We start from the raw sequence: 57,671 nt of genomic DNA, 5'->3' as shown, positions 1-57,671 counted from the left end.
ATCTGGATTCATCTTCATTTGTTACTACCTCCCTTTCTTCTTCTTTGTAAACTTTACTACGTCTCCTTTTAGTTTGCACAATACCATCTTCTTTTTCTTGAATAAACTCATCACCCCTTATATCATCAATCTTAACTCCAGATTTTGCTAGACTAGACTCTATTCCAGCTAATATAGAGTCGGTAGCTAATTTACAATAGAGCTCTATTGATTTTCTTGAGTCATCATTTCCAGGTATTAGATAAGTAATACCATCTGGATCAGAATTAGTATCAAGTATTGCAACTATTGGAATTCCTAACTTCTTAGCCTCCTTAACCGCTATATGCTCTTTATTAGTATCAATGATGAATAAGATATCAGGAATTGCTCCCATTTCTCTAATACCGCCAAGCGCCTTATCAAGCTTTTGCTTTTTCTTTTCAATGTTTCCCAATTCTTTCTTTGTTAAAATGCTATCCTCGTCATTTAATATTTTCTCATATTGCATCAAGGTTTTTATCGAAGAAGAAACAGTGCCCCAATTAGTAAGCATACCACCAAGCCAACGATGATTCACATAATATTGACCACAACGAATCGCTTCACTTGCAATAATATCAAAAGCTTGAAACTTTGTACCAACAAATAGAATGCGACCACCTTGAAATGCAACGTCATATAAAGCCTTCATGGCCACCTGTAGCAATGGTAGTGTTTTTCGCAAATCAATTATATGTATACGATTTTCTTGATGCACTCCATATATGTATGGAGCCATTTTTGCGTTCCAGCGACTAATTTTGTGACCAAAATGTACACCAGATTCAGCTAAATCACGCACAGTGACTTTAGGCAAATTTGTCATATATCATTCCTCCAAATAGTTTATCTTCCATGGCATAACCCTAATGGGACTACTTGTACAAGCCATGTGTGAAATTAAATTATTTACATAGTAATAGAAAAGACAGCAAAGCGCAAACAAAAAATATTGACAAAGGGCAACATGTTTATTAGCTTTAAAGTTGAAGCCCGAAAATGCTAAAAAGAAATTAGGGGGGTGTAGCTCAGTTGGTTAGAGCGCATGCCTGTCACGCATGAGGTCGTGAGTTCAAGTCTCATCACTCCCGCCATATTAGTTTTAGCATAACTTAGAATTCGCAGTATTATTGCCGGTATTGAGAAACGCCTTCACCAAACTTGACATGGCATGGTATTGTAATTAATACTTAAATAGGTTTGTTTTTATCATTAACAATTAGGATTAAATATGCTCATTTCTGAAGTTTTTGCAGCAGATGCAACTAGCAATACATCAAGTATCGGCGCATCTTTTGCTAGTTTTATTCCACTGATTTTAATATTTGTGGTATTTTATTTTCTCATTATTCGCCCGCAACAAAAAAAACTAAAAGAACATAGAAAGATGATAGATCAAATAAAACGTGGTGATACAGTCATTACTTCTGGTGGAATAATAGGTGAAGTTAATAAAGTTGATGAGGCAAATGCACAATTTATAATAGAAATAGCACCAAAAGTTGAGATAAAAGTTCTAAAGTCCGCTATATCTGAGGTTTTAAGCAAAGAAACTCAAAAAGTAGCAGCTAAACCAATTAAAAAGGTAAAATCGAAAGAATGATAAAAAGAATATAAATCAACCAGTAATAAAGGCAAAAATGCTTAACATGTTTAGAAAAAAGTTTGTTTGGTGATCCATTTGTGTGCGGAATATTTGGTGTAGTAAGTAGCGGTGATTCAGTAATACCAACCTTACTAACTGGGTTACAAAAATTGGAATATAGGGGATATGATTCCTCAGGTATAGCAATCATAAATAACGAAGGTAAGATAGAAGTCAAAAAATCAGAAGGTAAAGTCGAAAGGTTATGTGAAGTTGTTGATGACAGCAAGATGTCTCACAGTACAGTTGGTATAGCACATACTCGCTGGGCTACACATGGAGTCCCAGGCCTTAAAAATGCTCACCCCATTCGTACAAATAATGTTGTTGTTGCTCATAACGGCATAATTGAGAATTACAATCTGCTAAAAAAGGGTCTAGAAGAAAGGGGCATGTCATTCCATACTGACACTGACACAGAGATCATACCAAACATGCTAACCTTATATCTTGATGAAGGATTGTCGCCAATTGATTCTCTATTTAAGTGTTTAAACAACTTACATGGCTCATTTGCCTTGGTCTTATTATTTGCAGAATATCCAGACGCCTTATTTGTTGCGAAGAGAAATTTGCCTTTAGCAATAGGCTATAACTGTAACACAGTGTTTGCTGCATCTGACTCTAATGCTTTAAGTGCATTTGTGGAAAGAATATCGCATTTGGAAGATGATGACATTGCAGTGATAAAATCTAGTGGAGTTAGTATATACAACAATGGTACACAAGTTAAACGCAGTATAGAAAATAGTAGTCCAAGTGATTTTCTAATTAGCAAAAATGGTTACCCTAGCTTCATGTTAAAAGAGATTTTTGAGCAACCGCGTGCATTAAACAAAACAATAAATCAATTTTACAAGCAATATAAAGAGGTAATATTTGCTAACAAAAAATTGTTTTCTGAGCTGAGTTACATTACTATAGTTGGATGCGGGTCATCTTATTTTGCTGGGCTAATAGCAAAGTATTGGCTGGAAAATGTCGCTCAAGTTCGAGTATATCTAGAAATCTCATCAGAATTTAGGTATAGCAACGTCAAGCTGGAAGAAGGCAGCATTGGGTTATTTATCTCTCAATCTGGTGAAACTGCAGATACCATAGAAGCGCTGCGTTATGCAAAATCACAGAAGCAAACAATCATTAGTATAACTAATACATTTAGCAGCAGCATTGAAAAGATCTCAGATATTGTGTTACATACTCTTGCTGGGCCAGAAATTGGTGTTGCTTCAACAAAAACCTTTTCTGCGCAACTTGCAACTTTAGCATGCTTTGCCGTGGAGCTTGGAAAAATAAAAGGTGTACTGGGTGGAGAGAGAATAAAACAGCTAAGCAACGCTATTAACTCTATTCCCGAGTATGTTGAGCACGTTTTGAATGTGATGAAAATACAACATATATCGGACAGTATATTAGAACACAATAACGTTATTTTAATCGGCAGAGGAAGTTCATACGGAGTTGCAATGGAAGGCGCATTGAAAATAAAAGAGCTTTCATATATCAATACAACTGGTATTGCAGCGGGAGAAATGAAGCATGGTTCTATTGCTTTAATAGACTCTACTGTGCTTGTTATAGCAATTATCCCTTATGATGATTTATTCTTTAAAACGCTATCTAATATACAAGAGATTATTGCAAGAAAAGGCAAAGTAATTGCCTTCAGTGATAAACAAGGAGCGCCATTCCTAAGGGGAGTTTGCGCAGATGTGGTGCAACTTCCAGACACTGATAATTTTATCTCTCCAATCATCTACAGTGTTGCTATGCAATTCCTTGCTTACTTTACTGCAGCAAAAAAAGGGTTAGATGCAGATTGTCCAAGAAATTTAGCTAAGTCTGTCACGGTTGAGTAGTCCATTTAAAGTTAAAGCTAAACTTCTAATTAAGGTGACCAGACTGCATTCTGTGATTTTTAGCAAAACACGATACACAATCGTCATTCCGCTACTTGTTAGCGGAATCTATGCCGAGATACCGCGGCGGTATGAAGGTTCGCGGTGGTATGACGGTTAAGTAATTCGTCATCCCGCTGCTTGTTAGCGGGATCTAGAGATACCGCGGCGGTATGACGGTTCGCGGCGGCATAGCTATCTTCAAAAATATGGTTGAATAATTGTTAATAATAGTGTATAATTATTAATATTTTTAAGCACTTTGGCTATGGCTTTATCTAAGTTTCTCGACCCTAAGCTGGATTTAACCTTCAAAAAAATATTTGGCACTGAAAAAAATAAGAATATTCTCATACATTTTTTGAATGATATTTTAGGGTTTACCGAGATAAATACTATACAAGAAGTGGAATTCCTCAGTACTATAATGGATCCTGAAATTGCCTCTGATAAGCAAAGTATAGTTGATGTTCTTTGCAGGGACTCTAGTGGGGCTAGGTATGTGATTGAAATGGTGCGACCTGAAAGCCTTCGGTCATATTGTTTAAAAGGAGAGGAATTCATTCAGAAAGAAACTGAAAGGATTCTAAAGCTTATTGAACCAGATGTTTTGCCATCTGAGTCTACGCATCAGTGCGAATTGGGTAACCAGTTGGTGCCGAGCGACGCGGACAATGAACCTCCTCTTGATAAAGAAGATGCTCAATCGTGAGAGAAAGCATAAACTACAAGCATCATGTGGTTGGAGGGCTAGGCTTAGTGGTATGGTGAACGTAAGTGAAGCTTCATAAGTATCGTAACGATTAAAGAGCTAAAGATGCTGATAAGCTCCGACCAAAAGGTAATGTGGATGAGTTACATTTTTCATTTCTGGATGTACGCAAATAATAATTCCACCGGTATAGAGAAGCCACCTAACCCACTATTGTATGACAAAAGGAACAGGATAAGCCTGTATTTTCGCCTATATGGCAGGCAACCCGCAAGGAATGCTGATGGATGTGCAGGTAAAGGATAATGGAGAAAGCGAATGCCATTTTGTAACGAAATGGATAGAATTTGTAACATTAATTCGCGTGAAAACGAGCAGACTTCCATTTGGTCCCTCATGACAAGAAACTTTGTTAACCACTTAAGGTAGGAAAGCAGATGATTACAAGTACAACTGTAAGTGCACCTACCAATAACTCCGAAGCATGGAACCAGTTACCCTGGAAGAAATGCCAAAAAGTTGTTATGAGGCTACAGAGGCGTATTGTTAAGGCTGTCCAACAAGGCAGATGGGGTAAGGTGAAAACTTTACAACACCTTCTCACACGCTCTTTTAGCGGCAAAGCTTTGGCGGTTAAGAGAGTAACTGAAAACCAAGGAAAAAACACAGCAGGTGTAGATCGTCAAATATGGTCAACTTGCAACACAAAATTTCAAGGAATAAAGCTATTAAAACAAAGAGGATACAAACCTTCTCCGCTAAAACGGATATACATCAGTAAGTCTAATGGCAAAAGAAGACCTCTTGGAATCCCTACGATAAAAGATAGAGCCATGCAAGCATTATACTTGTTTGCTTTGGAACCGATAGCTGAAACGATCAGTGATCGTCACTCTTATGGTTTTAGACCAAAAAGATCCTGCGCAGACGCTACTGTGGCTTGTCACTTGTTACTGGCAAGCCGTAACCAACTACAATGGATACTCGAAGGTGATATTAAAGGGTGTTTTGATAACATTAACCATGAATGGCTCATGAAGCATATTCCTATGGAGAAGAAAATTCTTCATAGCTGGTTAAAAGCTGGCTTCCTAGAATCAAAAACTCTGTATTCCACAACTGCAGGTACCCCACAAGGTAGTATCATCTCTCCAATACTAGCAAATCTAGCCCTAAATGGACTTGAAAAATCATTGGAAAGTCAATTTGGTAAACTTGGCAGTAAAAGAAGAAGCAAAATCAGAAGTGGAGTAAATGTAATCAGGTACGCAGATGACTTTATCATTTCAGGAATCACACGTGAAGTACTGGAAAATGAAGTAAAACCTCTAGTATCGTCCTTTCTTCAGGAGAGAGGTCTTATCCTTTCCGAAGAGAAAACAAAAATTACATCTATTACAACAGGGTTTGACTTTCTTGGTTGTAATGTACGCAGGTATAATAAGAAGTTAATTATAAAACCTTCAAAAGAAAGTATTAAGAAACTTCTTAATAAAGCACGTACATTGATAAAGGCAAACATAGCGAACACTCAGGCCGTACTAATCAAGTTGCTCAATTCCCTATTAAGGGGATGGGGAAATTACTACAGCCATGTGTGTGCGAAAAGAGCTTTTAACAAAATAGACCATGAAATTATGTGTGCTCTATGGAAATGGGCAAAGAAAAGACATCCTCGTAAAGGATTACGTTGGATAAAGAATCGTTACTTCAAGGTAATGAAACAACGCCAATGGGTCTTTGCTGCACCCATATGCAAGAACAAACCGAAAGAGATAAGGTATTTAAGACTGCTTAGGTTGATTGATATACCTATCAGACGACATGTTAAAATCAGGGCGGATGCAAATCCACTTGACTTAAAATGGAAAAAGTATTTTGATGAAAGAGTGAAACAAACAAAAATGTTAGCAAGCTCTTTCTCAAGAGAAGGTTCTCTACTGTTGGTGTCACCATTAAGAATGATGTTTTCTGAGGAATCATGAAGGACAAGCCGGTTCGAGAAAAGAAGGACTTAGATAAGGGGCTCAAGCGTAGTGTGGGGAAACCTGCATGCTGCGTTTCTAAGGGAGGGAGTAGTAGCAATACTACTTCCTTACCTAACCCAGCTTGCTCGTGATAAAGGCTTTGAAAAACGTGCTCAACTTTATGCTGCTAAGGCTTACTCAAGGCAGGCTGATAAAGGTGGTAAGTACATTGATTTAAAGAAGGTTTTCTTTATTGCTATTTCTAACTGTAATTTATTTCCTGATAAGCTTGATTATATATCTAGCCATACCATAAGAGATGAAAAAACTAACGAGCATGACTTAAAAGATTTTCAATTTATTTTCATTGAGTTACCAAAGTTTCCTAAGAGTAGAGAAGAGCAGCTAGAAAATGTAGTAGATCGTTGGCTATTTTTCTTCAAATATGCAGAAGAAACGACCGATGAAGATTTAAGAAAAATAGCAGAAAAATCACCAATAATAAAGCTAGCATATGATGAGTTAGACAAATTTCATTGGAATGAGAAAGATCTGGTAGCTTATGAAGAAAGGGTCATGGATTTACAGAAAGAAGCTGCTATTTGGGAACAACGTCTTGATGATGCTACTGAAAAAGGTAGAGAAGAAGGTATCCTCATCGGACATGAAAAAGGCAGAAAAGCAGAGAAAATTGAGGTCGCAAGGAATCTACTTAAAGCAGGAGTTTCTATTGACATTATAACTCAAACTACTGGTCTTTCTGTTGATTATATTGAGAAAATTCAAGAAAAGAAGTTTTAGCCATAACGTTTTTTTATTAAACCCTCTATTCTAGTAATTTTAATATTGCAATCCATTCTAATGTCTGTATAATGCCTTTTTTACATGACACTGTTAATACTTAATAGGGGGGGTTAATGCCAACACAGAAAGAGCTTCGGGCTACGATGTCCAAAAAATTACAGGAAGCTATTAAACATCCAGATCCAGCAGTTGTTGCAGGGAGGAAGTCAGCTATCAAGAGATGGGTGGGAGTCCTTCAAGATAACTTTATGGAGCACATCAAATACTTTAAGGGTGATAAGTTGAAGTTTTTGCACAATGTATTCCAAGATGAAAGTTGCTGGTCAGGTATAAGATTAAATAATGCTGTTTTAGGTCAAAGACTTACTGAAGAAAAAATAGGTGGAATAGATAATCCACTTCGCAAATATGAGATGGCTTGTAGTTACTGTGTAGTAGATAAAATTCATCCTCTCTTTCAAAAAAGATTTGAGTTTCTCAAGAACGGTTTTCGTCCTGGTGCGCGTGATGGTAGTGGTAATCCTATAACTGATAAATACGTACGAAACTCCCTACTAGATACTATAAAAAGAAATGGTAGCGTGTTTGATTTCTGGATTGATAGAGAATCTGGGGAATTAAAGAAGTATGATGCAGTAGAAGGCTTTAACAGTGCTGTAAAACTTAAGTGGAGTGAAGGAGTAGAGTATTTTTATAGTCATCTAAAAGAAGAAGATAAAGAAAAGAAGCTTACAGAAGCTATTATTGCTCTATCTCGCGTTCAATCTGTTGAGAAAGATGCTCCTATTTTAGATTTTTGTGTAAATAAGGTAGCTGACAAAGATACTCTTTTGCAGAAATTATCGCAGAAAGATAAAGGAGTATATTCCCTTTTTGCTGAATTAATAGAGGCATGTTTTTTTGATACGGTTCATGATTTAGTACAGTGCTGGTGTTATAAAGGAGTTTCAGAACGTGGAGGCGGAGATCATTCAGAGGAAATATTCTCATATGAAGAATATAAACTTCTTCTTTCCTCACTTTCAAATGTTATGTTGGAAAATCCTGAGTTTAATGCTCAAGCTAGATCTCTTATTATGGAAATGTGGAGATGTGGTCGCTTTTATAAACACAAAGAGGCTGCTGTCGATACTTCTAACTTCCAAGTTCCTATAGAAAATGCACTTGCAGGGTTAGTGGTTAATTGGGAAAGATCTGGTCGTAAGTCTGATGAAAAAAAAGAAATATTAGAGATAATGTTATTTGCCAAGGATCGCTTCCCTGAAAAGTTTGAGTCCTTCAAAGAAGTTATGATAGAAGACCTTAGATTATGTGGTAGGAAAGGCAAGAAAGTAAATGTAGATTATGGTCCATTTGCAGAAGAGTTATTCTCTGAATTAGAGAAAGCAACTTTACCTCCTGGTCCTGGAGGTGATGGCCCTAGGTATGATTTACGGACACGATCTCAAGCTTATGGTAGTAAGAAAACATCTTTGCTACTTGATGGTTCTGGTGATGGTCCGCAGTCTAAGTTTGAAGCTCCTAGTGTAAGCGGTGTTTCTAGCCGTAGAAAATAGAGGGGTATCTTATATGAATAATCGTGATGGACTTATTAGGAGTTTAGTAGATGGAGATCTTGAAGATTTCAGACAAAGATTTGAATCTTTTTTAGATCAATGTCCATCTTTCTTGAATTATGTGAATGCAGGTCGTTTCCTTCCTGTATTCTTTTTTAGTATGTTTGCCACTGCACATGATGCTAATATCTTAAACACAAATGAGAGAGTCTATTTTCGTTTTGATAACCATGGTGTTAATCCACGTAATGGTGAAAATCGAAATACGGGAAATCTAAAAGTTGTCATTTTGACTCGTAATCGTGACGGACAGCAAGTTGTCAGATGCTACAGTATTTCTGATCGTCCTAACAGTGATGGGCTAAGGTTCAGTACAAGGGAGAGAAATGCTCTAGTGCGAGAGGTTAGACGGCAAAATCCGAATTTGAGAGAAGAGGACCTAAATTTTGAGCAATACAAAGTATGCATGCATGGAAAGGGCAAGAGTCAGGGAGAGGCAATTGCAACAGTATTCGAGGTAATTCGTGAAAAAGATCGTCAAGGTAGGGATAAATTTGCCAAATATTCAGCATCTGAAATCAATCTTATTAGACGGCTCTTAGGAGATCACAGACTAACAATTAAGCAAATAGAAGGAAGACAACTCAATCAAAATCAGCGTAGACAACTTGGTAGGTTGGTCAATTTTGTGCAAATTGCACCAGGTCAACAAAGAATTGATAACTTTGCGGAAATGTTAAGAAGTGGAGTTGTACGAACTTTACGAGACAATAGCACAGTAATTTTTAGATATATAACTCGAATCTATCGTAATTACGCAGGTACATTAGAAAATGATATTCAAGATCGCAATCAAAAGTTTGAGAGTCATGGGTTTTTATTAGGTTTTTTAGCGAATTTTAGTCATCTTTGCACAATAGATATTGACCTTGACTTATCTCCTAGAAACTCACATGTTGCATTTCTTGTACGTCATCAAGCAGAAAGAGAAAATATTCCTATTGTTATTAATCTTGCTATATTTGACACACCGTCAGATGTTACATTAAACTGTGCCATAGGCTACGCTGGAAGGTTACACACTTCTTCATTTATACCTATTCATACCACATCAGAACATACTGTTTGTGTTGGATTAAATTTTAATTTAAATATAGATCCTTTTAGTGTTGATACAGTAGGGCTTCAACAGGGTAAATTCCCGTTAGTACAAAGATTATTTGAGTGTGTAGAGAATGAAGGCATTAGAGAAAATGTTAGAGATTTCTTGCTTCAACATCTTCCTACTGAAATACCAAGAAATGCAGAGAATTATGATAGAATATTTGATTGTATAACTGGTTTTGCTTTTGGAAATAGTGCTTTTGATAGGCATCATTTACAACTCGCAGGGGGAGGGGAATTACCTGTAGCAAAGTATGTATTTAGATATAACGATGAGAATTTAAGACGTTTAACTATGGTCTTTCATGCTGAAGGTTCTGATATAGTTATACTTCATATTGGAGCTTACGATTCACAACAACAAGAAGTCATCAATTTACAAACTCTTGATATTGGTAGAAATAATCCTCGTGTATGGGAAATTTCATGCACACTTAATAATCAACTTGAACTAGATATTGATCTACCAAATGACCTTGATTTATATCCCAATTATCAAAATAATAATACAAATGATTTTCTTGATGGTGATCTTGTACAAGTGCCTAATGCTGAAAATGTACATAATACTTTGAATCAAGTTATGAATGATGGCTGGAAAAATGTAAGTCAGCATAGAGGACTATTTCAAGAGATCTCTGGAGCATTGATGCCGCTTGTGGATGCAATAAATGTTAATAGTGAGGATAAGTTCCGTTCTATACTACATGGTACATTTTATGCTAGTGATAATCCTTATAAAGTGCTTGCTATGTATAAAGTTGGTCAAACGTATAGTTTGAAAAGGGGTCAGGAAGAAGAAGGAGAAAGGGTAATACTCACAAGAATTACAGAACAGAGATTAGATCTTTTATTATTAAGACAACTTAGAGAGAATGACCTAGATACTCACCCAATTGGATATGTGTTAAGGCTTGCTAATAATGCAGAAGAAGTAGGACAACAGCAAAATGATGCGAGACAAGAAATCGGAAGACTTAAGAAACAACACAGAGGATTTATACCTATTACTTCTGGAAATGAGGTGGTTTTGTTTCCTATTGTGTTTAATAGAGATGCACACGAAGCAGGTAATCTTATACTTTTCCCAGAAGGGATAGGAAGAGAAGAGTATGTACACAGGCTTGATCGTCATGGTCGCAGCTCAAGACCAGGAGGATTAGTGGGACCTGAAAGTGTTATTGATGAAAATCCACCAGAAGGTCTATTATCAGATCAGACTCGTGAAAACTTTAGGCGTTTTTACGAAGAAAAAGCATCAGGACAAAATTCGATTTTTTTGCTTGATATAGACGACAATCTACATGTTCCGTTTAGTTACTTGCAAGGTACTAGAGCACAGGCAATAGAAACACTAAAGTCAAGAATAAGGGGAAGTGGTACTCCTGCAGCACAAGGAATATTAGAACGAATAAACAATATTCTTGGAGATCGTAATAGCATACAAGATGTTAATGATCTAGTTACACTAGATTTTGCAACAGACAATGGCTATTATCATTATTGGCTTCAACAACATGATATAACTTATGTTGCAATGACACAAAGATATAATTTCCCAGTTGTGGATGAAATGCGGTTTAATGTTATTGGTATTAGCGGTAATCAGGTCGACGTTTTGAAAACTCATATTAGACATTTTAAAAATGAGGGAGATGTAGGACCTCGAAGGTCAATTTTAATTGTTAATTTAGGCGGTAATCATTGGGTCACATTAGTGATTGATTACCGAAATGGGAATTATATTGGTTACTATGCTGACTCACTTGGTCATAATGTTCTAAATAGTGTTAGACGAGTTTTAGAAGATAATAATGTTACTCTCCATAATATTCTTATTGATCAGCAAGGTAATCGGTTAGTACAGCAAAGAGATGGATATAATTGTGGCTTCTGGGCATTAGAAAATGCTAGAGATATTAATGAAGTTTTACAGCAAAATAACAATCTTGGAAACCGAGGTGGAGGTGTGTTAGATGAAATGCGTAATTCTCTTACATTAAATGTTCCAGGCCTGAATAATATAGTTGATGAAAACAATCTTAGAAATGAAGAATACTTTAAAGTTCTGAGAAGAGATATCTCAAGAGAACTTCAAGACGTTAATACTAATGCTGGTAGAGCTCGTTCTGATGATGCTGGTAATCCTGATAGTGTCATGTCTTTTATTATAAACAATCAGAATAACCCTGAAATCCGTCGCTTACTATTAGAATACTTAGCGTCTCTTAGTCCACAGTTATCACATTTCAATAAAGAGCAACAGGCAGCACTTTTGCAGTTTGTATCCAGCAGCTTTCCAAATGCATCTATTGAATTAGTGAAACAAGGCCTTTATTTGCCTTCTTTTGAAGAGCGAGGAGTTAATGTTAATGGTAAATGCGTAGCAACTACCCGTGGTTTATCTCAAGCTTTATCTTTACACGAAAACAAATCATTTTTGAATACTCTAAAAACTTCAACTGAAATTTATGAGCGTATAGCTCAAGGTAAGCAGATATCTAGAAAGGAAGAAAAAGAGGTTTTTACTTTTAGTAAGCTGCTTAGTAGTTTTGAAGAGCAGGTAGATTGTGTTACAAGCACTTTGCCTTCAAGTTTAACTCATAGTAGGAGTTATAAAATGTTTAGTAATTTATCAAATTATATAGCTGAAATTAATGATGATTTTGCTCTTCATTTAGTAACAAGTAACCATGTTGTAGCCATTTACAGAATAGGTGATAATTACGCGTATTTTGATAGCAATGCGGCATTTATTTCTGAACTAAAAAGCGTTGATCAGCTTATGCAAGTTGTGGAAAAAGGAATAGAATTTGCTGGCTATGAAATAGGAGAAAAAGGCTTTCTCATTGAACACTTTAATGTTAATCAAGCTAATGACCTACTAGCTGATAAAGATAAGCAAACCTTAACAAAAGAAATACAAACAGAACGACAACTTCTTGCAAAACAAGATAAAGAGCTTGGCCTTATTAAAATTAATGGTCAAGAAGTATCCAGAGTACGATTATATGACTTTGGGACTAAAATTAATGTAAAAGGTAGCGTACCGTTGCTTATTAATGCTGATATGAAGTTAAATAGTGAAAAATTTCTAGATTATTTAGATAAAAAAGAAGTGAGCATGATAGCTAGAGAATATCTTGATAACTTACAAAATAGCAAAAATGTAAAAGAGGTAGTACAAGCAACCAAAGCAATTCCTTTTGAAGGTTCGAATCGAGAAGTTAAGGAAGCAGAACACAAGCGTAGCTCAGAGCTTAAGTTTTCTATGAAGCAATTAATAGAATATCTTTTGACTGCCATAATTAGTAGTAAGCAGAAAAGCCAACTGTCAAAGAATAATAGCAAATCAGATGGTAATCCTAATCATTATCTGGATAGTGTAACAATAAATAATCAATCGAAGGAGTCACAAAGGTATCAATCTGTTTCTTTCTGAAGTTGTGAAATTTCATCTATAGAAAGATGCCGTCTTGTAGTTCAACAAGAAAATTATAAAAATTGAATCTTAAGTTGTGTTGTGAGATAAAAAATACTTTCTATTTGCACCCTGTATAGAGGTGTCTAAATTATAGTTAGTGTATATGTTGATAATAAATTGGTTTTATACATACTTAGAGCATGTCTTCAAACTCAAGAATGAGCCAATTTGTGAAGCATAATAGTGATCATATAAAAAAAGATGTTGTTTTTTGAAGTGAGAGGAGAATGGTCATAATCCTTACTCATACGTCTAAAATTGGAGAGCCAAGCGTTTAACAATCCAATGTTTAGAGCATGTCTGCAAAGAAAGTAGAAAGAAATCAAGAAGTAACCTTAGCCAGAAAAAGTGGTAGAGAAGTTAAGAATATTTTTCACAAAAAGGACGATACCAATAAAAAGGATTTCGTTCTATTGGGGATAAAAACTGTTATAAATTTTTCTGTTATTTCCGAGTTCAATAATATTAGTTTAGCAATATTTTGTTAATATTTTAAGTAATATAACCATGTTTAGCAACCCAAAACAGGTAAGTGTGAGAATCGTTCGTTTTGGGATGCGTTGGTCTACCAATTGTACCATACGAACTTTTTTATATGGTAATTTGATTATGCGCTAAAATCATCTACATTGGCTCACTTTAGCCATATTTACATATGAACCAATTTGTCTAAACCTTGTTGCAACAATTTGAAGCTTCTATTTCCACGATTCTATTTTACGCAACGCATTCTCACAAATATACGATCATTTTTATGTTTTTTGGAGGAAGTAAATAATTAAATTCTCGTTGATACTAAAAAGTGTAGTGTTTTGTTAAATCAGAACGGACTTTGCAATATAGTTTAATAGCGCTTTAGTATACTCTTTACATTGGAGAATTTTGATGTAAATTACGTTTCCAATCCAATTTAGAAATCAGCAATATATATTGACAAAAGTTAGGGTTAATGATAACATAACAAAGAGAAAATTATCAGGAAATTTATGCCGCCAGTTAATGATTATACAAGTATTAACACACCTAAACGTGTTATTAACTTTGATATTGACTATTATGAAATATTGGGAGTAAAGGTAAATGCCAGCCTGGATGAGATAAAAAATGCATATAGAAATTTGGCAAGAAAACATCATCCAGATAAAAATAGTAACAAAGAAACAGCAAAAAAAAATTTTCAAAAACTTGAAGAAGCATATAGCATCTTGAAAGATTCAAAACAAAGAGCGGAGTATGATGAAGAAAGGATATCCAATGAACGTCTTGGAAATGAATTGTTCGGAGCCATTTCTTCTAAAAATTTAGAAAAAGCAAAAGACCTAATACAGAGAGTGAAGAACTTTAGTATGTTTCGCAATCAAAAAGTGATATTGACTTGTTTTGCTATGAATGCCTGTGAACATAGCAATTGGCTTAATTTTTATAAAGACTTTTTATTACGAGACAGTAAAAAAGTTGATGCTAATATCTCTTTTAAAGATAAAGCTTTAAGCCATATATGCAAAAACTGCTCAGGCATGATAAAGGCTAAAAGATTTTCATTAAGGGATGAGGTTATAAAATCACTATTAGAATACAGAGCTGATGTTAATAAAGTTAGTCAGTCAAAAGATAAAGCACCTATTTATTACGCTCTGGAAGATAATGACCATAATTTAGCAAATTTGCTTTTTCAGCATGGAGCAAAGATTAATGTTACTGCTGAGTTAGAAAAAGCAGTTATCGCTAATAGCTGTAAATATACAAAAGAAACGATAAGGATTCTGTTGAAATATACTTCCCCTGAACAAAATACTGAAATACTAAAGCATTTTTCAAATAATTCTATCTTACAAAGTGAAGGTATTGAAATTGTAAAGTTGCTTTTAAATAAAGGAGCTAATCCTTTTCTTGGAGAATTTAATGCAATGAAAATTGCTACTGATAAAGGTAATAGTAAGCTTATAGAGCTATTTAATTTAACACAGCAGGAAAACGATAAAGTTTCAGAAGGGTCGCATGAAAAATTCGATGTTTTGAACATTAAAACCCTTGATGAAGTGATAAATATTTTGAACGAAGCAGTCAAGCATAATGACTATGAGCAGTTAGACGAAGTTATAAATAACATAGATAAAGATGATGTGTTCATGAGTGGCCTGAATAGTGATAATTTTAAAGCCTTTTGTTCACGATACCTTAACTTGGATTTGCAAAAAAGGGACGATCATAAGTATATATATGACAATATGTTGTCAAAGTATAAACTTGATACAGAAAGTAATAATTGCAGCTTTTTAGTAGAAGAATTAGTGCTTCTAGCAATTGCAGCTAATGATAAGCTTACAGAAAAGTATCAGAGTAAATTGTTTGATCAAAAGGAACTGGAATCTCTATTACTGCTTGTAGGTCAACAAAAATACATTGATATTTTATCCGGCAGATTAAAAGAAAAAGATAACGGTATAAGAACTGTAAGCCATGCATTCTTTCCAACCATAGCATTAAGAAAAGAATTTAACCAACTCTTTACTGACCACGTTACTGAATACTTGAAAACATTAGAAGATGAGAATGTTGTTGATAAGATACGTAATATACTTAATTCGGCGTTATCTGTTAAAAATGAAGAGTGCATCAAAACGGTGCTATCTCCATCCCTAGAGGCTAAAGTTAGTGGTGCTAGTCTTTTGTATCTTGCTGCCCTCTACAGTAAAGAAGTAGCACAAGCTCTTTTGAATGGTGAAGTTTATGTTGACATTAAAGACGTTAGTGATATGACAGCTTTACACTTTATAGCTCGTGATGCACGTCAGACAGCTCAAAAAGATACCAATAACGGGTGGATGGAGTACATTTGGTCTTTTTTTCCTAATAGCAGCAAAGATAACGATGATGTAGCACTCTTTCTAGAAGGTGCAAAGTTTCTCCTTAGTAAAGGTGCTGATGTTGACGTCAAAGATAATAATGGTATAACACCTTTATACTTTGCGGTTTGCAATGGCAATTTGGAAATAGTAAAGCTTCTTGTGAAGAACGGTGCTAACTTCAACATTACATATAGAAATAGCACTGTTTTGAATTTAGCAAAATCATCCAAAACAGAGAAAAGAGAAGAAGTGATAAAATTCTTTAAGGAGGAAGTAGAAATAGAAAAGAAGCGTACACCTTTACATTACGCTGTTTTAAATGATAACAATGAAACACTTAATCTTCTTCTCAAAAAAAGATGCTATGATGTTGATGCTAAAGGTATTGATAATCGTACGCCTCTAGACCTTGCTATTCAAAATAGTAAACTAGAAGCTATTAAGCTTTTACTTAATTGTGATGCTAACTTTAATATTGGATATTTGCACTTAGCAATGCCAGATAGTGTTCAAACAAAAAAAATAGCTTGTCTTCTGATATCTAACCTTAAAGAGAGACTTAAGAAAACAGAAGCTGAACTTGCAAAGAAAAAAGAAGAGATGGAAAGCAAAATTGGAAAAGTAACTAAGCTTGATAATACTATAAAGGAGCTTAAGGAGACAAATGCTGGACTAGAAAGAAAGAATAGTGACCTAACTAGTCAGATAGATGATTTGAATAAAGAAAAAAATGTACTTGATTGCCAATTTGCAGAGAAGGAGAGAGTACTGAACAGAAATGTATGGAAATTAGAAGATCAGCTCAAAAAGCAGACGAAAGAGTTGGATGACGCAAAACAAAACTTGGATAGCAGAACTAGTGAAGTAGCTAAACTTGAGAGAACAAAAATCGAGCTAGAACAAAATATTAATAATCTGACTGGTAAAACAGCTCAACTTAATAACGAAAGAAATATACTGAGTAATACACAAACTCGATTAAAACAAGAGCATGCGGAACTTACAAAGGAAAATAAGCAGCTAAAGGATGTACAAGTTCAATTAGAACAAGAGCTGGAGAGTGCAAAGCAAAGCTTAAATGAAAAAATTAGTAAAGTGACTACACTTACTGAAGAACTTGAGGAAACAAAAACTCAACTTGCAGGAAAGGTGGAAGAGCTAAATATTGTAAATGAAAAGGTTTCGCAATTGCAAAAGAAGCTTGAGGGCATGGAAGTTTTGTTGAGACAAGCGAATAAAGAGTTAATGCAAGAGCAACAGAAGGCTAGTCAACTCAATGATCAAGTAGATAACCGTACTAAAGAACTTAAAGAGGCAAAGGCTCAGCTTGTAGACTTGCAAAACAACCTCGGTGATGCAAAGCAAGATTTGGCTAGAAAAACTAATGAAGTAGTTCAACTCACTGAGAAAAAAAAACAACTAAAGGGGCAGTTAAATACTGTACTTCAAAAGCTAGAAAAAGCTGAAAGCAAAAATAAAGAGCTGAGCACACAAAATGTAGCACTGGGGGATCAAAATAAGGAGCTGGAGAAGCTTAAAGATGAAAGTGAAAATAAAAGCCAGCAGCTAGAAGCACTTGAAAGTCAAGGTAAGCAGTTGAAGGGTCAAATTGAAAGTCTAAAAGCACAACTTGGCAACAGAAATCGAGAGCTGAGTAGCACAAATCAGAAGGTTGCACAGTTAGAACGTGAGCAAGATAGTATAAGGCAAGATTTAGCTGCAAAAACTAGAGAACTTGATGAAGCAAAAGTTCAATTTGAAGAGAATTTAAATGAAATACGGCAAAGCCTAAAAGGTCCAAGTCCAGACAATGGAAACAAAAAACTCTCAGCAGCAAGCGCCCAGGATAGAAAGCAAATAACCTATGCTTCTATTTCTTTTGTATTATCTGGAGCATTTGCTGTTGGTGCAAGTTTAACAATGTTTCATTTAGCAATCTGTATTACACTTGCTGTAGCTGCATTAACTTTTCTCGCAGTAGGGTGTTACTGTTCACATAAGGCAAATACAGCACTTAGTAATGTTGAAGTTAAAAATGGTGTTGATCCTGCTGTGAAGGTTTAAAATAGCTCAAGGTAATGAGAAACAGCAGGGGTACAAGATAAATGTTGTGTTAATAATTTAGATAGTATTCTAAATAAATTATCTTATTAAAAAAAATTATTGGACATATTCTTTTATACTGAGTTTAAAGCAGGAGAAGCAATAATAGACTGTTTTATATCTCTAATTTTCTCGAGCTTAGTATTTGGCTTATATAGCACAAGACCTATACATGCTAATCCAACTATTCCCACAACCACTGCTACTACAGGCATTTTCATGATATACAGTGCAATGCTGCTTACCAGTAACGCTGTACTAACAACACTAGCTAGAATTGCTTGCCTTTGCTGCGTTAATGGTTTGTCTTTTTCGTTTGTAGCATCAAAACATGGTTCAGCGGAAGATGGGCTGTCAGAAGCGTTTAGCCCTTGCTCATCTAAAGAGTTCTTAGCTTCTTTGTTGCTTTCACACATGAGTTGAGGATTTTCACTTTCTATTAAAATATTTCGAGCTTCTTCACTGTTTACAATTCTAGATTCATGTATTTCATGGTCTTTATTGATATCTTCACATCTAGTTTCAGCATTATCACTTACAGGTATATCATTTTTAACTTCTATATTCAGAATTTCTTCAAATCCCTTGAGAATCTTTGCACTTTCTTTGCAATTGTGTTTATTAGCATAGTCAAGTAGTGTAGTATAGCTTATCTCTTGACCTTCTGCTTTCTCTACTTTCACTTTCTGGTTGAGAATTTCTTTTAAAAAACCATTCTTTTTAGAAGCTTCTAAAACTGCTCTAATAGCTTTACTATCTTCCTCTAATATGCAGGATACCAGTGCCGTGTAAGTTATTGTTAGACCATTTGGCAATTTTTGGATCAATTCCTCACTAAGAACATCCTTTAAGGTTCCTTGATTTATTGCTTCTTGTAAAAGCTCCTCAAAAGCTTGATTATTTTTATAGAACACAGAGTGGCACAGTAGCGTCAGAGTCCCTTCCTTTTTCTCATCCTTGTAAATTATTTTTTTTGTAAGAAGTTTCTGCGTGTTGTAATTAGATTTATTAAATTTTCCACTAATATTTTCACCGTTTTCTATCTTCTTTAACAACTTGAAAAGCTTTTTTTTATCTTCATTGGTAAAATTATCCTGATCACCTGCCAGCTCATAGATTATATTTTTTGCGTTCTTAATCTTTTTAAACTTTGGCATTACTTTCCTTGCTCTACAATATTTAATTTTATAAATTAGTTATATTAACAACTTATTAATTGTTCAATTAGGTTGCTAATCCATAAAATTTCTCCAGTTGGTTACTCCATAACATCGGTATTTCCCTCAAGTCAGCTAACTTCAAACCCCTTGGCTGCCTCCCATTTACTATGTCTTCCTTAATCTTCGGCGCTAAATAATTCAGCCTTAAAATTTGCTGTATTCGTCTTGTACCTATATTAATTTTGGCACTCAGCTCTTTCACACTTCTATATTTTCCCTCTTCTAGTTGACGTTTCCAGGAATGGGCTCTCACCACTGCTTTCAGTAGTGCATTATTTGTTTTTCCTTCAGGTTCTACTACTGTGCATTTGTTTCCTTTCTTTTTTATTGGTATAAATTTTTTCTCTGATTCAGAATGCACCTCCATTCCATCCTCTTTCACCATTACTCCCTTTATTAACTTTTTCACTATTTCTTTCTGCTTTCCAAAATTTAAATTTTCCCATTTTTCTTCGGTCTTGTCTTTCCAATTTTCATATAGCTGCTCTGTTTTCCTCATTACTTCTTTTTCGACTTCTCCGGCTATTACATTTCTTTTTTCTGATTCACAACCTTTTCCCCTTAAATGATTATTGCATACGTAATATCTATATCTCTTATTCTCCTTTTTTGCATAGGTCAGTATCATGTTTACTTCACAGCTCTTACACTTAATTATTCCCTTAAGCAGCGCTTCCTCATATTTTGCTTTTCTATATGGCTGATTCTTTATTAACTCTTGCGCTTTTTGCCATTTTTCTTCCTCTATTATTGCTTCATGCTTTCCTTCATACTTTTTCTCATAATGTCTTATCTTTCCCATATATATTGGGTTTGTCACTATCCTTCTCACTGTTGCTTTTTTAAAGATATCTGATTTTGTTCTGTAACCTTCTCTATTTAACTCCCTTGCCAATTCTGCCATTGACTTCAGCTCCAAATATCTTTCAAATATGTGCCCTACTATTTTCGCTTCTTTCTCATTTATTATTAATTCTTTATCTTTTATATCATACCCTAGCGGTAAAGTTCCACCCATCCATAAACCTTGTTCTTTTGATGTTGCTATTTTATTTTTTACTCTCTCCACTATCATTTCTCTTTCTAGTTGTGCTGCTCCTGATAACACTGTTTGTACAAATTTTCCCATTGGCGTATTATTGTCAAATATCTGCGTTACTGCTATAAAATTTACTCGATGTCTTCTAAAAAATGATGTTACTTCAATGCTGTCTTTTGTTTCCCTTGATAGCCTATCCAGAGTATACACCACTACACAATCTACTTCTCCTTTTTTTACATCTTCAAACAATTCCTTTATCGCTGGTCTTTCTAAATTTTTCCCTGAGAAGCCTCCATCGTCGTACCTTTTGGCCGATACTACCCAGCCTTCTTTGCTCTTTATATATTTTTCACATGCTACTCGCTGCGCATCTAAACTGTTAAACTTTTGTTCTAGACCGTCTTCATTTGACTTTCTCGTATATATTCCACATCTTATCCCTTTACACATTTTCCTTTCCCTTTTGATCACGCAAACCAAATAGGAGCGGCCCATTGTAACTCATTCCCATTATTTTTCCGGCTACTGCTGACAATGACGTGAAAAATTCTTCTCTGTAGATTAAACCCTTATCTGTTACCATTACTGCATGCGTCTCTTCCCCTCTCTCTAATATTAGCTCTGTTCCTTCTACTGGCAGTTTGTCACTACTTATTCTTTTTCCCTTCTCCAGCCGATCTGCTAAATAATCTAGTCTTTTTGACCCTTTTCTTGACATTTCTCCATACACTTTTTCCTGCATTCTATAAGCTAATCTTGGTATCAGATATTTCTTTGAATGTTTAGGTGCCTCTTCCCCAAATACCTTCTTCCACGTTTTTCTCAGCTCACCCAAAGGTTTTCTCTCTAAATTCATTACTTTCTTTTCTGTTTCTTCCTCCATATTTTCTATCCTCTCATAAATAACTTTTCAATTCTGTCTATTTCTTTCCTCAATATTTCAGTGATCTCTTTGCTATAATCCATCGCTGTCATTCCAAATTTATCTGCTTGCTCTATTTCTGCTCCTGCTTCTACTAGCTCCTCCACTATTTCTTTTTTTTCCACCATACATGCAAGGTGCAATGGAGTGCATTTACTTCCATATTCCTCAGCATTTACATTCCCTCCTGATTTTATTAATTCTCTCACGGTTTCTAGGCGTTTTTCCGTTACCGCTAGGTGCAGTGCTGTATATCCTTCTACATCTGCTGCATTCACATTCGCTCCTTTTTCAATTAATAACTTCACTGTTTTTGCGTCTACTGCATAATGTAGAGCTGTTCTTCCCTTTTCGTCTCTTGCGTAAATATTTTTGTATGAGTACTCTAATAGTGACTCCTCTTTTCCTTTTTTACTCATAACCTACCTCACCTTTTTTTTGAATTTAAATTCCTAAGCCCTCCTTTTCACCACCTCATCTATCATTTCATTTACTTGGCTCATTATCTTGCTTGCTAAATTTTGACATTCTTTCTTTATTAGCGATTTGTCTTTCTTTCTGATTTCTTTTATCTCTATTATTTTTAGCTCCGGCATATAGCTCCCATTCAACATGTCTGCTATTTCTCCCACTAGCCCCTCTATTCCATAGCACGTCAGTTCTCTACTTTTTGTTATTCCACCCTTTTCTCTCAGAAATTTACTTGCCTTTTCACTTTCTTTACTATCACACAGAGAATACTTTTCACTTTCCCAAATGTAATACATTGGTGTTGCACCATATTTATTCAGTTGATTAACCTCAGCTCCTGCTTTTACTAGCTCTTTTATTATTTCAACTCCTGCTCCTCCTATTTTGCACGCAGAGTGGAGTGGAGTACATCCACTGACATATTGAGTAGCATTTACTTCCGCTCCTTCCCTTAGCAGTACTTTTACATTTTCTAAACTTTTTGCGAATACTGCGCAGTGCAGAGGTGTATAACCATTTTTATCTCTTGCATTAACCTCTGCCCCTTTTTTTATTAATAACCTTATTGTTTTGTAATTGGAGATTTCTACTGCTTGATGTAATATCGTCTCTCCTTCTTCATTTCTTTTATTAATGTTTTTAAACCCGTTACTTGATACTTCTTTAAAAAACTTACTCTTGCTAAAACTCATTTCATACCTCACAAAATTAGCTTTTCTAGCGCCAGACAAATTTCTTATATTTACCTGCTGCTATTCAAGTCATGTCCTTTTTAGCATAAGAAAGCAAGTCCTTTTCTTTTTATTTCATACACTTTAACCTATTATTAATATAATATATAAGGATCTAAATATAAGTACTTAACTTATTATAGATATTACTTGACTATTTTTCCAACTTCTGTACAAATGTCGATGTTCGTGCCACTTCAGTACTCCTGGATAAAATACTAAAATGTAATTTTCTAATTCGTGTATTGAGTCTTTTTGCTCTGAATCTGAGTCATTTTTATAGTAAACGTTGTGTTCTGCTAAAACATATTTTGTGACCTTCTGATCTGCATAATTTTCTACTTTGTAAAGATGGATAATGCTGAATCTTTCTAAAATTGGCTTGTGTTTTAAATTCCAATGTTGCCCTGAAAGTTTATCACTTCCCAATACAAATTTATTTCCTCTTTCTTCTACACTACTAACTGAAAAGCACGTATTTATGTCTCCTAAATCCCAACTGTCTGATAATACTATCTGCGCTTTTGCAAATTTAATCGATGGTAATAAACTCTGTGGTAATGGATATAGTGCTTTTAAGTTGTACCACAAAAGATCTCTTTCATAGATGCCTTTATAATCCCTTGTGTGAGGCTCTGTTTCTCCAAGGATTGCTACATCTAGGCGATATATATCATTGCTTAAAGCTCGTTCATAATGATCGCGTAGATAATTTTCTATAATCCTAATAACTGGACCACTAGACCTGAAAAAATTTACTCTTCCAAACGATAACACTGGCCCATTTTTTTCAACTTTTATACCAGAGTAGTCTGATAACAAACTTCCAAATAAACTTTCATCTAAAATAAACCTATCAACGTTGTAATAATCGTTAAAAATCCTCATTAGCCGCGATCTTACGGGTAACGATAGTTTCGCAAGTTCCACAACTGCATCTACAAAAAAGTTATTTGGAACATTCCTTATCCCTATCTGCAGCTCAAAAAAATGTTTACCTGGTGGTTCTTCGATAATTGTAATATCTTCTATATTTGCCCATTTTAGTGCTATTTTAAGTGATGCAGGTGTTCCTCTCAGTCTTTGAAATTTTACTCCTTCTACTATCGCCCTTCTTTTATTTTTTACCCAGCGCAATATCTCTTCTAAACCATATTCTTCTATTATCCATGGTAATGTTTCTTCTTTCAGGTTGAACTTAAACCCTCTGATACAGCTTGGATCAACCTTATAATCTATTGCATCAACCAGTGCTTGCTCTTGCTTTGTTGCGTTTGGCGGTAATAAACTTTTCATTTGTCTTTTCTTTCAAGTTGCTTTAACTTCCTTTATTTAGGTAGCTTATGAGTAAGCAAGAGATCATTGCAGAAAAATAAAGATGTTCTTAATATCGAAAACACTCTCCATAATATTTGACCATATTATCCATACTTTAAAAAATAAGTTACAACTTCTGGAAGAAAATCAATACTTTCGTCTCCCTAACATTGGATCCAGTAAACCTTAAACCACTTATTGCACGCAATCCCCTCACTGGCACAAAACAAAAAAAATACGTTTTAAATCCTATCTAACTTGACGTAGCCAAGCACTGCACACTCATTCCCCAGAACCACAACATCCTCTCTTGGCTCGATTAATTCTACGTTTTCTACACCCTCTACAAACAAATTTGCTATTATCCATGATCTTGTTACGTTCCATCCCAACCTTTTGCTTGCTTCAAACTTCTTAATAAATTGCTTCTTGATTTCTTCCTCTGATGTTATGTAATTCGTGCTGATTCTGCTGTGAATATCTATTTCCGTAATATTGCAACCAATTACTGTTACTGTATCTGTTAAAACCCTTATATCATCTCTAGTAACCTGCTTTTTTACAATTTCTAGTAGTTCTTCTGACACTATGCCAGTTGTGGATAATTGTGTTGATAAAATCGAGATCTGTACTTTCCCTGGTATAGGTGATTCTACTAGCGCATCCTTTACTCTTCTATCTGCCGAAAGTGCATTATAACGATAATATTCTTTGCTTCCTCCTGTTGACCAACCTGCTATTTTTGCTTTTACCCTCTTTCTAAATCTTTCATCCTCTTCTTCTTTTTCTCTCTCTACTCCATAAAACTCAGCCAAATTATCAAGATCTTCTCCTGTCGCAAATTTAAGTAAGTTACTCTTTACTGCTTCATTTATTCTTTCTCTAAGCAAAAGTTCTCGCCATGCTGCTACTTCTAATACCTTCATTGCTGGATCACTTTCCACCAATCCTGTAAAACTTGCATCTCGCTTTACTAACTCTTCCTTCATTCTCGAAAAGATTTCCTCAAAGCTCAGTGATTCAATAATATTTGGCTGCTGCATCTTTATACTACAACCCCATCGAAGCGAATCTTTCTTCCCATTGGCAGATACAATCCTTCTAGATCAAGCGTCACTTTTCCTTCTTTTACTCCTTCAACTTTTACTTTTTCTAACTTAAACCTCTTGTCCCATTTTTCCAAAGCTTCTCCTGTTGCTGCATATATCTCAAGTGTTAAATCTCTATTTATTGGCTTATCCACCAATTCAAATAATCTTGACCCATAATCTCTCCTCATTACTCTGCTATTAATAGGGGTAGTTAAAATATCTACGACAGATTGCTTTAAGTGCTCTATTCCTTCTAAAGCTTTTCCTGTTTTAGCATCCATACCCTTCATTTCTATTTTGCAAAAACGCTTTCACTGCCTTTTATTACTTTAAAACCACATGAAACTATATCTCCTACTCTTCCTATACTATAGCCATTTGCAAACACTATTTTTGATCCTTGAATCATTACTTTTCCTTCACTAAAACTGTCTCCTTGTCTACATATTGACTTACCGTTTACAAAAACATTATTACTTCCGATAATGCAGAAATGCGGTGTTACTTCTACACAATAATCTCCTACTCGTACAACCGATTTATTCATTTAATTAAGGTTTATTCTATCTGCTTTCAGTTTTATTTCGCTCTTCGTCATCTCTATGCTCGATTCCCCAGCTTTCAGTGTTATTTTGTCTACTACTTCAATCTCTAAATGATGCTTCTCTTTATCATATAACAATCTTGTTCCATCCTGAAACTTCACACTATTTATTTCTTTTTTATTCTCTGGTGCAGCATACTTCTGTTGATATATTCCAGCTAGTACTACTCCTAATGATAACTCTCCCAATGGTGACAATATTACTACCTGTTCATTTATGCTTGGTGGTAGCCAGCTTCTTTCCTCTCCTGCTCTAGAAGTTATCCATGGAAGAAAATCTGTTAAAAGTTCTCCTATCTTCACTCTTACTTTTGCTTTCTCATAATCTACTTCTTTTACAACTCCTATTCGTACAATGTTTGCTAACTTTCTTTGCAGCTCTGAAATAGCAAAATTACTCTCTAACATTTTCTTCTATTATAATCGTATGTGGCTTAATCTTATTTTCTGTCCATATCGATTTACCTAAATGAAGCTGATGACTCCAATCAACCATCCACACCAAATATGCATCTAATTCGGGTCTAAATCCATCAGGCTCTGCAGAGAGAAATTCAGCAGGAAAAATATTTTCCACGTTCCAAGTATTTTTATTTACTACTTTCGCAACCTCAGCAGCTAATGTTCTGACAATAATAGCTGCATTTTCTATTGTGCTATCAATCACAATTCGTGCTTCAAATCTTGCTTTCAGCGCTAATTCCTCTGTTCCAGGATCTTTTCCCGATTCTAAACTCACAAGCTCTACAAATAACGCTGGCGCTAATAATTTTTTTCTTATCGATGGATAAATTTCACATGTCTGTATTGCTGGTATTTCTCTCTTCAGCGTAGTGCAGATTGCGTTATGCAAATCTTTAAAATTCATACACTTTCTGTAATATAACTTAATTCACGTTCAAAAAATTTTGTAAATACTTTCTCAACCTCATAATTAACAAGATTTCCTATTATCCTTGAAGCCTCTGGTTCCAGCGGTAGTTTTACTTCCTTTATTGGCAATGATGCTCTTCCTTCACGTTTAAAAATACCGCTATTTCCTTTTGGCATAACTGCTGCAAATCCTCCTATAAACTCATGCTTTCCTACTTTCGATCCTCTTCTTGTTTTTTGTATTTTGCCAATTGCCGATGCTCTAATGTCATAGAGATTTGCTCTAATTAACACTTCTAATCTGCTAGTTTTCGCCTTAAAAATTCTTAATCTCTTTCTTATCAAACTTAATTTTACCTTCTTTTCCTCACTGATTTCCTTAGCTGCTTTTGCTTTTAACCATAGTGCTGTTCTATTTAGTGCTTTTATAGCTGCCAGTTTTACTTTCTGCTCTTTTCCGTCAATATTGGAGATTATTTCATTAATATTGTTACTAGTTTTAATATTAAACACTTTCTATTGCCTCAATTTTCCATATTTTACCTGAAGAATCTTTCAATGGTGGTTCAAAAATCTTGTAGAACCTTTTTTCAATCTTGATATAATCACCTATGCTAAAGGAAGTAACGTCCTGATCACGTATTTCTATAGAAGCAATTTGCTGAGTTAATGCTCCATCTGAACCTAGAGAGTACGTAGTCTCAGGACGTTTAATTAGCACTTTTATTCTACGAATGCCCTCCTTATTTTTATTACAATATATGGCTTCCACTCCTAGATGCTCAAAACAATCTTCCAATAATTTTCCTATATTCATCAACTAGAACTAATTTTTACCAAAACTGCCGGACGATGGCACATTGGCAGAGGATTTGACTGCGTATGTAAATCAGTTCCTCTATCAAATCTTCTTGGCTCTTGTTTTGCATAAAGTGGTTGTCCTAGTGTGTTTACCGTTTCATTAAAATCTGCTGGTGCAAAATATGTCGTAAATGTGCTTGCTGTTCCTACTGGAAAACAGTGCCCTGTATCTTTCTCAATAAATCTTCTCACGGTTCCTTCAGGGTCAGTTGCTTGCCCTCTATATTCCTCAAATGTTATACCACAAAACGTAAATCCTGACCTCATATCATTTCGAAGCGCTGCTCCTTCTTGCCATCTCTCGTATGCTTCTTTCACTTTAGTATGTGAAGTTAGTGCATCAAAAAACTCAGGGCTTACCAAGGCATGAATTCCGGTCATATATTCACCACTTAGATTATCTTCTATATGCCGGAGTACTTCCATACACTTACGCTTTACATCAGTTGTTGCAGTTCCTAGTGCAAAATTTACTACTTTTGGTGTGATTTCAAATTCGTTGTACAGATTTAATAATTCTGACCCATCAGCATCTAAAATTATTCCTTTTAGCGCTCCCATTCGCAAATGCTCTAATGTTATTGCATGTTTGTTTCTCATTAGCTGCAAATGATCAGTTATTACATCTGCCAGCGCTTTAAGTTCACTCTCTGATCCAAATGCTCTTATTCCTTGTACTTCCTCTGGTAATACTACATCATCGTGTGGAATATGTGGAATCGTAAATGTTCTTACTTTTCTTTTTCCTCTTTTTCCTACTGTTGCTGGCGCTCCGGGTAACTGAGTTGGTAGTAAACTTAATACTCCATTTTGCTCTTCTATGGTAATATGTCTAAATCTTACTGACCTACTTGGAAACAAACTTAAATTTTCAACTCGTCCATAATTTATCGGCAATATATTCATCGCATTTGTTAGTGCCGTCATGCTAAATGCTGTATTTGTAAATGGATTTTGCATTTTTTATTTTCCCCTTTTGTGTTTTTAATAGTTTTTTTAAGCTCCCTTGCGGATAATGATCCCTCGTCCTTCAAGTTGCTTTATTGCTTCAGCTTTCTGTTCTTCAGTGATATTTGCTGGCCACACAACTGCATGATCTGCTAGTATTGCACCACGAGTAATAATTACTGCTTTGGCATTTTCTGTCGCATTTACATCACTTACTATTGCACCTATTGCTGTTTGTGTGCCGTCTGTTCCAGTGGGATTAAGGACTCTAATAAAACCATCTTCCGTCTTTTTGGCAACTACTGCACCAAGCTTAAGATTTTGACCTTTAGCTACTGTTATTTGATCTCTTGAATATAGACTTGATGCCTCATACTTTAATAAGTCACCTAGATTATTTTGTTCAGTTATACATGTCATATTTTCTTTTCTCCTTTTTTTCCCTTTAGTTTACCGCCATGTTTGTAGTTGTTGTACCCGACGGTTATAAAAAAACTTAAATACTTGATTGTGCTCTAGCTTTAGCTACTTGCATCATCAACTCCTCTCCTGAATTCTGTGGTATTGCACTCATTATCTCTGTCTTCTTCGTTCTCTCTGCAAGTAATTCCATTAAAACTTCCCTGGCTTGCTCAACACTTACGCCTTGCTCAATAAATTCTCCTATCTTTTCTGGCATCTTTGATATATTACATAATCTTATTATCTCTAAAATTTCTCTACGACAGTTTTCGTAGCCTTCATCAGTTAACTCATTAGTTGTCATACTAACACTCCTACTTTTATGATTATTGATAAATTCAAAAAATGTTGTAACTCCATCTGCAAGACCTATTTCTACTGCTTTCTCGCCAAAATATAGACCTGCTTCTGTTGATCGAATCTTTTCAATTGAAAGACCTCTGTTTCTTGCTATTAGCTGCAAAAACATTTCATATAGTCTTCCTACTTCTTTTTGTAAGCTTTCTAAACTTTCAGACGTCATTGGCTCATGCGGATTTAAATCATTCTTCCGACTACCAGCAAATATTGTGGTATATTTTATTCCCTGTTTTTCGTCAAATCCACTTTGATCTATATGACTTGCTATTACTCCTATACTCCCAATTCCTGAAGTGCGGGTGAGAAAAATCTTTTCAGCGCTAGAGGCTATAGCGTACGCAGCAGAATATGCATCATCATTTGCTATTGCAATAATTCTCTTTTTTGCTCTTGATTCATAAATAAAATCAGCTAGGTCAAAGACACCGTTTACTTCCCCTCCTGGACTGTCTATGTCAAGTAGAATCGTCTCTATGCTTTTATCTTCTAAAGCACTCTCTATCTCTTCATGAATATTTTCATACGAAGTCATGTCTAAAATATGATCAAAAGCTTCTGTTTTTTTTGTCAAAACTCCATAAATACGTATTATTGCTATTCCTTTTGGATTTATATGAAAATGCTTTAAATTCTTAAAGATAGGTTGTTTGCTGTTATATAATGATAGTAGTTCAAAACTTCTTCTCTCTACCATTATTGGTTTATTTATCCACATCACCTTCCTCCCCTTATTGTATTTTATGGCACATTAACGTCACAATCGAAACAAAGTCCAAAAGAATTAGCTCGCTTTTGATCTTCTGCTATTTCTTGGTCAATTTCTTCTACATCATAACCCATTTCTGATACTACTTCCGATCGACTCTTAAATCCATTCCTTACTGCCATTTGCTGTGCTTGCTGGTCTTTTAAAGGATCAACCCAATCAAACCCTTGTGGTATCCATTTTACTTCTTTCAATGACTCACTTGTTAAATCTTTAGCTATAGAAAGTTTTCCAGATACTAACGCTAATTCTAGCCATCTATTCCATACTGGTCTGCAAAATTGAAATACCATAATGTTGTGTTGCAGCATAGCACATCTACGACGAAACTCTATTAATCCAGCTCTGATTGATGAATAATTAACGCCTGTTAAATCTCCTGTTAGCTGCTCATATGTTATCCCTGTACCAATCGCTATTGCCCTCAGTTGCTGTCTCATGAATGCTTCATAACTTCCTCCAACATCAGACGGCTCTGAAAATTTTATATCTTCTCCTGGGTCTAAAAGTTGCATTGTTCCAGGTTCTAGGCCAGATAATGCTACTCCTTGCTCATTACTTTCACCTTCTCCTAAAATATTTGCTTCTGGATCGAGTCTCGTAATAAATCCAGCAAACATTGCTGCAGTTTTCTTTCTCACCAGCTCTGCATCATCATATTGATCAAGCTCATAAAGCTTCAGCAGTATATTAGAAAGCCAAGGCTCCCCTCTAACTTGCCCAGGTCTTAGTGGTCTGTAAATATGTAAAACATCATTTGCTGGCACTCTCACTGATTCTCCAAACATACTTTCACCAGGGTGTTCTTTAAATAGGTAGTATGCTTCTCTTTGCCCAAGCCTGTTAAACTCAATCCCGTTTCTTATTACATTACCATTTCCTAAAGTTTGATTTGTTTTATTATCTAAATGTTCAGACTCAAGTACTTGCAGTTGTAATGGTACAGAAAATCTATCTTCCAGCTTTCTCGTTCTTAAACGTACAAAACATTCTCCTCCCTCTATCATACTTCTGCATACTAGAGCTTGTAATCCATAAAAATCACTTACTCCGCTACTGTCTGCTTCATCTGTCCATTTTAGCCATAATTCTTGCACCTTCTTTCGAAATTCTCCATCCCTTGCTTTTGATTGTGGTTTTATTCCTGTTCCAATCGAGTTACTTACTATTGTATCAATGATATTTGCTGCATATGGGTTTTTTCTCACCATATCACGTGATCTACTACGTAAAGTTTCAAGGTTTTGAGACAGCAAATTGTTTATACTTCCTAACTCTGGTTGAAAGTGAAAAAATCTTCTTCCTGAGCCTGCTGCATCCCACGCTGAGCTTTTTATCTTTTGTTTGTTAAATAATTGCTTGAAGGTTTTTAGCAGCATTTATAAAATTCCTTTACTCGTTGAAAAAACAATTTTCCTCTTTGGCCTCATGCCTGCAACTTTTAACCCCGCTTTTATTCGTTGCCTGAGCTCCAATAAATCCTTTATTTGAACTTCCCCGTACCGCACAACATGGTCACCATATGCAATTGAGACAACTCTTTCTCCGCTTTGCAGTTTTTGAATTGCTTTCTCAACTTGAGTTAAATATCCTTCACTGTACATTTTGATTACCAAGCCACTTACTCTGTCTTACTTTTTTAGGCTTTTTGCTTTCCATTTTTCCACTCAAACTATTCCATTTACTCTCTGGCCAACGATCCATTCCAAGCGCAATAGATGCTGCTCTCGCATAAATTCGGCAATCCAGTACTTCATTTCTTTCTCTTACCTTTTGCCATTCTTGTTTGGTGTATCCTTTTACCACTTTGCTGACTAATTGCTCTGCCGTTAGCTGCTTAAAATATTCAGGTGCATACTCCGGAAAATGACAATATCCTGGCGGTGTTTCTTCACCATCTTTTAAAATATTAAGTAATTGAAAAAGCTCTGACTTTAATATCGATACTCCTACTGGCCAGAGCTTTATTCCTCTTTTTAGCTTTTGACCACCAACTGTTATATCTACTCTACTTGGGCTGCTCAGTGGCACTAGAGCTTTATTTACACCTTTGACTGCCATTACTCTTCCAGAGCCCTGATGACCTCTTACCCAGTTGTATACTTCCTGCGTTGCATACCCTGCATCAACCGCCATCATACTTATCATGTATTCAAGACCATTTTCACCGATAAAATGATGATTGAGGAGCTCCGAAAGTTTTCCCCATACTTCTCCTCCTCCAGTATCACCTTCAAATACCTGGTAGTCTATTGACCAACTTTCACGACTTTTTCCCCATGCTACAACTTCCACCTCTAGACGATCTTTTTGGACATCTACTCCTGCTGTCAAAACCACTTCACCTTTTGGTACTGTGCCTACGGGAAAAAATTCTCTTCTGTTGAATAATTGCTTCCAGTCTGGTACTTCTCCCTTATCTACCCAGGTTTCTCCAAGCGTTGTATTTATCCATACTTTTAGTAATTGTTCACTTTCTTTTGCATGGAGAAAATCCTCCACTGCTTGAGTCCAGCTATACCAGCCTACTGGACTATAAAGACTTGAAAGATGAAATCCTTTTTTCTCACCTTTCATTGGATTTGTAGCTCTCCATTCTCCACGTTCAAGCATCTCTGTCTTTTGATGATTTTCTATCTTTTCACCACATTCTATACATATATAGTGTGCTGTACTTGGATTTTTATCTTCCCATTTTATTTGTGACCATTTTAGAACTTGATAGTAATTACAATACGGACAGGGAACAAAAAAATATCTCTTATCTGTTGCTTCAAATTCTTTCTCAATTCTGCTTATTCCATGAATCGTTGGTGTTGATACTAAAAAAATCTTTCGCCGTGCAAATGTATTAGTACGGGCTATGCTGAGTAAAACTGGATCTCCTTCACCTCCCGAATCTCCTGGATAGGCATCTATCTCATCAAGAAAGAGATATTTTACTGGCATGGACCTGAGACCTACACTGCTATTTGCTCCGGTTATTACTACTATTCCACCTGGAAATTCCTTACTTTGTACAGTATTGCCTGAATCTCTTGATCTTGGGTCTTTTACTTTACTTTTTAAACATGGTGTACTTTCAATCAGTGGCGCAAATCTTCCTTTTGACCAACGCTTTCCCATTTCAACTGTAGGCTGTACTACCAACATTGGACCAGGAGTCTGATCTATGATGTAGCCTATCCAATTGTTACCAGCTTCTGTTCCTCCAATCTGCGCTCCTTTCATGAATACTACTTTTTCTGCAGGTGAAGATGGTGATAGTGAATCCATTATTTCTTTTAAATAAGGAGTTCTTTCTGTTCTCCATTTACCTGGCTCTGATGCTGCAGTTGCTGCTAAAACTCGATACTCATTCGCCCACTCTGATACTTTAAGCTGGGGATCTGGTCTTAAACCTTCAGAAAAAGCTCTAGCGTATATCATTGTCTGCATCTACTCATAATTGGTTCTATCTCGACATCATTAACAATAGAACTACACTCCTCCATCTCCATAAGCATCTTTTTCTGAAATTCGTTTTCTATATATCTTTTGCTCATCTCACTTATCATTATTGCTATAACAAGAGCAAATATCCCTGTTATTGTTGCAAAAATGATTGCACTGCTTATTGTTGCTGCTGTTAAACCTATATATGCTGCCATTACTACTGCGCTAACTGTAATACAGATGCAGATAATATTATTATGTTTTTTCATCCTTTTATCTGCTATTTCTCTCTGTGCTATATATTTATTATGAAGGGTTGGAAAATTAACAACGGTATCTCTGCAGAGCAATGACCCATTTTTTTCAGTAAATAAAACTTTAAGTAACTCCAAATTATTTGATTTGATTGCTAAGTGCAAAACAGGTGTATAATTTGCTCCTTTTTTCAGTAGTAATTTTACTACATGTAAATGTCCTTTTTCTGCAGCAAGGTAAATCGGTGATAGACCTTTATTATTTACAATATCAATATCGATTTCTTCTTTTAAGATAGACTCTACAAGCTCAATTTCTCCCATTTGTGCAGCTAAATGGAGTAGACTATTCTTTTCAGAACCGTATTTATTACTCATCAAAGCCTTCTTTATCTCAGGTTTAGCGTAATCAAATGGTGTCTTACCATTATCATCCCTGATTAAAGGATCTATATCCTCTCGAGTTAGTAAAACCTCTATTGTTTTAAGTCTTTCAGCGTAATGTAGTGGCGTTTTATTTTCGTAGTCTTGCAAATTTACTTGAGCATTAGGCTCCTTTATTAAGCATCTGAGGATATCAAGACATAAATCTCTTTCATCATAATTAGTATTACTTACGGCTATATGAACAGGTGACAATTTCATTGAGTTTTGTCCCATGCGCGCGCTATTTACATCTGCTCCTAGCTTTAGCAGTAACTTTACTATTTCCAACTTTTTGTTATTAACTGCATAGTGCATTGGTGTCTGATTTCGTGCATCAAAGACATCTATTTCAGCGTTTCCTTCTTCCACTAAAATTTTGACAACATTCTCATGTCCTATGCCTGCTGCTAGATGTAATGGCGTATGATGCAAAGCATTTCGTACATTAACGTCAACACCTTTTCCTATCAAATATCTAACTGCATTAACTTCACCTATCATTGCAGCTAAATGAAGTAAGTTATCTTGTTCTGATCCGTATTTGTTATTAATTAGCGCTTGTAATATTTCTGCTTTTTTACCTTCTTTGGCATAATCTAAGGAGGTTTTGCCTTCATTGTCCTCAACAAAAGGATTGATATTCTTTTTTGTGAGTAGCAGATCTACCATGCTTAATTCATCAAATTCTATAGCACAATGTAGTGGTGTCTTTCCATTTAATCCTCTAACATTAACATCTAATCCAGGTTGATTGATGAGACACTTTATTAACTCTAAACTTAAGTTATTAGCCATTTTATATTTGAAATTTAGTATTAGATAATTCTTGTAATGAGTTTGTAATCTCTTCAGTGAGCGTCTTATGAATCTTTTCAGTGTCACTCAGTGATGCAAGCAGTGCTGAAACTCTATTTGGAATATTAAGCAAATTATTACGGACAACTCTTGCTACGTTAAATGCTTCATTTCTTACTTCCTCTACTGCTATAAGTTCTCCTATCTCAGCCTTAGCTTTCGCCTCAAGCAGTTTACCACGTTCCATCTCATTTTTTATTCGCGTTTTTAGCAACATTGTAGAAAGGTTATTTGTATTTTCGTTTTCTGGATTTTTCCTCCTAAGTGGCTGACTTGGATCTCTTATTGCTGCCACCGCTTCATTTGCTTGTTCTCTACTGATCAAACCATCCTCCAACTCAACTATTCCTTTCTTTACTAAATAACAGACATATTGCTTTGATACTCCTATCTCTCTTGCCCATTCCGTTTGTGTGATCTTTTCCACTTTTTTTGCTTCTTTTTTACAAATTTTCTTCTTGAATTTCTGCAAAAGTTTTACCAGTACCGGCTAAAATGGCATCTCTTCCGGTATATATTTGCCAACGTTTTATGGTTACATCTACAAATTTTGAATCCAGCTCTATTGTTCTGCAAATTCTTCCTGTTCTCTCACATGCAATCAGTGTGCTGCCAGAACCGCTAAATGGATCAAGTACAGTATCCCCAGGTCTGCTGCTATTAACTATTGCTTTCTCCATTAGCTCTACTGGCTTCATTGTTGGATGCAGTGAGTTATGTGTTGGCTTATCATAAAACCATAGATCACTTTGATTTCTACCTCCATGCCACTCACGTTTATTGCCGCTTTTCCATCCATAGAGCATTGCTTCGTATTGTCTTTGATAATCGGACCTTCCTAGCGTAAAGTGATTCTTTGCCCAAATGATAAATGTTGACCATTTCCCTCCTGCTTCCTCAAATGCTTTTTGCAACGTTGAAAACTCTGATGATGATATGCAAATGTAAATTGCTCCCTTCGTATATGCTAAAATATTGGAACAGATATCGTAGAGAAAAAGTTCGTACTTTTCACCTTGATTATCGTTTAATATCTTTTTGTCTTGACTGCTACCATAGTTAACGTTATATGGAGGATCACAAACAGTAATGTCTGCCATTTTATCATCTAACAGCACTTTATATGATTCAACTACAGAGCTATCACCACAATAGATTCGATGATCACCTAAAATCCAAAGATCACCTGGCTTTGTTATTTCTACCTTTTTGTCATCAACAACTAAGTCAGAAAGATCTTCTTCTTCACCATCTAAATCATCAAGAAAGTTTTGAACTTTTTCTAGCTCAAATCCAGTCATTTTAAGATCAAACTGCAAATCTTCTAATTCTTGAATTTCCACTCTCAAAAGATCATCGTCCCACTTTGCCCAATTAGCTGATTGATTTGCCAGTAACCGAAAAGCTTTAGTTTGTGGTTCATTTAAATTATCACTTAAAACCACTGGAATACTTTCCATACCAAGTTTTCTTGCTGCTTTAAGTCTTAAATGACCATCAACCACAGTACCATCACTTTTTGCAACTATTGGAATACGAAAGCCAAATTCCCTGATTGAAGCACACATTCTATTTACTACGTCATCATTTTTACGAGGATTACGCTCATATTCAACTAGGTTTCGAGTAGGATAGTAGTGGATTGCTAAATTCATATAATTGCTATACTAATTAAAAAGTTAATATTCAAAATATGTCTGACGCTAAAGAAGGCCTGGGGCCAGCACCACCAAACCCGCCAGTATGGCCGAAAGGACCCACTTTTACGGTATTTTTAATGTGTTAAAATCTTTACTAAGATTCATAACGTAGAACATTAATGCCAAAGCATCTGCTTGATTATCATCTCTAGGTGAAAAACCTTTTTCACGTATCGCTTCAATAACTTCACTCTTACTTGCATTACCTTTGCCTGCTATAAAGCGTTTTATAGTTTTAACATTAACACCTTGGTAGGGAATATTGTTCTCTTCACACCAAGCAGATAGAACGGCAAGAAAACCACCGTAGCAATGCGCTGCATCAGTTCCTAGATGTCTTCTCACTTCTTCAAAATACACTGCAGTGAACTCATATTTCAAAGAATTAAGCCAATTACGAAAATTTAAGAAGTGCATGCCACCTCCACTGAAACGACTACCATGAAAACTTTTGCTTCCACTTTCAATTACTCCATCTGTTAGAATTGCCCAGCCAGTTTGTTTGCCGAGATCTAATGTTAAAACGGACATTTATATTCAGAGTTTGTTTCGCTAGAGTGTAAAATACCCATATAATATATATTCAGGATTTGAAAAATTTTTGTCCAAAAAATCTTCTTCTTAAGCAAACTTTTTAGAAAAAACTTGGTTAAAAATCAGTAAACAGCCATTGCATAATTATTGGTCAAGACTTTCAAATTTCTATCTTAACTATTTAAATAGTCTATTATGTTATTATGGTGTGGTTAGTTTCTTATGAACATTTATCCAAATCGTAAATTTTGGGAAGATGATTTAGAAGTCCCTGTTAACCATTTGCTTGATCGTTTTCACAATACAAAAATACGTCAGTCTTGGATAGATTCACTTTCTGGTAAGCAATTAAATATTATTTTTCAAAACTCCTTTAAAGATAAATTAAATGCTCAACTCTTTGATGATGAAAGTTACGATAATACATCTGTACAATACAAACGTAAAGTGATTGCTAATTATTCCGATTCTCTCGTTACTTACTACTTGATTACCTGTTTTGACCGTGCAAAACTAGAGGTTACTGTCAGTGAAATTGCAAGATCTGCATTAACTACGGAACTCATGAAATCCTACCTTGTAAAAAATAATAATAAATATGATAAGAAGTCTTTGCTGTTTCTACTGTTTCATGCAGATTACAATCTTTTAAAGTCTGTCTATCACTTTGAAAAAATACAAAGAAAGAGTTTCATGTCTTTTGCCTTACAAAAAATACCAAGACGACCAAGTACTCCATTTAAAGACTTTATCTCAGAGGAAATCATACAACAAATACTGAAAGAAGATAACATTAAGAAAAATGACAGTTTCGAGAATCAATTACAAGGTTTCTTCTATCATCAGAATCGTTTATATGTGTTAATACGCAAAGCTAGCGATATAGATTTGTTGTTAAATTCAAACAAAGTTATTCATGGCCATAAGGCAGAGTGGATGATTTTGGATTTTCTACTAAATGGCACTCAGGTAGATCTTGGTGCTAGAAATATTGATCAAGCTATAGAAATAGCAAATAGCATTGCAAGTTGTTACTTTGGCTGCGAATGTATTTTTGTAGATGTGCAGGATAAAAACTTCGCGGAACAGGTACATAAATTTATAGAAACTTGTATTAATGAATCTGATTCAAATATTCGTGTTTTTGAGTTAAAGTTTCAGTCAAATCGTTTCAATTACAGCTATACTAATATCACTTTGACTGTTGCTCCATATGATCCTATTGCACCGGAATTGCATGTTTTAAAGCCATTTGTAGGAAACATAGTGCCATTTATAGAGTCGATTAAAGTAATATTTCAAGGCAAAAAGATAGGCTTATTTTTCAAGCGAAGTGATGAGTATATAGCAATTTACTACTCTGAACATCCTCTGAATAAAAGGGAAAGAGAGGATTTTAAAGCATACATAAAACAATTTTATGGTCTTACAATCTTGCCAAGAGCAAATCTCTGATCTTCTTAATTCTGGCAGCTCTTGGGTTAATCCAAATCAAAATTATATCAAAGCAGCAAGGTATTTGTCAGATCTTGAATTAATTCAGATGCAAGAGAGGTCTTACATTATCTGCTCTCGTAGACAAGATAAATTAGATTGGCCAAATATAGTTGATCCATACTGTAACAATGAGATTTTCATTGATGAGGACTTTAACGAAGCATGCGATAATATAATTTGTGAAAATTGCAACCGTGATATTTTACCTAATACCTACAAGAAGCAAAGATTTCACCGCTTATCTGCATATTTAAACCCAGAGAAATTTATGAATTGGTTTGAAGGTCAGCTAAGTGATACAAATTTTATGTGGCAAAAAGTGGAAAGTGGAGTTTATCATGTTGGTGGACAAGGTAAGATTGTAAGTTTAATCATACTTGATTTTTGCACCAATCCAACATTCTTAACGATAGATAAGCTTAAAGCTAATCCAACTGTATTAATAATACTGAGAAAAAATCCATCAAACATACCTCTTGATTTGCCCACAGTAAAAATGGTTGACCTTTTCTTTCAGCATAAGACTTTAATTGAAGTATTCCAAGAAGCAGCACAAAGAGGAGTACTAGAGTTTATACCAAATACTTCAATGCAAATCTTACATACTGCACTTAATCTAATTGAACCTCCTAAAGAGAAGGAATTACTAAAGTTGCAATTGATAGAGGGCTCACTTTACGTAAACAATATAGAGATTCTAAATAAGAAAGCTGTAGCATGTATGAAGGTTTTTCGCATATTATTTGAACAGTTTTTGCATGATTGTAAAAAAGAATTACCTCCTGAAAAACACATGTTGCTTAGCATAACTGAAATAGAAAAACGCCTAAATCTCGATCCAGAAGCAGATCCAGAACATTACATTAGAAAACCAATAAACACAATTCAAAGAACAATAAAAACCACCTTAGCTAAAAAGTTAGGACTAAACATCGAACGTAATGATGTGATTCAAACAGTTGGTTGGCCTGGATCATCGCGTAGAGATTATGGTTACCGTATTAACCCTTTTACTGTGGTAGTTCGTTAACTGTGTTGACGAGAAGTAAAAGTAGTATATTTTACCCTAAAGTCACATCTAGCTTTAAAATACAGTTTTTGTCTTATTTAAAAAAATATAAATTCTCAATTATGTAACTTACCAAAAGCCTAAATTTCTTTTGCTTTCTTCAATCTTTTCTACTCTGTTCGTTTGCCGACTTTTGTGTTTGAAGCACATCTACACTCAATGACCCTATACTAATATATACCGGATTTCTTACTACTTTTTCCGGGATTTTCTCAAAAAAAGTTAAAATAATTTTAAGACAGCTAAGAAATTAAAAAGAGCATTATGTCTTTTACAACAGAAATCTTCGCTATTTGAGTCCTTTCCATTTTGGAAACAACTTTTTACTTGAGCTGAAAAGAGATTACATGAGTTTTTGGTAAAAACATACAAAACCTATCTAAATCATCAATAACGCTATAATAGCCCTCTAAAGACGTTTTAAAGAATGGTATTGTAGTAGAGAGATTATTTTGGCTCCATTCCCTTCTTGTAAAGCTAAAGATACTAATGTTAGCAAACTCTATAAACTTAAGAATAACTGTAGAAACTATTATTTTTTAAAGTCAGAAAAAACATCACTTACAATTCAACAATTCTCCAAAATCAATTATGTTTGAAAAGTAATCACTATCTATAACATCATCACTTACATCATTGACGTGGATAAGGACTGGACGACATGAAAAGCCTTTTGGACGATTTAGTGTATCTATTTTCTTTTGTACCTCTTGTATTATTGAATAACCAATTTTATTTTTTGAAAATTTGATTTCGCAAATGTAGAGAGTGTTAAACTTCGTTTGAATCATATAATCAATTTGACAACCTGCACTATTACGCGTTCTTTTCTGAAAAAATGGATTCTCGCTTATTATTCCATCAATTCCTAAGATATTATGTATACTCTTTCTATTGTTCAGCACCAAATTTTCAAATTGAAGCCCAATAATTGTATACCACTCTGGTAAGAACCCTATAGAATAGGTGTCACGACTAATTTTTCCTAGATCTTTTTCGATATATTTTAGATAAAACCTTAAATAATTATCTTGAAGTCTGTATCTCCTGAGTCGTGAATCAGTACCAGTTTTTATACTCCAAGTATGATCTTTTGCAATAAAACCAGCAAGCTCAAGCTCATGTAGATACTCAGAAATGCGTCCATGTCTTACGATATTTAAAGTAGCACAAATTTCTTCTTGTTCTTTAGCTCCAGTAGAAAGAGCTCTGACTATTTGCTTATAAAAAGCCGTTTTTCGCATGAATAAATCTGAGAATATTTGATTAAATTCTTCAACTAAAAACCCACCTTTTGTAAAACAAAGCCTTTTAATATTTTCTTCAGCGCTATGTTTAAAATTTACCTCCTCTAAATACTTTGGAATTCCGCCAGTTACTGCAAGCACCTTAAATTTTTCATATGCTGAAATATTTTTCGGCCAAAATTCATTGCAATCAGAAAGTGATAATTCTCCGAGTGTTAAAGTTAACGATATTCTCCCTACGAAACCAGTGCTGCTAAGTATATTTTTCTCGATCCAGGATGAAGCTGATCCACAAACAACAAAAATTAGCTTGTTATTATTTTTTAGCTGCGTATCCCAAAAATTTTTTATTTTGCCTAAAAAGGTTGGATCTTTTGAGCCCATCCAAGAAATTTCATCAAACAGCAATAATGTTTTTCCTGATAGTAGACGTTCACCAACTGCCCATAGTAAATCGCTCCAGTCATCATACCTAGCAAAAGATGTATTAAATTGTCTAGCAACTTGTCTAGAAAATTCATTAAGTTGGTAGGACATTGTAGTATGCTTTTCTGGTGGCAAACCTATAAAGGAGTAATATTGTTCAAAATACTTACCAAACTCTTGAATTAAACGACTTTTTCCTATACGACGCCTTCCTTTGACTACTACAAAAGATGCAGTATTTTTTTCTGTAAGCTCCAGTAGTTGTTTTAACTCAGTTTGCCTACCAATAAATGATGGAGACATAAAATACGAAATATAAATCTTTGTCTCCGTTATACTAGATAAAATTGGAGACGTAAACAAATAAATTTAGATCTTTGTCTCCATTTTAAGGGGCAATCAAGTTTTACGAGCTTCTGTTTCTTCTTCTATGGCAGTAACTTCAAACTTTTTTCCTTGAGCTACCTCTACAATTTGCTAATTTCATTACTGAGAGTTTTGCAATTAATTGCTCAGAGGTTTGCGATAAAAGTTGTTGTATTCCCATAATAGTCTCCATAACCCCTTATACTCACCATAAGTTGTTCAATCTTTTTTGAAAAATTTTCTTTGCAAAGTGTAAAAAATGTGTTAAACTTACCAGTAAGTTTACTAAAGATGCCTTTTATTTGCGTTTTAGAGGGCATTATAAGCGTTCTTTAGTGTGGCTAGTAAGTTTATACCCTAAAGTTACAGATAGCTTTAAAATGCAGCTTTTGCCTCATCTAAAAAAATTAAGAATATAAAGCTGTTTATTTTGCTTTCTTCAATCTTTTCTACCTCAAGTCTTCATCGCGCTTGCATAAAAGCCTTATTAAAGCAACTAGACCCAGCTCACTTGAAAGTTATTGAGTATTCCGGAAAATCCGGAGATCTGAATTCTTAGTTCAGCTATTAAACTCAGTAGACCAGCGTTATGCGTTTGTTAAAAAAAAGATGAGGGTTAGAGCCTCTGTTAAACTTATGGTAGAAGTAAAGCTGTTGCAAAAATAACGTTTCAAAAAGTCTACTAACCATTTGTTCTTTAGGTTCAAAAAATTTTCTTTGCAATCAACAAAAAGCATGATAAACTAGTTGTAGGGTTTTTTCTAATAAATAAAAGTTTGGGGTATTAAGATGCCTCGTAATCGAGTTTTAAGCTACCCTACATGAGTAACTTAGGTCTTGGTGGTATAATTGTACCCTGAAGTCATAGAATCTTTTTAAAACGCTATTATGGATCATTTGTTTTTCACTGCCTTTACTTTATATTTTTATTATAGGTTGCAACTCCATAGAAAAAGCAAAATTATGAAAGGACATCAAAAAACGTTGAGTTCTTCTCTTAACTGATATATACTATGTACTATAGCATAGTATATATTTATATATATAGATTTTTGCCATCTTGCCAACTTCCCTAAACCCGCTATAGAAGAGGACTTTACCCATGCTATCTAGTTGGCAACTTTTTGCCATCTTGCCATCTTACTATTTCTTTAAACTATTGATTTTCTTATATTTTTATCAATTTTAAGTTGGTAGAATGGCAGATTCTTCAGTTTGCCAACTTGCCATCTTGCCAACTTACTATACTATTTTGCCATCTTGTTTTGTAGAATTATGTATCACCCAAACGTCTGGATTTTCAACTGGTAAGGTTACTCCGTTATTTGGTGAAAGATAATAATCTGGCTTTACCAGCACATGTTGATTTTCAGAAATTTTTAACTCCATGTCTTTAACACATAAATAGCCGTACTTTGATTTAGTGCTTGATACTTTATATCCAAGAGCTTCCTTAAAGAACTTTATGTGGCCAAGAGCTGCAAGATGGCTAATCCTTTCACGGATGCTACGTTCACTTCCAAGGCCTAGCTTTCCCTCAAAATACCTAGCAAAGTGTGCCACGGTGTAAGTTTCGCCTTTATATGCTTCATTAGCAATTAACTCTAAAATTATATCACATCTTCTTAGACGTTCTAAATCCAATTTAGTATTATAGCTAGACCTTACTATTCTTTCTGAATTTAATGTATCATCAGATTGTACAAACGCACCGTTATGCCAATAAAATGAAATCTTTTCTTCGTTAGATGCAGAATAATTTGACTTCTTACGGCAAAGTACTCGTTCATTACCAGAAGCATCAGCTTTATCTGGCTTTGACAAGTACCAACGAGATCTTACTGTATTATTCCACGCAGTTGAACCACCTGTACCTGTTTTACGTATTATTCCTGAATCAGAAGGATGAGCACATAATAATACAGCTCCTTTTATTACTTTCACTATTTTTCCACAACAACTTTGAATAAATTGTCTCACATGAGAGCGATTGTTTTCATTGCCACCAAATAAGTCTGCTGCTGTATCTAAAACTACTAGCTTTGGTTGAAACAATTTAATATCTTCAAGTAATTCTTCAAAGCAATGAGTTAATTTACCTATATCTTTGTTATCAAATACCATGAGTAGATTATCTTTCCACACTCTCGATAAAAAGCCAATATTATCATGAAAGTCACAGGATTCCATATCTAACTGATATAATCTATTTATAGCACACTGTCTTCGCCACAGCTCTTCTGTATCATCTTCACAAAATACACCATATGTCTTCATCTGCTCAATTTCCATTCCCAACCAAGATTTACCTGTGCTCGCTGCTGTCATTAGTTGTTGAGCAAGTAGAGACTTTCCCATACCACCATCACCGTAGAGAGCCGTAACACTTCCAATAGGAAGCCAATCTTTAACAATCCATTCTCTTTCTGGAGCAATATTAGCCCAAGCTCTGGTATCTATTCTCAACGATTTTTTTGAAGGAGCCTTTTTTGTACTAAGGATGAACTCTTCAACATTTACACCTTCTTTCACGCAATCAGCAGCGTCCCAACCCTTTGGTTTATCTTTAGGTATTTCCAAAATGCAAAGTTCTTCAACTCCAAGATAAGTAAGTTTCATAGCAGATTTTTCAGCATATCGTTTACCTGCTTCATCATTATCTGGCCATATAATAATGTGTTTACCTTTTAGCGGAGTCCAATCTGTTTTTTCAATAGGTGCATTTGCTCCTGACATTGCTGTTGTTGCAATTATTCCTTTCTCTATCAGCGCTTCTGCACATTTTTCTCCCTCAACCAGAACAACTTTATCGGACTTTAAAATACCTGGAATATTATATAGTGGCCTTATCTCTGGTACACTAAAGGTGGATTTTTTTATATCAAAAGGAAGATATCGCTTTCCATTATTATCATCATAACGATAGACTCTAACAATAGCTTGGCCGTTTTCATCGTAATAATCCCAATATGCAGTTGGATTACTTGAAGTTTTGAAATGACCAAGCCACTGAGCTATAGAAGTCATTACTTCAGGAAACTCTATTCTCGTACTTTTTCTATGTACTCCTGCCCAAAGATCAATGATATCACCACCTTCTCCTGTTGCAAAATCATGCCATAGGCCAGCTTCACTGCCACTTAATTCTACTACTAGACTCTTGCCTTTATCACCTTGTATATTGCCTACATAAAACTTATCACCACAAAAAATCCCTCTTGGCAATAGATAAGAAAGGCATGATCTGATATTTAACAGAAGCTGAGCTTTAAGTTGTTCTTTTTCTACTAACGGTGCATTTTTTCGTGGAGCTGCAGTATTAAAATCACAATAGATACCCATAAAATCTCCAATATATTTAAAGTTTAGAAATTTGGTTAAGCTGTAGCTATCCAGCGTCCGTTAACCATATTTATGAATTTTGTTGGTATTGGTTTGCCGTTTTTAAGTTCGTACATCAATTGCAGAGTATTCCTTTCTGGCCTAAATATCATTACTCCAGATGTATATAAACTTCTTAAAACATTAGCACCACTCAATGCTTGAAATGGATTCTTTTTTAACGTGGTTGTTGACACTTTTTTGGTGTAATGTGTAACTATTACTCCAGCAGCAGGATTAGTTATAGAGCGTAGTTCATCAATACTATTTTGCAGAAAAGAGATCATACTCCTATAATCAAAAACAGAGTCTATTACTATAAGATCAACTGTTTTTACATCGAGATTTTCCGACATAATTTCCTTTATTTTTTCCACATTCAAAGTTAACTGTACTTTTTTAGTAATAACTAAGTTTTCTGTCCCTGCATCAAGGGTTTTCTTGCTAATTCTTAGCTTCTGTAAGCGCTCTCTTATGTAATCATATTCCATTTCATTCTGTAGATAGAATATCTTAAGTGGCTTTGCAGGCTTCATACCAAGAAATGATACTCCAGCAGCTAAATGTACTAACATGGAAAGTAGAAAATTACTTTTTCCGATTTTGGGAGTTCCACCTATAACCAAAAGACCGCCTGGAGTTAAAATTCTTGGGCCTATTATATCTTTTGGCATTGGTGATTTATCATTTAAGTAATGCCTTGCTGAAAACGATGTAATTTTATGTTCTGTTGTGTTTTCTTTAGTATTTAACCACTTCTTAGCGGAATTTATATCACCTTCAACTAAAGTCCAAAGATCGATAATATCACCACTGATTCCTTTAGTAAAATTACGCCAGTTTCCAGCTTCTTTACCTACTATTTTAACTGTAATCGTATTCTCATCAAAATTGCCAACATAAGTCCTCTCTCGATAAAAACTACCATTTGGAATTAGGTAAGGTACACACTTCTTAATATTATCAATCAATAATCCTTTTATTTCCTTTCTCTGCATAAAACCCCCATACATACTTTTCATACGTTTAGAGCTAAGATTAGCTAGCTCACAAACAGTTTCAAAAGACTCTGAATCAAACCATTTTATTGCTTCTTTCTTTAGCTCTAGATTTTTTCCTGCTGCATCTTTGATAGCTGTCTCAATTACAGCAATCCAGAGCTTCTCCTCGTCGTACTTCAAAACGGGACCCAATCAGATTCAATGCTATTGTTTTGTTCTGGAGTAACAACTGCAGTAATTCTGTTCCTGTCTCCGTATCTACTATCAGCTTCAATACCAACTTTTGCAGTAAACTCTAACCCGTTAAAATCAGCTATAGAGTTGATTTTTCTCGCAATAACTGCTTTCTCTGAAGTGTCATGTGCATGAATATTTCGTGCTGACTCCAAAATACTTCTAAGCATGGAACGACCAGATTCTCCCCAAGTATCTTCTCCTTCAACTCTTGCTTTGCCACTTTTAATACCAATTACTTGAAAAATCTTACGTTTTGCATATGGACCTTCAGTGACAGTAAATTCAACGTTTAAATAGATGCTGCCAGTAGTGTAGCTTTTAGTGAACCAATTTTCATAACCTCCTGGTTTAATTGCCATTTTTACCTTGACTATTGTACCTTTTGGTATTAAATTACTCTGTAATTTTGCAGTATTAAAATCAGTTAAAAAATCTGTTAGCATATTGTTCCCTATAAATTAAGTAAAAAAAAGAATCAACTCCATTGGTCTACAAGTTTCCAACGACCATTTATCTTATCGACAAGCTTGCTTGCTACACGTTCACCATTTCGCAGCTCAAACACTATTTGACGGGTAGTGCTTTCTTCATCATGAGCAAACATCACCATGCCAGTGCTATAAAATCCACGTAAAGATCCAGCACCGCTTAAACCTTGAAATGGATCCTCTTCTAGCATCTTTTTGGACAGTTTTTTTGTATGGTGGGTGAGTATTATGCCTGAATCTGGATTAATAACATTTCTCAGTCTTTCAAGCGTTTTTTGCAAGAAGAATAACATAGCGCTATTGTCATTTTCATTGCCATATTCACTTGAGTTAAAAATGTTACGAAGAGGATCAATCGCAATAATATCAGGTTTGAAACGCTCTTTAACAACATTTTTAATTTCATCTATTTCTTCACTGCTGAAAGATAATTGCACTCTTGGCGTGATAATTAAGTTATTGGCAGCTACATCCAAGAGTTCTTTATCAAATTGAAGTTGTTGCAAACGTTCTTTCATATATTCATATTCAATTTCAGTTTGCATGTAGAAAATTTTCAAAGGTCTATTTGGTGTCATACCAAGAAATGATCTACCGGCAGCCATGTAGATAAGCCAAGAGATCAAAAAGTCGCTTTTGCCGATTTTAGGTGGTCCACCTAGTACCAATAAGCCTCTTTTTGTTAAAATTCTAGGGTGGATAATATCTTCTGGTGTTGGTGATTGATCATCTAAGTATTCTTTCACACTGAAAAAGGGAATTTTTTGACCGATATTGAAAAAGCTTTGTTCCATAATAATTATTCTCCAATTTTTAATTAAATAATAGGAGCCAAAGTTTTGGCTTTAATTTTCGCAAGTAAATTACCCAGATGCGGTTCTTCAACCATATTCAGGCAGCCACTGCGATCTTTAGCAGGGTATCCCCAAGTATTAATAGTCTGACAGACAAATGAGCGAACCTCTGTACCATCATCTTTCTTGATTCCAACCATGCTAATTACTTCATCGACAATACCTGGAATTTCACTAGCAGTTTTAGCCCCTTCACATTGAGGTAGCCAGGTTGAACGATTACAGTCATCGAGATATTGACCTAGTGTGCCAACTATTATGATGTCTTTATCTCTGATATGTTGAAACTGATTGAGCCAAGCCATCATCTCTTGAGCAAGTAACCCATAAGCAGCTCTTTTATCTTCTTTTCCTGATCTATCAGAAAAAGCTTCAGGTTGCATCCTTGCCCATAATAGACATAAACGTGAAGCAACGGTTATACTATCCACAAAGATGCATCGGTATTTAGAAACTTCAGAAAGAAGATCTTTGTGCTTGCTACAGACATGCTCATAGTGTTTTTGACTATACGCCTGATCAGATTTTAGTGCAGGGTTCGGACCACCAATTAGGCAGGCAATATCCCGAGCTTGATTCCAAGTACGAACACTAATTGAATCTCCCTGCCAATCTTGAACAGCAAGCAGACCTGCTTCAAAGTCAAGACATAGTGTTGGTTCACTTATAGTCTTTAAGAGGCTGGTTTTACCAATACCGTAAGGACCAAAAATTACTACTTTTATGCCTGTAGTTGTTTTCAATCTTTCATTATTGTTTAAAATTTTAAAAGTCATTTATTCACCTCAATGGTATATGTTATATATTCAGGAAAGGTAGAATTTATGTTCAATTTTTCTTTTTGCCCTTGTAGTAGATGGAAGAGAGTTTTATACGTATTTTTCTTACCATAGTATTTAAAGTAGTTCTTGATATGTTATTCATCTTAGCAACTTCATATAAGTTAAAGTACTTGAGTTGTTCGCATATCTTTTGCATCTTTCTTGGTAGTGTTGAAATCATGTAATCTACATCAGTACGTTTTGCTACTTCATCTTCAAAAGCTTCTGTTTTCTCAATATTGACGTAGTTATTAATATTGCGTTTAATACATAGTTGTTTCTCCAATAAGTTATTGGCACGACGTTCAGTTAATCTTGCTACAAAAGTGTTAAAGCTACCTTTACTTTCGTCATATCTATCAAGATAAGTCCAAATTTCACAGAAAAGTTCTTGCTCAAGATCTTCATGAGTTTCATGAGCAAAGCATTCAAAAAGTTTTAATCTCTTAGCTTGATACCGTATATTTTGAACAACTATGGCAGTTTTTAGTTTCATAACTTTTCCCTAAAACAATTAATGCTTTAAGGATGAGAACTTATAGGTGCACTTTGTAGGACAGGAGCAAAAATAAATAATACAGATGCAATTTTTAACCTATTGATATTCTATTGTTTTTTTTCGAGAATAATACAGTTCGATTTTTAAATAATACTGCAACAAAAAATTAGGCAAAAATTCATTTTTTTTGGACAAAAATTTTCCAAATCCTGAATATATATTATATAAGCCTTTCAAACTCATCACAGGTGTCAATTCTTACACAATCAGGAAGAGCAGCAATAGCAGCCAGCATAAAAGAGCAATCTCTACATCTTGCTTGGGGAAGTGGTGATTCAAGCTCTGGAAGTAGCCATCAGGTCGAAAAAGTTTTTGTTGAGGGTGAAATAGCTCTAGATCACCACACTATTAAAGATGTAAGGGTTTTTACAGGACAAACAGTGTATCAGTCAAGTGTTGACTATACAGTTGATAGCAGTACTGGTGTAATAAAACTTACGGAAAATAGCTCTATCACGGCAAATAGTGCAGTTACTGTAGAATATACTCAAAGCACACCACCTGAATCTATAAATTCTATAAAGCTCTTGAATGAACTTGGCAGACGTACTGCAGATGAGGTTCTCTTCTGCACGGGTGATGAGAATGGAGAACTTGTAACTCCTTCTGGAAGGTTTAGACCCTCAAATGTACCAACCAATAATCTTTTTCTCAAATTCACTTTCGATTTCACGGACGCAGCAAATCAAGTGATAAGAGAGCTCGGGGTTATAGTTGGTACTAAAGTAAAAAAAGAATTGCCTGAAGGACAGAGATATTTTGAACCAAAAGAAGTGGAAAATCCTGGAATTTTGTTAGTTTTAGAACACACCGTACCACTTATCAGAACATCTGCAACTCGGGAAACTTTTTCATTTGTTGTAACTTTTTGAAACAAAATGACCTTAAATAGTTATTATAACCGCTTTAATCCTGACAAAGAATACGAAAAAAGCTTATTTCTTGCTGGAAGAGGTTTGCAATCTGCAGAATTAAACGAGACTCAGGAGTATGCTCTCTCTAAGCTTAAAGGCATAGGCGATGCAATATTTCGTGATGGTGATGTTATAATAGGAAGCAATTGTATTATAGATAGAGAAACTGGTAAAGTTACGCTTGAATCAGGAAAAATCTATCTTCGTGGAGCGGTTAGAAAAGTCGAAAAAGAAGAGTTTGTTATTCCACTGAGTACCACAGTGCGTATAGGTGTTTATTACGTAGAATCTACCATTACAGAACTTGAGGATGAAAATCTTCGTGATCCTGCTGTTGGTACAAGAAATTATCAGGAAGTAGGAGCAGCAAGACTTAAAGTTTCTACCATTTGGGGTTATCAATCTGAAGGTGTTTCTTCCCCTTTTTCTGTAAATGGAGAATTTTATCCAATTTATAACATTGAAAATGGAGTATTAATAGAACATTCACCGCCACCACAAGCAAATATAGTAACTACTGCTCTTGCTCGTTATGACAAAGAAGCCAATGGTTCCTATGTCGTAAATGGTCTTGAAGTAATGTTCCTGCAAAAGGAAGAGGGAGAAGGAGGAAAAAAAATATTTGTGATTAATGAGGGCAAAGCTCATGTTGATGGCTATGAGATTGAACTTCCTCACAGTATTCGTGTTTCTTTTGATGAAGATCCGGATATAAAATCAGTTGAATCAGAACCACATACTTTTCAGCCAAATAGCCAAAGAGTAATGGAACTGAAGGTTAATGATTTTCCAATAAGTGAAATTAAAAAAGTAGATATAACTGTTCAAAAAACCATTACTGTTACTCACGGTTCATATTCAGGAGCCATTGATCCGATACCTGATTCTGCAATACTTGAGCTTATTCAAGCTAAACAAGGCAATGTTATTTATGAAAACAGTATAGATTACAAACTAAACGCAGGAAACGTTGATTGGTCATTACCCGGTAAAGAACCAGCTCCTGGAAGTAGTTATCAAATAACTTACCGCTGTCGCACTCATGTAAGTCCTGAAGATATAAGTGAGCAGGGGTGTAAAGTAAAAGGAGCAGTTGATAACAGCTTGGTTTTGATAGATTATACCTGGAAAATGCCCCGCTTTGATTTAATTACTATAGATGCAAAAGGCGCAATAAGAAGAATAAAAGGCATAGCTCACCCTTGGCAACCATCGATGCCTAAAGCACCTAGTGGACAACTTTTGCTCTGCTACATTCATCAGACATGGAAAAACGGAGAAAAAGAAGGGGTAAAAATAGTGAATAATGCTATTCATGCTGTACCGATGAATGAGCTTGAGGCAATGAAAAAAGGAATAAATGATCTTTATGCACTTGTTGCACAGGAGCGTTTACGCAGTGATGCAAATTCAAGAGAACCTACTACCAAAAAAGGAGTATTTGTTGACCCATTCTTTGATGATGATATGCGTGATCAAGGTATTACTCAAACTGCAGCAATAGTAAATAAGGAACTGATATTACCGATAGATGTGGAAATTATTGATGTTGAAAGAGGCAAAAAACCTTATTTGTTGCCGTATGAACTTGAACCGGTACTGGAGCAGCTTTTACAGACTAAAGGAGAAAAAATTAATCCGTATCAAGCTTTTGATCCAGTTCCGGCACAAATTACTCTAAATAAAAATATAGACCACTGGACGGAGGTTACCACGAATTGGAAAAGTCCAGTAACTAGAGTATTTAATGTTAAAGAAACAACAGAGCTGCTGTCAAGTACTTCATACGAAGCTGAATTTATGAGAGAAGCAGTACAGAATTTTGAAATTGAAGGTTTTGAGCCAAGTGAGAAGCTTAAAGAGATAAAATTTGACGGAATAAACATTCAACCTATAACTTAAAACTGGAAAACCAAATGTTAACAGCTAACAATCAGGGAAAATTAAAGGGAAAGGTGAAAGTACCAGCAAATATTCCAGCCGGTACTAAATTAGTGCAATTTTACGGGGATAAAGGAAGTTATGGAGAAGCAACTTATACTGGTAAAAAAACAATTACCATAGAGGAAAGAAGAAGAGTTATCGCAGCAAGAAGAGTTGATCCTTTAGCACAAACATTTACTTTAAATGAGAGCAGACACATAGGGGGTCTAGATTTATGGTTCACAAATAGCGGCAAAAAACGTGTTGTTGTGCAGATTAGAGAAACAGCAGTGGGAATGCCCTCGCAGACTGTCATTGCTGAAAGTTATATTGAGCCAAAAGATATAAAGATAGATGGCACAGCAACACGTATAGAGTGGTTACCAGTGTTTTGCCATGCAGGACAAGAGTATGCAATAGTGCTACTCACTGATGATGCAGATACTGCAGTAAAAATAGCAGAGCTTGGCAAATATGATACAGTAAATATTCGTTGGGTAACAAGTCAACCATATCAAGTAGGAGTATTACTTTCATCAAGCAATGCAAGTACCTGGACTCCACATCAGAACTTAGATTTAACGTTTCGGCTTTTGGCTGCAAAATTTAGCGAAGTTTCTCACATTATTGATCTTGGCAAGGTTACTGCAAATAACGTATCAGATTTAATTGTTTTGACGAACGTCGAAAAAGTAGCATTTGATACCAATGTGGAATTTATTTTAACAGATGAAGAAGGAAAAGAAAATTTTTTGTCTGATAATTTGCCGCTCGCACTGCGTGAAAGAATAAATGGGGAATTAACGGTAAAAGCAAGCCTAAAAGGAGGGCGAGAAAAAAGTCCAGTTCTTTATCCTGGGTTACAGCTAGTTATGGGTAATATAGGGGAAAAAGGAGATTATGTTACAAGAAGCATTACAGCAGGAGCTAACACTAAGATTACCATAACATATGATGCGCTAATACCTGGCACTGCAGACGTAAAAGCATATGTGCAGAAAAGCGTCAAAGAATGGCAGCTAGTAAATTTAACCTCGGGAAAACCAATAGGGGAAAATTGGGTAGAGAGAACTCATGTGCTAACAAACTTTAATGGTAATGAGACAAGGATAAAATTAGTTTTAAGTGGAACAGTTGTCTATCGTCCTAAAGTCAAAAATTTGCGAGTGATTATTACTTAAATCAATGCCAAATGACCAAAGCAAACGAGGATATACACTACCACATCCAGAAAATATTGCTGTGCAGGATGTTGTTCGTATCCGTACCACAATTGAGAAAATAGATGAAGATATTACCGAAAGAGAAGATGAGCATAATCAACTTAAGAGTAATTTTGAGCGGTTTAATTTTGAGACTTTTTTAAATTTTTGGAAATGAAAGAAGCAATATACCAAAGGATAAAGGATTTAGCAGCAAATAGCACACCTGATCAACTGGCATATCTTGCAAAATCGCTGGAATTGATAGCAGATAAAAAAGCTATTGCTGACATTGTGCAGATGACTGAGGTAAAAGAGATAATTGATGCACTACAAAAGAGGCTTAAGGATTTAGCAGAAAACAGTACACCAGATCAATTAGCATATCTTGCTAAAGCATTGGAATCAATAGTCGACAAAAGTGCAGTTTCTGAAATTGTACAGATGACTGATGGTAAGCTAAAAGAACTTCTTGATAGTGCAAAAAAACACTTAACTGATCTGGATAATAAAAAAGCTAGTTCTTTAGCAGTGATCTCTGAATCAGAGAAGCAGTTATTAAAGAGAATTGATGAAAAAGGAACAACAAATTTATCGCTACTTGATACGAGAAAGAATGCCAATATTGCAGCAATAAACAGTGTTGGCAATGATCATAAAGATGGTCTTAAAGGTTTAGTAGAAGATTTTCGTGCTGTTAATAATGTACCATCTGGCTCATCAATTATTAGGGAAATAGAAACTCGTGATAACCAATTAAAAACATCCCTGATAAATGAGGTAAAAACTCGGGATGAACAGTTAAAAGCGTCTCTTATAAATGAAATAAGAAAGCGCAACATGGTTGAATCAGGGTCATTACCTTTCTTATTTGGTGTACTTGGAAGAAAAAATAATTACTTTGGCCACGGAACTTTTACAACAGAGCTTGGAAAGTGGAGTAGTAATATAACAAAAACTGACTATATGTTACAACTACTAGCAGGTAGCCATAAGTACGATACAGATTACGTTAGTTTTTATCGGCCAAGACAACTAAGTTTTATAGAGGGAAGTAAGGGAACATTTATTTACGGAGAGTTATACACAAACAGTTTTTCTGGTAGTTATGATCAAATATACTATTACCCATATGCTGCACTTGGAGTAGTATTTATAAAAAATACAACGAATGTGAACATAAATAAAACTATAGAGTTTGTTGGATCATCGTATTCGAGTACGGAGTATGGAGGTGCAGGATTATTTGTGGGAACACCAGATAATACTAATTCTAATAAATCAAGTATTTCAAAAATAGTATGGAAAAATGTTTACCAATACACGAGTTCTGATAGCAAGTTAGCCGGATCTGGTAATGTGGAGATTCCAGCAGGAAAAACAGTTGCAATATTACTTTACACATCATCTTATCTGTATTCCAGAACACAAGTTAGTCAAGGTATGCTTGCATCAAATTATGTACACAACTATGGTCAATTTATTCAGTGGGGGATTTATAACATACGTAGCAATGTTCTAACTACAGGACTTGAAGTAGATGTGGAGAGAACGCTAAAAGCTTGGCAATGTCCAGGATTATCTAACACGTATGAGATTTGGAGGTAACAAACAATGTCTATCTATATTAGATTTGAAAATGATAAACAAGTAGAAACAACAACACTTGAAAGCAAGCCAACTGGAAATGATTGGTATGAAGCACCAGAAGATTTTGATTGGCAAAAAAGTTATTGTTTAACAGAGGGAGGCAAAATTGCTCAGCGAAACCAAGAAGATATTGAATTGGAATTACTGCAAAATGCGAAGTTTTCTGCACTTTCTAATCTTCGTGCTTATTATGATAACTATACTAACCAATACACAGGAGTATCTCATCAAAAGTCTAAATCGTATCAAATACAAGAAAAAGCCGCAAAAAGCATTCTAGCAGCACCAGAATCTATGAATAAAAAGGATAAAGAAATTATAGAACCTTTAGCAAAAGTCCGTGGTATTACGGTTATTGAAATGGCAAGAATAATTGAGGAAAAAGTGAAAAAAGCAGTAAAAGCAATAATTAAATGTGAAGAGCTTGAAGATTTAGCCAAAAGAAAGATTGAAGAAGCCAAAAGTGAAAATGAGCTACAGACTTTGCTAGATGATTTCAGGAAAAAAATACAAAGAAATGGCTGAAGAATTTTTACACGGAGTAAATGTTATTGAGGTAACCTCAGGAGCAAGAACAGTACGCACAGCTAAATCATCAGTGATAGGTATAATTGGTACTGCACCTGAAGCTGATGAGCAAAAATTTCCACTGAATAATCCAGTACTGATAGCAGGAAGCTTAAAGGAAGCAGCAAAGCTTGGAAAGAGTGGCAGTTTACCTTCTGCAATAAATGGAATATTTTCCCAAATTGGTGCAACAGTAGTGGTTATTCGAGTTAAAGAAAGTGAAAACAGCGATTCAAAGCTCAAAGAAAGTGAAACTATTCAAAATATAATTGGTGGAGTTGATAAAGAAACCGGAGAATATCAGGGAATTGAGGCATTTCTCAGCAGTGAAAGCATAGTTCATGTTGCGCCAAGAATATTAATTGCACCTCAGTTTACTCACCAACTACCAGAAGATGGCAAAAATCCAGTGGTTGCAGCATTAATTCCTATAGCAGAAAAGCTAAGAAGCATAATAGTAGCAGATGGACCAAATACCAATGATGAAGAAGCAATAAAGTGGAGAAAAAGTGTAGGCAGCTCAAGAGTTTACGTGGTTGACCCATGGATTAAGTTATTTATTGAAGGAAAAGAAAAAATCTTGCCATCGAGTCCATTTGTAGCTGGTTTAATAGCTAAAATAGACAGCGAACAAGGCTTCTGGCATTCACCTTCAAATAAAGAGATAAATGGTATTGTTGGAACAAGCAGGCCTATTGATTTTACGCTCGGTAATACAAATTGTAGAGCAAACCATTTAAATGAAAATGAAGTAACAACGATAATTCATCAAAATGGCTACAGGCTTTGGGGAAATAGAACATGTTCAGATGATTCGAAATGGGCTTTTCTGTCAGTGAGAAGGACTGCAGATTTAATCAACGATAGTTTACTTCGAGCTCATCTATGGGCAGTTGATCGCAATATCACCAAAACTTATATAGATGATGTGATTGAGGGGGTGAATTCTTATTTGGCCAATTTAAAAGCGCAAGGAGCGATTATCAGTGGAAAATGTTATGCAACTCCAGAACTCAACACACCGGCAAACATTGCAAGCGGGAAAGTATATTTTGACTTTGAGTTTACACCACCATATCCGGCTGAGCAAATAACATTCAAATCTCATCTCATAAATAATAGTGTAATAAGTTAGGAGAAAGCAAAGTGTTACCGAAAATACTGAGAAATTTTAACGTATTCGTTGATGGTCGTGGTTATGCAGGAAAAATAGATGAAATAACTTTGCCGAAGCTTACCATAAAAACAGAGGAGTACCGTGCTGGTGGTATGGATATCCCAATAAATATTGACATGGGCATGGAAAAGCTTGAAGCAGACTTTACTTTCGCTGAGTATGATTCAGAACTATTTAGACTTTTTGGCTTGATAGATGGAAACTCAGTATCTTTGACGCTCCGTGGAGGAATGCAAGGAAGTGGTAGCAATGATATTGAAGGAGTAATTATCAACCTCAGAGGCATATTCAAAGAATTTGATTTTGGTAGCTGGAAACCTGCTGAAAAAGCCACTCTAAAATGCACTGTAGCTGCCCATTACTATAAACTTACGATAGGTGGTAATGAACTGATAGAGATCGACGCTGAAAATATGATTAGAAAGATAAATGGTGTGGATCAAATGGCCTTGCTGCAAACGGTTTTAGGTATTTAGGTTTAGTTTTAAAAAGATTTTAGAATTTTATTTTTTAGGAGAAAGTATGACAACAGTAAAACTTGATAATCCAATAACAGTTGATGGTATTTCTGTCTCAGAACTTACTGTTAGACGTCCAAAAGTTAGAGACTATTTGGCAATAGAACGCCTTAATGGTAGTGATCTGAGTAAGGAAGTAACTTTGACTGCCAATTTGACATCAGTTGCAAAAGAAGCGATTGAAGAGTTAGATATTGCTGATTATGTGAAAGTTCAAGAGGTATTAAAGGATTTTTTTTCACCGATTATCCAAAAAACTTGAGATTAGAAATACTAGTGCTTGGCTCTATCATAGGTGGTGGAGTTGAGCACATTCTTGATATGGAGATTAGTGAGTTTATTTCATGGAGCAAATCAGCAAAGGAGCTTAAATGTCAACGTTATCTATAAAAATCGGAGCTGTTTTAGATGGCAGCTTTAATACTGTAATAAAAGGAAGTAGTAGTCAACTTTCTCATCTTGGTGAAAATATAAGACGTCTTGATTCGTCTTTAAAATCAGTATCAAAGTTTAAGCAGTTGGGTAGTGATGTTTTGACTAGCAAGAGATCATGGAAAGACTTTGAAGATCAAGTAAAATCCTTGGCTAAACAAATGAAAGAAGTGGAAAAGCCGAGCAAAACTTTAAAAGCTGAGTTTGATAGAGCTAAGTTTTCTGCAACAAAAGCAAAAGAAGCATACTTAAAAAAGAGAGATGTTT

The 57,671-nt window shown here is 35.1% G+C and carries 54 protein-coding genes, 1 tRNA gene and 1 pseudogene (3 of these 56 only partly in view); 24 read left to right on the top strand and 32 right to left on the bottom strand.

Going from position 1 to position 57,671, the window contains the following annotated elements; genetic code table 11:
• Positions 1-18, bottom strand: partial view of a translation elongation factor Ts gene (gene tsf / locus ACFEL3_RS01415; protein ID WP_070356839.1) — the beginning only. It extends 843 nt beyond the left edge of the window; 18 of the gene's 861 nt are visible here — the first part of the coding sequence; it begins with the start codon at positions 16-18; its stop codon lies beyond the left edge, outside the window.
• Positions 1-847 carry the 5' portion of a 30S ribosomal protein S2 gene (rpsB, locus tag ACFEL3_RS01410; RefSeq protein WP_010962661.1) on the bottom strand. The gene continues 2 nt to the left of window position 1, outside the view, so only the first 847 of its 849 coding nucleotides appear in the window; the start codon lies at positions 845-847; only part of the stop codon is in view: it crosses the left edge, with 1 base visible at position 1. The genes tsf and rpsB overlap by 20 nt, the downstream gene beginning before the upstream one ends.
• A gap of 191 nt (positions 848-1,038) precedes the next feature.
• On the opposite strand from rpsB, the gene ACFEL3_RS01405 reads away from it, so the two are divergent.
• From ACFEL3_RS01405 to ACFEL3_RS01355, 11 genes and pseudogenes are all read left to right on the top strand, one after another.
• Positions 1,039-1,115: transfer RNA gene (locus ACFEL3_RS01405), tRNA-Asp, on the top strand.
• Positions 1,116-1,252: 137 nt separating this feature from the next.
• Entirely contained in the window at positions 1,253-1,624 is a 372-nt protein-coding gene (yajC, locus tag ACFEL3_RS01400) for a preprotein translocase subunit YajC (protein WP_010081840.1), read from the top strand.
• An 80-nt stretch (positions 1,625-1,704) separates the two neighbouring features.
• Positions 1,705-3,525, top strand: a complete 1,821-nt coding sequence (gene glmS / locus ACFEL3_RS01395; protein ID WP_010962662.1) for a glutamine--fructose-6-phosphate transaminase (isomerizing) — start codon at positions 1,705-1,707, stop codon at positions 3,523-3,525.
• A 307-nt stretch (positions 3,526-3,832) separates the two neighbouring features.
• Positions 3,833-4,078 (top strand): annotated as a pseudogene (locus ACFEL3_RS01390) (PD-(D/E)XK nuclease family transposase); the annotation flags it as partial.
• Between the two features lie 454 nt (positions 4,079-4,532).
• A complete protein-coding gene (locus ACFEL3_RS01385) occupies positions 4,533-4,676 on the top strand; it encodes a hypothetical protein (RefSeq protein ID WP_173862902.1) in 144 nt (47 codons plus the stop codon).
• 37 nt (positions 4,677-4,713) lie between these two features.
• Positions 4,714-6,261 carry a group II intron reverse transcriptase/maturase gene (gene ltrA / locus ACFEL3_RS01380; protein ID WP_006280223.1) on the top strand — a complete coding sequence of 516 codons (1,548 nt, stop codon included), beginning with the start codon at positions 4,714-4,716 and terminating at the stop codon, positions 6,259-6,261.
• 63 nt (positions 6,262-6,324) lie between these two features.
• On the top strand, positions 6,325-7,044 hold the full coding sequence (locus tag ACFEL3_RS01375; RefSeq protein ID WP_265041354.1) for an Rpn family recombination-promoting nuclease/putative transposase: 720 nt from the start codon (positions 6,325-6,327) through the stop codon (positions 7,042-7,044).
• Between the two features lie 116 nt (positions 7,045-7,160).
• On the top strand, positions 7,161-8,603 hold the full coding sequence (locus ACFEL3_RS01370) for a cytoplasmic incompatibility factor CifA (protein WP_265039521.1): 1,443 nt from the start codon (positions 7,161-7,163) through the stop codon (positions 8,601-8,603).
• Between the two features lie 13 nt (positions 8,604-8,616).
• The gene (locus ACFEL3_RS01365; protein WP_320109415.1) at positions 8,617-13,209 is read left to right on the top strand and encodes a cytoplasmic incompatibility factor CifB; all 4,593 of its coding nucleotides are present in this window, start codon (positions 8,617-8,619) and stop codon (positions 13,207-13,209) included.
• A 338-nt stretch (positions 13,210-13,547) separates the two neighbouring features.
• The gene (locus tag ACFEL3_RS01360; protein WP_236514644.1) at positions 13,548-13,739 is read left to right on the top strand and encodes a hypothetical protein; all 192 of its coding nucleotides are present in this window, start codon (positions 13,548-13,550) and stop codon (positions 13,737-13,739) included.
• Between the two features lie 498 nt (positions 13,740-14,237).
• A complete protein-coding gene (locus ACFEL3_RS01355; RefSeq protein ID WP_236514645.1) occupies positions 14,238-18,164 on the top strand; it encodes an ankyrin repeat domain-containing protein in 3,927 nt (1,308 codons plus the stop codon).
• A 113-nt stretch (positions 18,165-18,277) separates the two neighbouring features.
• Here ACFEL3_RS01355 and ACFEL3_RS01350 read toward each other — a convergent pair whose 3' ends face one another.
• The 23 genes from ACFEL3_RS01350 to ACFEL3_RS01240 all read right to left on the bottom strand — a co-directional run bounded on the left by ACFEL3_RS01350 (position 18,278) and on the right by ACFEL3_RS01240 (position 37,072).
• The gene (locus ACFEL3_RS01350) at positions 18,278-19,360 is read right to left on the bottom strand and encodes a hypothetical protein (protein WP_236514646.1); all 1,083 of its coding nucleotides are present in this window, start codon (positions 19,358-19,360) and stop codon (positions 18,278-18,280) included.
• A gap of 67 nt (positions 19,361-19,427) precedes the next feature.
• Entirely contained in the window at positions 19,428-20,915 is a 1,488-nt protein-coding gene (locus tag ACFEL3_RS01345) for a recombinase family protein (protein WP_236514647.1), read from the bottom strand.
• Positions 20,908-21,348: a DUF2924 domain-containing protein gene (locus ACFEL3_RS01340; RefSeq protein ID WP_236514648.1), complete on the bottom strand. Its 441-nt coding sequence runs from the start codon at positions 21,346-21,348 to the stop codon at positions 20,908-20,910. Before ACFEL3_RS01340 ends, ACFEL3_RS01345 begins: the two co-directional genes overlap by 8 nt.
• Before the next feature lie 5 nt (positions 21,349-21,353).
• The gene (locus ACFEL3_RS01335; protein WP_236514651.1) at positions 21,354-21,806 is read right to left on the bottom strand and encodes an ankyrin repeat domain-containing protein; all 453 of its coding nucleotides are present in this window, start codon (positions 21,804-21,806) and stop codon (positions 21,354-21,356) included.
• Between the two features lie 33 nt (positions 21,807-21,839).
• A complete protein-coding gene (locus ACFEL3_RS01330; protein WP_236514653.1) occupies positions 21,840-22,550 on the bottom strand; it encodes an ankyrin repeat domain-containing protein in 711 nt (236 codons plus the stop codon).
• A 168-nt stretch (positions 22,551-22,718) separates the two neighbouring features.
• Entirely contained in the window at positions 22,719-23,885 is a 1,167-nt protein-coding gene (locus ACFEL3_RS01325) for a phage tail protein (RefSeq protein WP_236514655.1), read from the bottom strand.
• Between the two features lie 263 nt (positions 23,886-24,148).
• Positions 24,149-24,949 (bottom strand): baseplate J/gp47 family protein, encoded by an 801-nt coding sequence (locus ACFEL3_RS01320; RefSeq protein ID WP_236514657.1) that lies wholly within the window; start codon positions 24,947-24,949, stop codon positions 24,149-24,151.
• 2 nt (positions 24,950-24,951) lie between these two features.
• Entirely contained in the window at positions 24,952-25,287 is a 336-nt protein-coding gene (locus tag ACFEL3_RS01315; RefSeq protein WP_236514659.1) for a GPW/gp25 family protein, read from the bottom strand.
• A gap of 2 nt (positions 25,288-25,289) precedes the next feature.
• Positions 25,290-25,544: a PAAR domain-containing protein gene (locus ACFEL3_RS01310; protein ID WP_236514662.1), complete on the bottom strand. Its 255-nt coding sequence runs from the start codon at positions 25,542-25,544 to the stop codon at positions 25,290-25,292.
• Positions 25,545-26,009, bottom strand: a complete 465-nt coding sequence (locus ACFEL3_RS01305) for a phage baseplate assembly protein V (protein ID WP_208571542.1) — start codon at positions 26,007-26,009, stop codon at positions 25,545-25,547.
• Complete coding sequence (locus ACFEL3_RS01300) at positions 25,996-26,469, bottom strand: hypothetical protein (protein WP_236514664.1); 474 nt, start codon at positions 26,467-26,469, stop codon at positions 25,996-25,998. The genes ACFEL3_RS01305 and ACFEL3_RS01300 overlap by 14 nt, the downstream gene beginning before the upstream one ends.
• Positions 26,466-26,960 carry a phage tail protein gene (locus ACFEL3_RS01295; RefSeq protein ID WP_375316780.1) on the bottom strand — a complete coding sequence of 165 codons (495 nt, stop codon included), beginning with the start codon at positions 26,958-26,960 and terminating at the stop codon, positions 26,466-26,468. The genes ACFEL3_RS01300 and ACFEL3_RS01295 overlap by 4 nt, the downstream gene beginning before the upstream one ends.
• A gap of 19 nt (positions 26,961-26,979) precedes the next feature.
• Positions 26,980-27,291, bottom strand: a complete 312-nt coding sequence (locus tag ACFEL3_RS01290) for a hypothetical protein (protein ID WP_236514668.1) — start codon at positions 27,289-27,291, stop codon at positions 26,980-26,982.
• Positions 27,291-28,295, bottom strand: a complete 1,005-nt coding sequence (locus ACFEL3_RS01285) for a major capsid protein (RefSeq protein ID WP_265039622.1) — start codon at positions 28,293-28,295, stop codon at positions 27,291-27,293. Before ACFEL3_RS01285 ends, ACFEL3_RS01290 begins: the two co-directional genes overlap by 1 nt.
• Before the next feature lie 36 nt (positions 28,296-28,331).
• Complete coding sequence (locus ACFEL3_RS01280; protein WP_208571546.1) at positions 28,332-28,703, bottom strand: head decoration protein; 372 nt, start codon at positions 28,701-28,703, stop codon at positions 28,332-28,334.
• Between the two features lie 76 nt (positions 28,704-28,779).
• Positions 28,780-29,820: a S49 family peptidase gene (locus ACFEL3_RS01275; protein WP_265039621.1), complete on the bottom strand. Its 1,041-nt coding sequence runs from the start codon at positions 29,818-29,820 to the stop codon at positions 28,780-28,782.
• 23 nt (positions 29,821-29,843) lie between these two features.
• Complete coding sequence (locus ACFEL3_RS01270; RefSeq protein ID WP_264683185.1) at positions 29,844-31,250, bottom strand: phage portal protein; 1,407 nt, start codon at positions 31,248-31,250, stop codon at positions 29,844-29,846.
• On the bottom strand, positions 31,251-31,475 hold the full coding sequence (locus tag ACFEL3_RS01265; RefSeq protein ID WP_047759508.1) for a gpW family head-tail joining protein: 225 nt from the start codon (positions 31,473-31,475) through the stop codon (positions 31,251-31,253).
• Positions 31,465-33,300 (bottom strand): phage terminase large subunit family protein, encoded by a 1,836-nt coding sequence (locus tag ACFEL3_RS01260; protein WP_264683186.1) that lies wholly within the window; start codon positions 33,298-33,300, stop codon positions 31,465-31,467. The genes ACFEL3_RS01265 and ACFEL3_RS01260 overlap by 11 nt, the downstream gene beginning before the upstream one ends.
• A complete protein-coding gene (locus ACFEL3_RS01255) occupies positions 33,297-34,781 on the bottom strand; it encodes an ankyrin repeat domain-containing protein (RefSeq protein WP_264376273.1) in 1,485 nt (494 codons plus the stop codon). The genes ACFEL3_RS01260 and ACFEL3_RS01255 overlap by 4 nt, the downstream gene beginning before the upstream one ends.
• A gap of 1 nt (position 34,782) precedes the next feature.
• Positions 34,783-35,268, bottom strand: coding sequence for a hypothetical protein (locus ACFEL3_RS01250; RefSeq protein ID WP_264683187.1), 486 nt, complete (start codon positions 35,266-35,268; stop codon positions 34,783-34,785).
• A 16-nt stretch (positions 35,269-35,284) separates the two neighbouring features.
• Positions 35,285-36,496, bottom strand: a complete 1,212-nt coding sequence (locus ACFEL3_RS01245) for a DNA modification methylase (RefSeq protein WP_264683188.1) — start codon at positions 36,494-36,496, stop codon at positions 35,285-35,287.
• A gap of 108 nt (positions 36,497-36,604) precedes the next feature.
• Positions 36,605-37,072, bottom strand: coding sequence for a crossover junction endodeoxyribonuclease RuvC (locus ACFEL3_RS01240; RefSeq protein ID WP_264377052.1), 468 nt, complete (start codon positions 37,070-37,072; stop codon positions 36,605-36,607).
• A gap of 225 nt (positions 37,073-37,297) precedes the next feature.
• Here ACFEL3_RS01240 and ACFEL3_RS01235 point away from each other — a divergent pair, with 225 nt between their 5' ends.
• Both ACFEL3_RS01235 and ACFEL3_RS01230 read left to right on the top strand, forming a co-directional pair.
• On the top strand, positions 37,298-38,530 hold the full coding sequence (locus ACFEL3_RS01235; protein ID WP_264377051.1) for a hypothetical protein: 1,233 nt from the start codon (positions 37,298-37,300) through the stop codon (positions 38,528-38,530).
• Entirely contained in the window at positions 38,496-39,602 is a 1,107-nt protein-coding gene (locus ACFEL3_RS01230) for a hypothetical protein (protein ID WP_264377050.1), read from the top strand. The genes ACFEL3_RS01235 and ACFEL3_RS01230 overlap by 35 nt, the downstream gene beginning before the upstream one ends.
• Positions 39,603-40,198: 596 nt before the next feature.
• Here ACFEL3_RS01230 and ACFEL3_RS01225 read toward each other — a convergent pair.
• From ACFEL3_RS01225 to ACFEL3_RS01195, 7 genes are all read right to left on the bottom strand, one after another.
• Complete coding sequence (locus ACFEL3_RS01225) at positions 40,199-41,617, bottom strand: AAA family ATPase (RefSeq protein ID WP_264683189.1); 1,419 nt, start codon at positions 41,615-41,617, stop codon at positions 40,199-40,201.
• A 1,305-nt stretch (positions 41,618-42,922) separates the two neighbouring features.
• On the bottom strand, positions 42,923-45,022 hold the full coding sequence (locus ACFEL3_RS01220) for an AAA family ATPase (protein ID WP_375316770.1): 2,100 nt from the start codon (positions 45,020-45,022) through the stop codon (positions 42,923-42,925).
• Between the two features lie 35 nt (positions 45,023-45,057).
• Positions 45,058-46,242, bottom strand: a complete 1,185-nt coding sequence (locus ACFEL3_RS01215; RefSeq protein WP_264376198.1) for a helicase RepA family protein — start codon at positions 46,240-46,242, stop codon at positions 45,058-45,060.
• Complete coding sequence (locus tag ACFEL3_RS01210; RefSeq protein ID WP_264376197.1) at positions 46,239-46,742, bottom strand: hypothetical protein; 504 nt, start codon at positions 46,740-46,742, stop codon at positions 46,239-46,241. Before ACFEL3_RS01210 ends, ACFEL3_RS01215 begins: the two co-directional genes overlap by 4 nt.
• A 32-nt stretch (positions 46,743-46,774) precedes the next feature.
• Positions 46,775-47,581: a helicase RepA family protein gene (locus ACFEL3_RS01205; protein ID WP_264376196.1), complete on the bottom strand. Its 807-nt coding sequence runs from the start codon at positions 47,579-47,581 to the stop codon at positions 46,775-46,777.
• Positions 47,582-47,604: 23 nt separating this feature from the next.
• Positions 47,605-48,417, bottom strand: a complete 813-nt coding sequence (locus tag ACFEL3_RS01200; protein WP_264683194.1) for an ATP-binding protein — start codon at positions 48,415-48,417, stop codon at positions 47,605-47,607.
• A 52-nt stretch (positions 48,418-48,469) separates the two neighbouring features.
• Positions 48,470-48,958, bottom strand: a complete 489-nt coding sequence (locus ACFEL3_RS01195) for a sigma-70 family RNA polymerase sigma factor (protein ID WP_264707737.1) — start codon at positions 48,956-48,958, stop codon at positions 48,470-48,472.
• A 251-nt stretch (positions 48,959-49,209) separates the two neighbouring features.
• Here ACFEL3_RS01195 and ACFEL3_RS01190 point away from each other — a divergent pair, with 251 nt between their 5' ends.
• The 11 genes in view from ACFEL3_RS01190 to ACFEL3_RS01140 are tightly spaced (at most 46 nt apart) and all read left to right on the top strand, a layout consistent with a single transcriptional unit that may run on beyond the window.
• On the top strand, positions 49,210-49,893 hold the full coding sequence (locus ACFEL3_RS01190) for a hypothetical protein (RefSeq protein ID WP_264683195.1): 684 nt from the start codon (positions 49,210-49,212) through the stop codon (positions 49,891-49,893).
• A 6-nt stretch (positions 49,894-49,899) separates the two neighbouring features.
• Positions 49,900-51,837 carry a DUF4815 domain-containing protein gene (locus tag ACFEL3_RS01185; protein ID WP_265032414.1) on the top strand — a complete coding sequence of 646 codons (1,938 nt, stop codon included), beginning with the start codon at positions 49,900-49,902 and terminating at the stop codon, positions 51,835-51,837.
• 14 nt (positions 51,838-51,851) lie between these two features.
• Positions 51,852-53,039: a hypothetical protein gene (locus ACFEL3_RS01180; RefSeq protein WP_265032412.1), complete on the top strand. Its 1,188-nt coding sequence runs from the start codon at positions 51,852-51,854 to the stop codon at positions 53,037-53,039.
• 4 nt (positions 53,040-53,043) lie between these two features.
• Positions 53,044-53,238, top strand: coding sequence for a hypothetical protein (locus tag ACFEL3_RS01175; protein ID WP_065094988.1), 195 nt, complete (start codon positions 53,044-53,046; stop codon positions 53,236-53,238).
• The gene (locus ACFEL3_RS01170; RefSeq protein ID WP_264683197.1) at positions 53,235-54,668 is read left to right on the top strand and encodes a hypothetical protein; all 1,434 of its coding nucleotides are present in this window, start codon (positions 53,235-53,237) and stop codon (positions 54,666-54,668) included. Before ACFEL3_RS01175 ends, ACFEL3_RS01170 begins: the two co-directional genes overlap by 4 nt.
• Before the next feature lie 6 nt (positions 54,669-54,674).
• Positions 54,675-55,235, top strand: coding sequence for a hypothetical protein (locus ACFEL3_RS01165; protein WP_264707796.1), 561 nt, complete (start codon positions 54,675-54,677; stop codon positions 55,233-55,235).
• Positions 55,228-56,412, top strand: a complete 1,185-nt coding sequence (locus ACFEL3_RS01160; RefSeq protein ID WP_264683199.1) for a phage tail sheath subtilisin-like domain-containing protein — start codon at positions 55,228-55,230, stop codon at positions 56,410-56,412. The genes ACFEL3_RS01165 and ACFEL3_RS01160 overlap by 8 nt, the downstream gene beginning before the upstream one ends.
• 11 nt (positions 56,413-56,423) lie before the next feature.
• Complete coding sequence (locus ACFEL3_RS01155; RefSeq protein ID WP_253303116.1) at positions 56,424-56,930, top strand: phage major tail tube protein; 507 nt, start codon at positions 56,424-56,426, stop codon at positions 56,928-56,930.
• A 46-nt stretch (positions 56,931-56,976) separates the two neighbouring features.
• Entirely contained in the window at positions 56,977-57,234 is a 258-nt protein-coding gene (locus ACFEL3_RS01150) for a phage tail assembly protein (protein ID WP_264683202.1), read from the top strand.
• Positions 57,231-57,362 carry a hypothetical protein gene (locus ACFEL3_RS01145; protein WP_012482043.1) on the top strand — a complete coding sequence of 44 codons (132 nt, stop codon included), beginning with the start codon at positions 57,231-57,233 and terminating at the stop codon, positions 57,360-57,362. Before ACFEL3_RS01150 ends, ACFEL3_RS01145 begins: the two co-directional genes overlap by 4 nt.
• On the top strand, positions 57,344-57,671 hold the 5' portion of the coding sequence (locus tag ACFEL3_RS01140; protein WP_264683203.1) for a phage tail tape measure protein. The gene runs 1,973 nt beyond the window's last position; only the first 328 of its 2,301 coding nucleotides appear in the window; its start codon is at positions 57,344-57,346; its stop codon lies off the right edge, out of view. The genes ACFEL3_RS01145 and ACFEL3_RS01140 overlap by 19 nt, the downstream gene beginning before the upstream one ends.

It is taken from the genome of Wolbachia endosymbiont (group A) of Opomyza germinationis, assembly GCF_964264765.1.
Classification (GTDB): Bacteria; Pseudomonadota; Alphaproteobacteria; order Rickettsiales; family Anaplasmataceae; genus Wolbachia; species Wolbachia pipientis.
This window is presented reverse-complemented; position numbering and strand designations above follow the sequence as displayed.

What these genes read in the sequence shown, in the direction of transcription:
- yajC (WP_010081840.1), top strand. Translation starts at nt 1,253, where the DNA reads ATGCTCATTTCTGAAGTTTTTGCAGCAGATGCAACTAGCAATACATCA.
- ACFEL3_RS01385 (WP_173862902.1), top strand. Translation starts at nt 4,533, where the DNA reads ATGGCAGGCAACCCGCAAGGAATGCTGATGGATGTGCAGGTAAAGGAT.
- ltrA (WP_006280223.1), top strand. Translation starts at nt 4,714, where the DNA reads ATGATTACAAGTACAACTGTAAGTGCACCTACCAATAACTCCGAAGCA.
- ACFEL3_RS01370 (WP_265039521.1), top strand. Translation starts at nt 7,161, where the DNA reads ATGCCAACACAGAAAGAGCTTCGGGCTACGATGTCCAAAAAATTACAG.
- ACFEL3_RS01365 (WP_320109415.1), top strand. Translation starts at nt 8,617, where the DNA reads ATGAATAATCGTGATGGACTTATTAGGAGTTTAGTAGATGGAGATCTT.
- ACFEL3_RS01360 (WP_236514644.1), top strand. Translation starts at nt 13,548, where the DNA reads ATGTCTGCAAAGAAAGTAGAAAGAAATCAAGAAGTAACCTTAGCCAGA.
- ACFEL3_RS01355 (WP_236514645.1), top strand. Translation starts at nt 14,238, where the DNA reads ATGCCGCCAGTTAATGATTATACAAGTATTAACACACCTAAACGTGTT.
- ACFEL3_RS01350 (WP_236514646.1), bottom strand. Translation starts at nt 19,360, where the DNA reads ATGCCAAAGTTTAAAAAGATTAAGAACGCAAAAAATATAATCTATGAG.
- ACFEL3_RS01345 (WP_236514647.1), bottom strand. Translation starts at nt 20,915, where the DNA reads ATGTGTAAAGGGATAAGATGTGGAATATATACGAGAAAGTCAAATGAA.
- ACFEL3_RS01340 (WP_236514648.1), bottom strand. Translation starts at nt 21,348, where the DNA reads ATGGAGGAAGAAACAGAAAAGAAAGTAATGAATTTAGAGAGAAAACCT.
- ACFEL3_RS01335 (WP_236514651.1), bottom strand. Translation starts at nt 21,806, where the DNA reads ATGAGTAAAAAAGGAAAAGAGGAGTCACTATTAGAGTACTCATACAAA.
- ACFEL3_RS01330 (WP_236514653.1), bottom strand. Translation starts at nt 22,550, where the DNA reads ATGAGTTTTAGCAAGAGTAAGTTTTTTAAAGAAGTATCAAGTAACGGG.
- ACFEL3_RS01325 (WP_236514655.1), bottom strand. Translation starts at nt 23,885, where the DNA reads ATGAAAAGTTTATTACCGCCAAACGCAACAAAGCAAGAGCAAGCACTG.
- ACFEL3_RS01320 (WP_236514657.1), bottom strand. Translation starts at nt 24,949, where the DNA reads ATGCAGCAGCCAAATATTATTGAATCACTGAGCTTTGAGGAAATCTTT.
- ACFEL3_RS01315 (WP_236514659.1), bottom strand. Translation starts at nt 25,287, where the DNA reads ATGAAGGGTATGGATGCTAAAACAGGAAAAGCTTTAGAAGGAATAGAG.
- ACFEL3_RS01310 (WP_236514662.1), bottom strand. Translation starts at nt 25,544, where the DNA reads ATGAATAAATCGGTTGTACGAGTAGGAGATTATTGTGTAGAAGTAACA.
- ACFEL3_RS01305 (WP_208571542.1), bottom strand. Translation starts at nt 26,009, where the DNA reads ATGTTAGAGAGTAATTTTGCTATTTCAGAGCTGCAAAGAAAGTTAGCA.
- ACFEL3_RS01300 (WP_236514664.1), bottom strand. Translation starts at nt 26,469, where the DNA reads ATGAATTTTAAAGATTTGCATAACGCAATCTGCACTACGCTGAAGAGA.
- ACFEL3_RS01290 (WP_236514668.1), bottom strand. Translation starts at nt 27,291, where the DNA reads ATGAATATAGGAAAATTATTGGAAGATTGTTTTGAGCATCTAGGAGTG.
- ACFEL3_RS01285 (WP_265039622.1), bottom strand. Translation starts at nt 28,295, where the DNA reads ATGCAAAATCCATTTACAAATACAGCATTTAGCATGACGGCACTAACA.
- ACFEL3_RS01280 (WP_208571546.1), bottom strand. Translation starts at nt 28,703, where the DNA reads ATGACATGTATAACTGAACAAAATAATCTAGGTGACTTATTAAAGTAT.
- ACFEL3_RS01275 (WP_265039621.1), bottom strand. Translation starts at nt 29,820, where the DNA reads ATGTGGATAAATAAACCAATAATGGTAGAGAGAAGAAGTTTTGAACTA.
- ACFEL3_RS01270 (WP_264683185.1), bottom strand. Translation starts at nt 31,250, where the DNA reads ATGCTGCTAAAAACCTTCAAGCAATTATTTAACAAACAAAAGATAAAA.
- ACFEL3_RS01265 (WP_047759508.1), bottom strand. Translation starts at nt 31,475, where the DNA reads ATGTACAGTGAAGGATATTTAACTCAAGTTGAGAAAGCAATTCAAAAA.
- ACFEL3_RS01260 (WP_264683186.1), bottom strand. Translation starts at nt 33,300, where the DNA reads ATGATATACGCTAGAGCTTTTTCTGAAGGTTTAAGACCAGATCCCCAG.
- ACFEL3_RS01255 (WP_264376273.1), bottom strand. Translation starts at nt 34,781, where the DNA reads ATGGCTAATAACTTAAGTTTAGAGTTAATAAAGTGTCTCATCAATCAA.
- ACFEL3_RS01245 (WP_264683188.1), bottom strand. Translation starts at nt 36,496, where the DNA reads ATGAATTTAGCAATCCACTACTATCCTACTCGAAACCTAGTTGAATAT.
- ACFEL3_RS01240 (WP_264377052.1), bottom strand. Translation starts at nt 37,072, where the DNA reads ATGTCCGTTTTAACATTAGATCTCGGCAAACAAACTGGCTGGGCAATT.
- ACFEL3_RS01235 (WP_264377051.1), top strand. Translation starts at nt 37,298, where the DNA reads ATGAACATTTATCCAAATCGTAAATTTTGGGAAGATGATTTAGAAGTC.
- ACFEL3_RS01230 (WP_264377050.1), top strand. Translation starts at nt 38,496, where the DNA reads ATGGTCTTACAATCTTGCCAAGAGCAAATCTCTGATCTTCTTAATTCT.
- ACFEL3_RS01225 (WP_264683189.1), bottom strand. Translation starts at nt 41,617, where the DNA reads ATGTCTCCATCATTTATTGGTAGGCAAACTGAGTTAAAACAACTACTG.
- ACFEL3_RS01220 (WP_375316770.1), bottom strand. Translation starts at nt 45,022, where the DNA reads ATGGGTATCTATTGTGATTTTAATACTGCAGCTCCACGAAAAAATGCA.
- ACFEL3_RS01210 (WP_264376197.1), bottom strand. Translation starts at nt 46,742, where the DNA reads ATGCTAACAGATTTTTTAACTGATTTTAATACTGCAAAATTACAGAGT.
- ACFEL3_RS01205 (WP_264376196.1), bottom strand. Translation starts at nt 47,581, where the DNA reads ATGGAACAAAGCTTTTTCAATATCGGTCAAAAAATTCCCTTTTTCAGT.
- ACFEL3_RS01200 (WP_264683194.1), bottom strand. Translation starts at nt 48,417, where the DNA reads ATGACTTTTAAAATTTTAAACAATAATGAAAGATTGAAAACAACTACA.
- ACFEL3_RS01195 (WP_264707737.1), bottom strand. Translation starts at nt 48,958, where the DNA reads ATGAAACTAAAAACTGCCATAGTTGTTCAAAATATACGGTATCAAGCT.
- ACFEL3_RS01185 (WP_265032414.1), top strand. Translation starts at nt 49,900, where the DNA reads ATGACCTTAAATAGTTATTATAACCGCTTTAATCCTGACAAAGAATAC.
- ACFEL3_RS01180 (WP_265032412.1), top strand. Translation starts at nt 51,852, where the DNA reads ATGTTAACAGCTAACAATCAGGGAAAATTAAAGGGAAAGGTGAAAGTA.
- ACFEL3_RS01175 (WP_065094988.1), top strand. Translation starts at nt 53,044, where the DNA reads ATGCCAAATGACCAAAGCAAACGAGGATATACACTACCACATCCAGAA.
- ACFEL3_RS01170 (WP_264683197.1), top strand. Translation starts at nt 53,235, where the DNA reads ATGAAAGAAGCAATATACCAAAGGATAAAGGATTTAGCAGCAAATAGC.
- ACFEL3_RS01165 (WP_264707796.1), top strand. Translation starts at nt 54,675, where the DNA reads ATGTCTATCTATATTAGATTTGAAAATGATAAACAAGTAGAAACAACA.
- ACFEL3_RS01160 (WP_264683199.1), top strand. Translation starts at nt 55,228, where the DNA reads ATGGCTGAAGAATTTTTACACGGAGTAAATGTTATTGAGGTAACCTCA.
- ACFEL3_RS01150 (WP_264683202.1), top strand. Translation starts at nt 56,977, where the DNA reads ATGACAACAGTAAAACTTGATAATCCAATAACAGTTGATGGTATTTCT.